Raw genomic sequence first — 55,089 nt, forward strand, 5'->3', positions numbered from 1 at the left:
TGTCAGGCACTGTCTGCCCACGGCCGCATGGGTTGCGCGCGCTGGATACCTGGGTTCTTTCTTAAGAACACTCGCGCTCCACCCATCCTACGGCATTAGCTTGTCCAGGCGCAGGCGGCCGCGCTCGTCGGTGAGGCGGCGCATCGCGCCGTAGGCCGCGCCGATCGCGGCCATGCCGCTGGCGCCGCACAGCAGGAACATCAGCAGGATCTGGTACTTGGCCGCGTCGATCGGGTCCACGCCGGCGATGATCTGGCCCGTCATGATGCCGGGCAAGGTGATGATGCCGGCGGCCGACATCTGGTTGATGCTGGGGACGATGCCGCGCCGCACGGATTCGCGCAGCAGCGACGAGAAGGCCAGGCGCGCGGGCGCGCCCAGCGCCAGCCTGGCCTCGATCGCCAGCTTTTCCCGACGCACGCCCGAGAGCATGCCGTCCAGCGCCAGGCTGGCGGCATTGAGCACGCTGCCCAGCACGATGCCGATCAGGGCGATGGTGTAGCGCGGGTCGTACCAGGGGTCCGGGCGCAGCGCCGTGTTCAGGATGAACAGCACCGTGATGATCGTCGTGGCCGCCACCGCCGTGGCCCCGACCCAGCCGTTGCCGCGGCCGACCAGCCTGGCCTTGGGGCGCGACGCCACTTCGCGCGCCGCCAGCGCCATCATCACCGCGACCACCAGCGCCGTCAGCCAGGGCGCCGCGTGCGCGAACACGATGCGCAGGATATGGCCCACCAGCAGCAGCTGCACCACCGTGCGCGCAGCCGCCCAGAGCACCTGCCGCTGCATGTTCAGGCGCAGCGCGAACGAAATGCCCGCGCTCAGCACCACCAACAGCGACGCGACCACCAGGTCCAGGGCCTGCAGCTTGATCACGTCCATAGCGGCTCCAGCCGGCCCTGCTCCATGCGCCACGCGCGGCGGGCCAGGCGCCGCGCCTGCTCTTCGCTATGGGTGACCATCAGGATCGCCGCGCCGGTATCCAGATAGCGCCGCAATTCCTCCTCGACCCGCCCGGTCGCGGCCTGGTCCAGCGCGGCCGTGGGTTCGTCCAGCAGCAGCACGCGCGGCGCCAGCGCCAGCGCCCGCACCAGCCCGAGGCGCTGGCGCTCGCCGGTGGATAGCTCGTTGACCAGCGCGTCCAGCTTGTCCTCGGCCAGGCCCAGCCTGGCCATCACGGCCGCCGCCTTGGCCCGGTCGGCGAAATGCGACGCCACCCGGTCTTCCCACCAGCCGGCCTCGGCCTGGCAGTACATCACCTGGCGGCGCCACTCGAAACCCTTCATGGCCGAGCGCGCCAGGCCGCTCAATTCGACTTCGCCCGAGCCCGGATCCAGATCGGCCACCTGCCGCAGCAACAGGGACTTGCCGGCGCCCGACGGCCCCATGACGGCCGCGCATTCGCCGGTAGCGAGATCCAGGCTGACCGGAGACAGGCGCGGGCTGTACAGCCCGCGCAGGCGCAGCAGCGGCGGCTGTCCGGACTGGGAGACTGGCATGAGCGCGCCGCTCCGCTCAGAGCATGTGCGCCAGGAATTCGCGCGTGCGCGCCTCGCGCGGCGCGCGGAAGAATTCCTGCGAATCGGCTTCCTCGACGATGCGGCCGTCGTCCATGAAGACCACGCGGTGCGCCACTTCGCGGGCGAAGCCCATTTCGTGCGTCACGACCAGCATGGTCATGTGCTCGTCGGCCAGCTGCTTCATGGTGCGCAGCACCTCGCCGGTCAGTTCCGGATCCAGCGCGGAGGTCGGCTCGTCGAACAGCATGATGTCCGGCTCCATCGCCAGCGCCCGGGCGATGGCCACGCGCTGCTTCTGCCCGCCGGACAGGCGGCCGGGGTAATTGTCGCGCTTGTTCAGCAGCCCGACCTTGCGCAGCAGTTCCTCGGCCTTGGGGACGGCCTCGCCGCGCGGCATGCGCTTGACGGTGAGCGGCGCCTCGATGATGTTCTGCAGCACCGTCATGTGCGGGAACAGGTTGAACGACTGGAACACCATGCCCATCTTGCGGCAGATGCGGCGCACGTCGGCGTCCGGCGCGTACTGGCTGCGGCCGCCGTCGCCGGCGCGGGCCAGGAACTCGCCCTCGACCTCGATGCTGCCCTCGTCGATGGTCTCCAGATGGTTCAGGCAGCGCAGGAAGGTGCTCTTGCCCGAGCCGGACGGCCCGATCACCGCCACCACCTCGCCCTTGGCCAGGGTCAGCGAGACGCCGTCGAGCACGCGGTTGGCGCCGAAGGATTTGACGATGCGCCGGGCCTGGATCATGACCGGACGGCCTTCGGGATTACTGGTCATATTTGGCATAGCGCTTTTCCATGTGCTGGAAGAACCAAGTCAGGACCAGCGTCATGATGAGATAGAAGGCCGCGGCGACCAGGAACGGGGTGGTCGTGAAATCGCGCTGCACGATGCCGCGCGCCGTGCGCAGGATGTCGTTGAGCGCCAGCACGTAGATGAGCGACGTGTCCTTCACCAGGGTGATGGTCTCGTTGCTCATGGGCGGCAGCACGCGCTGCACCATCTGCGGCAGCACGATGCGCCGCAGGGTCTGCAGATAGGTCATGCCCAGGACCTTGCTGCCCTCATACTGGCCGCGGTCCACCGACAGGATGCCGGCGCGGAAGATCTCCGCGAAATAGGCGGCGTAATTCAGCGCGAAGGCCACCACGGCCGCCGGGAAGTCCGGCAGGCGCACCCCCACCACGGGCACGAACGGCAGCGCGAAATAGATGAACAGCATCTGGAGCATCAGCGGCGTGCCGCGCATGAGCCAGATGTAGCCGTTGACCAGGCGGCTCAGCAGCTTCCATTTGGATATCCGCACCAGCGCGAGCACCAGCCCCAGGGGGACCGCCAGCGCCAGCGTGATGAAAAACAGCGTCAAGGTCACTTTCGCGCCTTCCGCCAATGGCCCCAGGAGGGAGAGTACGTAGTCCATGCAGTGGGTTCGCGCCGCCAGGGCAACAGGGAATCATGAGCAAGCCCGCCTGGCGCCCGGTGGCGCCGCGGCGGGCCGCGAAATACAGGGACAGGCGCCCGGGCCGGCCGGCCGCGGGCGTCTCCTGCCGTTTACTTGATGATGTTGGCGCCGAACCACTGGGTGGCGATGCGGGCGGCGGTGCCGTCCTGCTTCATCGAATCCAGCGTCTTGTCCAGCTTGCCCAGCAGTTCGGTGTCGTCCTTGCGCACGCCGACGCCGTAGTCTTCCGTGCCGAAGTTCTCTTCCAGGACGCGGTATTCGCCCGCGCGCTTGCTGATCAGGTAGCGGCCCACCACTTCGTCCACGACGATGGCGTCCAGGCGGCCGGCGGCCAGGTCCATCAGGGCGGTGACGTTATCGCCGAACTTCTTGACTTCCTTGATCTGGGGGGCCACCGGGTCCTTGGCGATCGCGTCCGTGGCGCTGCTGCCGTCCTGGGCGCCGACCACCTTGCCGGCCAGATCGGCCTTGACCTTCACGGGCGAAGCGTTGCCCACGATGATGATCTGGTGGTTGGCCATGTACGGGGCGGTGAAGCTGATGTTCTTCTTGCGCTCTTCCGTGATGGTCAGGCCGTTCCACAGCACGTCGACGCGCTTGCCGTTGAGTTCGGCTTCCTTGGCGCTCCAGTCGATGGGCTTGAACTCGACTTCCAGGCCCAGGCGCTTGCTGGCTTCCTTGGCCATGTCGATGTCGAAACCGACGATCTGGTTGTTCGCGTCGCGGAAACCCATGGGCGGGAAGTTGTCGTCCAGGCCGACGACCACCTTCTTGGCGGCGGCGGGCGCCTCGGCGCCGGCCTTGGGCGCGTTGTCGCCGGGGCCGCAAGCCGTGAGCATCGCGGTTGCGGACACGAGAAGAAGTGCAGTCAATTTTTTCATAGTTATGGGCGCCCAGGGCGCGGGAATGAAGAAAGCCGTAAGGCCGGTAAAAGCCGCGAGCCGGTATTTTAGCCTCCCCGACGACCCCGGGCATGACGCCCCGCCGGATGCCCGCGCTATTGCGGCGGGTGGAAGCGCTCCAGCAGGCGCAGGAACAGTTCCACCGCCCGGGAGGCCGGCCGCGAGACCTCGGTGATGGCGCAGATCGTGTTTTCGTACGCGGGACCGCCGGGCAGGCGCGTCAGGGCGTGCCGCCGCGAGACCGAATCGGCGTAATGCTGGGGCAGCAGGCCAACATAGTGGCCCGTGGACACCAGCATGGCGATGGCTTCCAGCCCCGTGGCTTCCGGGCCCCGGGTGAAGCCGTAGGCGCCCAGCGCGTCGTGCACGAAGGGGTGCGAACGGTATACCAGGGGCAGTTCGCGGGCCCGCGGCAGGCTGCCGCGCGTTACGAAAATGCGGTGCCGCTCGATGAAGAGGCGCTGGTAGTTGAACCCGCTTTCGCGCCGGTACATACCCCGGACGGCGATCTGGACCCGGCGCTCGCGCAGCGCCTGGTCCAGATCGTTGAAGGTCATGACGGTGAGTTCGACCTTGACGTCGGGCGCCGCCTCGCGCAGCGCGGCCAGCGCCACCGGAATGTGGCAGTCGGCGTCGGTGATGACGTGTTCCACCATGCCGATGGACAGCGTGCCCGACAGCACGCCGCGGATGGCATCGATTTCGGGACGGATGCGTTCCAGGGACTTCAGCGCGTCGCGGGCCAGCTCCAGGGCGACCTTGCCCGCCTGGGTCAGTTCGAAGCCCGACGGGCCGCGGTCGCACAGCCGCACCCCCAGCGTTTCCTCGACCTCGCGCACGTGCCGGCTGATGGAGGCCTTGGACATGTGCAGCTGCTTTTCCGCGGCGGCGAAGCCGTTGGCCTGGGCCACGGCGCAGAAGATGCGCAACGAGCGCAGGTCGCGTTCGGTGAACTCGGGACGGGACAAGGTCGTTTCTTCTGGAAAGGTATCGAATTTCGAAACCATACCACTAAAAAAATCATTTTTAACAACCCTTTCCCGGCAGATACAGTTTGCCCAGCACTGGCGCCAAAGGGCAAAGACCCTGGCAAGGACTCCCCGGAGATCCGCCGGCCCAGCGCCGCAACCATGACGACATACAAGGGAAATCATCATGCAGAACCTGTCCAGAAGGCGCTTCGTCGCCACCACGCTCGCCGCCGGCGCCACCCTGGCCCTGCCCTCGCTCTCGTTCGCCGAGGGCGGCTCGCTGGCCGACATCAAGAAGCGCGGCAAGCTGACCGTGGGCACCGAGGCCGCCTACGAACCGTTTGAATTCGTGGAGAACGGCCAGGTCGTCGGCTACGGCCACGACGTCCTCCAGCTGATGGCCGCCAAGCTCGGGGTGCGGCTGGAACAGATGAACCTGCCCTTCCAGGGGCTGCTGCCGGGCCTGATGTCGCGCAAGTTCGACTTCGTCGCCACCAGCGTGGGCATCACCCCCGAACGCGCCCGGCGCTTCGCCTTCACCCAGCCCGTCGGCGTGGTCCGCTCGGTGCTGATGGTGCGGGTGGACGACGCGTCCATCAAGCAGGACACGGACATCGCCGGCAAGATCATCGGCACCCAGATGGGCTCGTCCTCCCAGCCGGTCGCCGAGGAGTTCGAAAAGCGGCTGAAGGAAAAGAACGGCAAGGGCTACGCCGACACCAAGCTGTTCCAGGCCTATCCCGACGTCTCCAACGCGCTGGCCAACAAGACCGTGGACGTGGCGCTGATGCCCTCGAACATCGCCGCCGTCCAGATGCGCAAGCAGCCCGGCGCCTTCCGCATCGCCGGCGAGATCGGCCAGCCCAAGCTGCTGGCCTGGGTGGCCAATCCGAAAGACCTCGAAATCCGCCAGTTCATCAACGACACCTTCGACGAACTGCGCGCCAACAGCCAGCTGCTGGAATTGCAGAAGAAGTGGTTCGGCGCCCCCATGGACACGCCGCGCGCCAACTACCTGCCCGACGGCGCCATCTAGGCGGAACTCCCATGCTGGATTGGTTGAATCAGAACGGCGCGCTGGCGCCGTTCCTGCACGGCGTCGTCTCGGGCACGGCGATCACCCTGGCGGCATCGGTGGCGGCATTCGCCATCGGCATCGGCCTGGGGGTCGCGCTGCTGCTGGCGCGCCTCTCGCCCTACGGGCCGCTGCGAGGGCTGGTCATGCTGTGGGTCAGCGCCATACGCGGCACGCCCGCCCTCATCCACATGCTGATCGCCTACTACGTGGTGCCGCCTTTGCTGGGCATCTCGGTGTCGCCGCTGGCCGCGGGGATCGGCGCGCTCGCCTGTAATACCAGCGCCTACATCGTGGAGATCCTGCGCGGGGCGCTGGGCACGCTGTCGCCCGGCCAGGTGGCCGCGGCGCGGGCGCTGGGCATGCGCAGCCGGCAGATCTGGCGCCACGTGCTGCTGCCGCAGGTGTTCTACCGCGCGATCCCGCCCCTGACCAGCGAGCTCACCATCCTGCTCAAGGCGTCCTCGCTCATGTCCATCATCGCGGTGCCGGAACTGGCCACCGTGGCCCGCAACGCCACGCTGCAAAGCGACCTGCCGCTGCAGGTGTTCACCGTCACCGCCGCCGTCTACTTCATCATTCTTTTCTGCCTGTCGGCCGCCTCGCGCCTGTGCGAACGCCGCGTGTCCAGGATGCTGCCCAATGCCCATTGATTTCTCTATCGTCGGGGAATCCGTTCCCGTCCTGCTCAAGGGCTTGCGGATCACGGCCCTGGTCAGCCTCATCGGCATCCCGCTGGGCATCCTGATCGGCACGGCCGCGGCCTATGCCGCGCAATCCCGCACGCTGCTGCGCCCCCTGGCGCTGGCCTACGTGGAACTGGTGCGCAACATCCCGTACCTGATCCTCGTGTACCTGTCGTTCTTCGGGCTGCCCAAGCTGGGCGTGCCGGCCTCGGCCATGTCGGTCGCCATCGGCTGCACCGCCTTCTACACCGGCGGGTACTTCTGCGAGGTCCTGCGCGCCGCGCTCAAGAGCGTGCCGCGCGGCCAGAGCAGCGCCGCCCTGTCGCTGGGCATGACCTACTGGCAAACGCAGCGCCACATCGTCGTGCCCCAGCTGTTCGGCTTCCTCATCCCGCCCACCACCAGCCTGGTCATCATGATGTTCAAGGACTCGGCGATTTTCTCGGTGATGAGCCTGCCGGAAATGACCTACCAGAGCAACCTGCTCACGGCCAACACCTTCGCCTACCTGGAAGTGCTGGGCACCACCGCCCTCATCTACTGGCTGTGCAGCGTGCTGATGGCCGGCGCGGGCCGCCGCCTGGAGACCCTGGCGCGCCGCGGCGCGCGCCAGGCCTGACCCCGCAACCAAAGGAAACCCAACCATGACCACCTATACGGTCCCTCCCCGCACCGGCCACCCGACCCTGCTGTACTCGACGCTGGCGCTGGACCTGGACAATCTGCAGGCCGACATCGCCGTGCTGGGCATGCCCTATGGCGCGCCCTACTCGGCCGCGGACTTCAGCAACGACCAGACCAACGCGCCCACGGCCATCCGCCAGGCCACCGACCGCGTCGCGCGCCGCCCGGGCCACTATGACTTCGACATCGACGGCCCGCTGCTGCAAGGCCGCGACGACATCCGCTTCGTGGACTGCGGCGACATCATCCCCGACCTCTCCAAGCCCCGCGGCGAACACTACGAGCGGGCCGAGGCGGCGGTGCGCCGGATCGCGGCCGCCGGCGCCGTGCCCATCGTGCTGGGCGGCGACCACGGCATCACCACGCCCATCCTGCGCGGCCTGGACCAGATAGGCCCGATCACGCTGGTCCACATCGACGCCCACCTGGACTGGCGCGACCACGTCAACGGCGTGCGCGACGGCCTGTCGAGCCCGATCCGCCGCGCCTCCGAAATGGCGCACGTGGACCGCATCATCCAGATCGGCCTGCGCGCCCAGGGCAGCGGCCGCCCCGAGGAAATGGAGGCCGCGCGCGCCTACGGCGCCGAGCTGGTCACGGCTTACGAACTGCACGACATCGGCATGGACGCCGTGCTGGACCGGATTCCCGACGGCGGCAACTATTACCTGACGATCGACGCCGACGGCATGGACCCGTCCGTCATGCCGGCCGTGGCCGGCCCCGCGCCCGGCGGCGTCACCTTCCTCCAGGCGCGCAAGCTGATCCACGGCCTGGTGCGCAAGGGCCGCGTGGTGGGCATGGACATCGTCGAGATCCAGCCCGAGAAGGACCTGAACCAGATCACCTGCATCACGGCGGGCCGCCTGATCCTGAACCTGATCGGCGCCTCCATCCGCGCGGGGCACTACGACAAATGAACGCGCCCGCACCCATCATCGACATCCGCGGGGTGGACAAATACTACGGCAGCCACCACGTGCTCAAGCAATGCTCCACCCGCGTGGACAAGGGCGAGATCGTGGTGGTCTGCGGGCCGTCGGGATCCGGCAAGTCCACGCTCATCAAGACCGTCAACGCCTTGGAGCCCATCCAGGGCGGCGACATCCTGATCGACGGCGCCTCCGTGACGGGGGCCGCCGACCTGCCCAAGCTGCGCACCAAGGTGGGCATGGTGTTCCAGCATTTCGAGCTGTTCCCCCACCTGGACATCATGCGCAACCTGACGCTGGCGCAGCAGATCGTGCTGGGGCGGGACCTCGCCACCGCCCGCGGCAAGGCCGGCGCGCTGCTGGAGCGCGTGGGGCTGTCGGCGCACGCCGGCAAGCACCCCGGGCAGTTGTCCGGCGGCCAGCAGCAGCGCGTGGCCATCGCCCGCGCGCTGTCGATGGACCCCATGGCCATGCTGTTCGACGAGCCCACGTCCGCGCTGGACCCCGAGATGGTCAACGAAGTGCTGGACGTCATGGTGGAACTGGCCGAGGAAGGCATGACCATGATGGTCGTCACGCACGAGATGGGCTTCGCGCGCCGCGTCGCCAATCGCGTGGTCTTCATGGAAGACGGCGCCATCATCGAGGACAGCCCCACCGACCGGTTCTTCCGCGACGCCGCCAGCCCGCAGGCGCGCCGCTTCCTTTCCAAGATCCTTCCCCACTGACGTTTTCGCGGGCCGACGCCCGCTCGCCACCACCAGGACCCCGCCATGGCACACACCCGCATCCGCAAATTCAACACGCGCGAAACCTATCCCGAACAACAGCTGGACAACGATCTCTGCCAGGCCGTGGTGGCCGGCAATACCGTGTTCCTGCGCGGCCAGATCGGCCAGGACCTCGACACCCGGGAATCGGTGGGAGTGGGCGACGTGGCCGCCCAGGCCGAGAAGGCCATGGCCAACGTCGCCATGCTGCTGGAGGAATGCGGCAGCGAGCTCTCCCACATCTGCAAGCTCACCGTCTATCTCGTCGACGTCCGCTACCGCGAAGCGGTCTACAACGTCGTGGGCCGCTGGCTCAAGGGAGTGTTCCCCGTATCGACCGGCATCGTCGTGTCGGCCCTGGCCCGGCCGGAATGGCTGGTCGAGATCGACGTCACCGCCGTCATTCCCGACTGAGGAACGCGCGCCATGCCGACCCCTTCCGAGGCGCTGCTGGCGCGGCTGGTCGCCTTCGACACGGTGACCCTGCAGCCCAACCTGGCCTTGATCGAGGCCGTGCGCGAGCTGCTGGCCGCCCACGGCATCGCCTCGACGCTGGTGCGCAGCGAAGACGGAACCCGCGCCAACCTGCATGCCTCGGTCGGCCCGGCCGACGTGCCCGGCGTGCTGCTGTCCGGGCATACCGACGTGGTGCCGGCGGCCGGCCAGGCGTGGACCGTGCCGCCCTTCGCCCTGACGGAGCGCGACGGCCTGCTGTACGGCCGAGGCACGGCCGACATGAAGGGCTTCGTGGCCTGCGCCGTCAACGCCATGCTGCGGGCCAGCGGGCGGCCCCTGCGCCGGCCGCTGCAGCTGGCGCTGTCCTACGACGAGGAAATCGGCTGCGTCGGCGTGCGCAGGTTGCTGGAAGTGATGGAAACGGCGCCCGTGCGCCCCGCGCTGTGCATCGTGGGCGAACCCACCTCCATGCAGATCGCCACCGGCCACAAAGGGAAAATGGCGTTGCGCGCCGTCTGCCAGGGGCTGGAAGGCCATTCCGCGCTGGCGCCCCGCGCGCTGAACGCCATCCATCTGGCCTGCGACCTCGTGGGCGCCATGCGCGCCCTGCAGGACGCGTTGCGGGCCCGCGGCGCGCGCGACCCCGCCTACGACGTGCCCTACGCCACGGTGCACGCGGGCTGCATCCACGGCGGCCGCGCCCTGAACATCGTGCCCAACGAATGCACGGTGGATTTCGAGATCCGCCATCTCGCGCAGGACGACCCGGACGCCCTGCTGGCGCCGCTGCGCCAGGCCGCCGACGGCATCCGCGAGCAGGCCCGCCGCCAGGCGCCCGCGGCCGACATCCGGATAGAGACCGTCAACGCCTATCCGGGCCTGGACACCCATCCCGCCAGCGAGGCGGTGCGCTTCGTCGAATCCCTGCTGCCCGCCGGCACGGGCCGGACCAAGGTGGCCTTCGGCACCGAGGGCGGGCTGTTCACCCGCCACCTGGACGTGCCCGTGGTCGTGTGCGGGCCGGGGTCCATCGTCCAGGCCCACAAGCCGGACGAATACGTCTCGCGCGCCCAGCTGGCCGAGTGCGATGCCTTCATGGAGCGGCTGGTGGCAGCCCTGTAGCGACGCCGTGCTAGCCTAGCCGGCCGATACACGACATCAACGGCGGCAATGAATATCGACCACCTCCACGCGGGCGCAGGCCCGGGCCGGACCGGCGCGCGACACGGGGCTGCGGCATGAGCCCGGCGATCCGTCTGGGCCCTTTGGTCTTTCCCACCGAATTGGCCGTGCTGGCCGCGGCCGTCCTGGCCGGGCTGCTCGCGGCGCGCCTGTCCGGGCGCGCGCGCTCGGCCGAGCTCGGCACGGTCCTGTGGCGGGCCCTGTTCATCGGCCTGGCCGTGGCGCGGCTGGTTTTCGTCTGGCAGTACCGCGAGCACTACCTGCCCGAACCGCTGCGCATGCTGGACCTGCGCGACGGCGGCTGGAACGGCATGGCCGGCCTCGCCGCGGCCTGGCTCTACGCGCTCGGCGCGGCGCTGCGGCGCCAGGCGGCGCGGGTCGCGCTGCTCGGCGCGCTGGCGCTGGCCAGCGCCGTCTGGATCGGCGGCGGCCGCTGGCTGGCGCCGGCGCCCGAAACCCGGCCCGAACTGGCCGCCCTGGCCCTGCGCCAGCTGGACGGCCAGCCCGCCACGCTGGCGGCGTTCCAGGGCAAGCCCACGGTAATCAATCTGTGGGCGAGCTGGTGCCCGCCCTGCCGGCGCGAGATGCCGGCGTTCGCCGCGGCGCAAGCCGCCAATCCGGACGTGAACTTCGTTTTCCTGAACCAGGCCGAAACGCCGGACGACGTTGCCGGCTTCCTGCGCCAGCACGCGCCGGCGCTGCGCAACGTGCTGATCGATCCGGCCGGCGAGGCCTCGCGCGCGATGAGCAATCGCGGCCTGCCCGCCACGCTGTTCCTGGACGCGCAGGGGCGGCTGACGGACCTGCGCGTCGGCGAGCTGTCGACGGCCTCGCTGGCCCAGCGCCTGGACGCGATCAAGGCGCCGGCCGCTAGCCGGCCCGGCGCCCGCCCGCGCTAGCGCATGGCGGCGAGCATGAGGTCCAGGTTCTGCACCGCCGCGCCGGACGCGCCCTTGCCCAGGTTGTCGAACACGGCCGCCAGCAGCACCTGCCCGTGCCGGGCATTGCCGTAGACCGACAGGCTCAGGTCGTTGGTGCCGTTCAGGGCTTGCGGATCCAGGTGCGTATGCTGCGCGGCCGCTTCGGGCGCCGTCACCCGCACGTGCGCCGCGCCGGCATAGTGCCGGTTCAGGCAGTCGTGCAGGCGCGCGGCGTCCACGCCCGACGGGAGCAGGCGCAGCTGCAACGGCACGGTCAGCACGATGCCCTGGCGGAACGCGCCGTAGGCCGGCACGAAGACGGGCCGCTGCGTCAGGCCCGCGTGCCGTTCGATTTCCGGCGTGTGCTTGTGCGCCAGGCCCAGCCCGTAGACCTGGAACGCCGGCCCGCGCGGCCCCTCGGGCGCTTCGTAGGCCTCCACGCTGGCGCGCCCGCCGCCCGAGTAGCCCGACACCGCGTGCACGGTCACCGGATAGTCGGCCGGCACCAGGCCCGCCCGGACCAGCGGGCCCAGCAGCGCGATGGCGCCGGTGGGATAGCAGCCGGGATTGCTCACGCGCTTGGCCTGGGCGATCAGCCGGCCCTGCTCCGCGTTCATTTCCGGAAACCCGTAGACCCAGCCGGCATCCGTGCGATGGGCCGAGCTCGCGTCGATCACCCGCACCGCCGGATTGACGATGGACGCCGCCGCCTGGCGCGCGGGCTCGTCGGGCAGGCAGAGAATGGCCACGTCGCAGGCGTTGATCGCCTCGGCCCGGCGTTGCGGATCCTTGCGGTCCGCCGCCGGCAGGGTCAACAGCCGCAGGTCGGCGCGGCCTTGCAGGCGTTCATGGATTTGCAGGCCGGTGGTGCCTTGGTCGCCGTCGATGAAAACAAGAGGTTGGGTCATGGCGCGATCTTCCTGGATCGGAAAGGGGTGAGGGAAAGCAGCCCCTATCATCGGCCCGCGCGCTACATAACAAAAGTCGAATATCATGATCGTTCAATTCAGCTTTCCTGAACGACCCAGGAGTATCCATGCGTGAAATCAGCCTGGACCGGCTCCGCACCCTGGTCGCCATCGCCGACCTGGGGTCTTTCGCCGAGGCCGCCCGCGCCCTGCACCTGGCGCCCCCCACCGTCAGCCTGCACGTGTCCGACCTGGAAACGCGCATCGGCGCGCCGCTGCTCTCGCGCAGGCGCGGCCAGGTCCGGCCCACGGCCATCGGCGAGACGCTGCTGGAACGCGCGCGCCGTCTGCTGGCCGAAGCCGACCAGGCCCTGGAGGACGTGCAGCGGCAAGTGCAGGGCCTGGCCGGCCGGGTGCGGCTGGGCGCCTCCACCGGCGCCATCGCCCATCTGCTCCCGCAGGCCCTGGAAACGCTGGGGCGCAACCATCCCGGCATCGACGTGCAGGTGGCCGTGCTGACCTCGCAGGAAACCCTGCTGCGCCTGGCCGACGGCTCCCTGGACGTGGGGCTGGTGGCCCTACCGCAGCCGCCGCTGGACGGCCTGGTGCTGCGGCCGTGGCGGCGCGACCCGGTCATGGCGTTCCTGCCGGCGTCCTGGCGCGCCCCCGCGCGCATCGCGCCGGCCTGGATGGCCGAGCGGCCGCTGATCCTGAACGACGCCAGCACGCGCCTGTCGCGCCTGACCGCCGAATGGTTCGCCGCCGCCGGCCTGAACCCGCGCCCGCGCATCCAGCTGAACTACAACGACGCGATCAAAAGCCTGGTGGCCGCCGGCTACGGCGCCACCCTGCTGCCGCACGAAGCCACCGCGCCCCAGCCCGATCCGCGGATCATCATGCGCCCGCTGCGGCCGGCCTTGTGGCGCCCGCTGGGCATCGCCCATCGCGCGGGCGAAGTGGAGCGCGCCACCCGCCACGTGCTGGACGTGCTGTGGGAATTGCGCGCGGCCAGCCCGCGCGAATCAGACGCCGGCCGCTAGGGCCTCAACCCCGCGAGGACGGCGCCCGGCGGAAGTAGGCGGTGCGCCGGCTTTCCTCGCGCAGCCGCAGGGCGCGCGAGCGGAACAGGTCCTTGCGCCCCACGATGCCCACCAGGCGGCCGCTCTCCCGGTCCAGGATGGGCACCCGGCCCACCCCCGACAGCGCCATGCGGTCCGCGATCTGGCTGGCCAGTTCCTCGGGGTGGCCATAGACCAGCTCCCGTCCCCGCAAGGCCGCGGCCAGGGTCTGGCCGTGCCGGTTTTCGTCCAGCGCCCAGGCCAGGGTATCGGCGCGGGTGACTTCACCCACCACGACGCCCTCGCCGTCCAGCACCGGATAGCTGGTATGGACGGGTTGCGCGGCGCTGAAGTGCTCGATGGCCTGCGCCACCGTCCAGTCCTGCGGCAACGTCTGCACGGGCGCGGTCATCAGGTCGCGCACCCGCAGCAGGTCGAAGGGATCCACCCGGTACTCGCGGCTGATGTGATGGCCGCGCCGGGCGATCTTCTCGGTCAGGATGGAACGCTTGAGCAGCAGGACCGTCGCGCCGTAGGCGAACACGCAGGCCGCCAGCACCGGCACCAGCGCGCCGACGTCGCCCGTCAGCTCCACCGCGAACAGCGTGGCGGTGAGCGGCGCCCGCATGGTGCCGCCCATCATCGCGGCCATGCCCAGCAGCGCCCAGAAGCCCGCGTCTGCCGAGGGCAGCAGCGGCGTGGCGAGCGCGCCCAGCGCGCCGCCGAATATGAGCAGCGGCGCCAGCACCCCGCCCGAGGTGCCCGACCCCAGCGCGATCGACCAGATCAGCACCTTGACGACCAGCAGCAGCAACACGGCCTGCAACGCCAGGTCGCCCGCCAGCAGGTGGCGGATATTGTCGTAGCCGACCCCCAGCGCCGCCGGATCGATCAGGCCGCCGATGCCGATCGCCAGGCCGCCGAAGGCCGGCCACCACATCCAGTGCAGGGGCAGCTTCTCGAACAGGTCCTCCGCCGCATAGACCATGGCGGTCAGCACGCCCGAGCCCAGCCCCGCCATCACGCCGACCGCGGCGCAGGCCAGCAGGTGGCCCGGCGTGAACGGCAGCGAGCCCGCGTACGCGAAGATCGGGCCGGCATCCAGCGCATAGGCGCGCCCGGCCGCCGCCACCAGCGCGGCCATCGCCACCGGCAGGAAGCTGCGCGGCTTCCATTCGAACAGCAGCAGTTCCACCGCCAGCAGCACCGCCGCCAGCGGCGTGGAGAAGATCGCCGTCATGCCCGCGGCGGCGCCCGCCACCAGCAGCGTCTTGCGTTCGCCGTCATCGAGGTGGATGGTCTGGGCCAGCAGCGAGCCGATGGCCCCGCCCGTCATGATGATGGGGCCTTCGGCGCCGAAGGGGCCGCCCGTGCCGATGGACACGGCCGAGGAAACCGGCTTCAGGACCGCCACCTTGGGCTGGATGCGGCTCTTGCCGATCAGGATGGCTTCCATGGCCTCGGGTATGCCGTGGCCGCGGATCTTCTCGGATCCGTAGCGGGCCATCAGGCCGATGATGAGGCAGCCGACGACGGGAATGGCGACGGACGCGGGCCCGAGCGGGCCGGTCGCGATGGGCTGGTCGGCGAAGGAGAACTGGCCGTGGTACGCCAGGTTGGTGCACAGCGCGATCAAGCGCAGCAGCGTCCAGGCGGCCGCCACGCTGGCCAGGCCGACCGGTATAGCCAGGCCCATGAGCAGGACGACGCGCTTGTCGGTGGTGAAATCGCCCAGGCGCAGCGCGGCCCGGGCGGAAGAGGAAGTGGGAGGCATGTTCGGGAAACGGGAGGGAAGGAATCCGCGAGAGGATTGCGGAAGGTCAATATATCGTATCACGACATATATTAGAATCGAGCGCGTGAAACAGCCCCCATCCCCTGCCCGCCTCTCCGCCGCGGATTACGAACTGCTGGCCGATTTCCGTTTTGCGCTGCGCCGCTTCGCGGCCTTCAGCGAAGGCGCCGCCGCCAGCCTCGATCTGATGCCGCAGCAGCACCAGGCCCTGCTGGCCATCAAGGGTTCGCGCCCGTCCGCGCCGGGCCGCCGCGGCCTGTACGTGGGCGAAATCGCCGAGCGCCTGCTGATCCGCCCGCACACCGCGGCCGAGCTGGTCGGCCGCCTGGCGCGCCTGGACCTGGTCAGCCGCGAACCCGACCCCGAAGACGGGCGGCGCGTCGAGGTGGTGCTCACGCCCAAGGCCGAGCGCATGCTGGAAGACCTTTCCGCCTCGCATTTGGAAGAGTTGCGCGCCATGCGGCCGCTGCTGACCCGGCTGCTGGGACGGATCGGCGAGGAACCGGGCGGCCCCTGACCCTGAGTCGCGGCATAAGCTTATGCTGCGCCGCAAGGACGCCCGTGATAAATTATCGCCCCGCGACATATTTATCGGTCGCGAGGAGATCGTTTTGGGTGTTGCAATCAAGCGCTGGCTGGTCTCTTTCGCGCCGGCGCCGGTGGGCGTCAACGGACGCGAGAAGCTGTACGGCGCGCTGGGCGCGCTGCTCGGCCTGTTCTGCACGGAATGGGTGGGCCGGCACGCGCTGGGCGTGGCGAATCCCTGGTTCATCGCGCCCATGGGCGCTTCGGCCGTGCTGCTGTTCGCCGCCCCCGCCAGCCCGCTGGCCCAGCCCTGGTCGCTGGTGGCGGGCAACCTGGTCTCCGCCCTCATCGGCGTCTTCTGCGCCCAGTTCATACCCCTGCCCGGCGTGGCCGCCGCGGCCGCCGTGGCCCTGGCCATCGGCGCCATGTTCTCCCTGCGCTGCCTGCATCCGCCCAGCGGCGCGGTGGCGCTGACCGCCGTGCTGGGCGGGCCGCCCGTCGCCAGCCTGGGCTACGGCTTCGCCTTGTGGCCAGTGGCGCTGAATTCGCTCATCCTGCTGTGCATCGCGGTGGTCTTCAACGGCGCGCTCAAGCGCAACTATCCGCGCCGCCATGCCGACGCCGCCGGCCACAACACCCGCGACCTGGCTCCCAGCGCCCGGCTGGGCTTCAGCCTCGCCGACCTGGACGAAGCGCTGAACCAGCGCGGCGAACTGCTCGACATCAGCAAGGAAGACCTGGAAGAGATCGTGCTGGCGGCCGAACTGCGCGCCAGCGTGCGGCGCTTCGGCGACGTGCGCTGCGCCGACATCATGTCGCGCGACGTGGTCTCCGTGCGCGCCTCGGATCCGCTGGACTACGCGGTCAGGCTGTTCGACAGGCACCGCCTGCAGGCCTTGCCGGTGATGGACGCCGAGGGGCGCTACGCGGGCATGATCGCCCAGGGCGACGTGCTGGCGCGTCGCGCCCGCCTGGCCGCCGTGGCCACCGACGCGACCGGCGCGCCGGACCTGCTGGTGGCCGATTGCGTGCGCAGCGAAGGCCCTTTCGCCACGCCCGGCCTGCCGGTGGTGGAGCTGGCGCGCCCCATGTCCGACAGCCTGCATTGCGTGCCGGTGCTGGACGAATCGCGCGGCTTGGTGGGATTGGTGACGCAGTCGGACCTAGTGGCCGCGCTGTACCAGATCGCCATGTCGGCCAGTTCCCCGGTCGACACCCCGGATTCGCGCAAGCTGGCGGCCTAGGGCCCGTCCCCCCTGAAAGGCGCCTCGTCCCGGCCCTGAGCCCCCCCTCCGTAGCCTTACGGATTCCTGCCGGCGGGGGCCGCGAGGCATAATTCCAGGCGTGAATCCCCTGTCGCGCTCTGGCGCCCTTCTCTGCTGGCTGGTCTTGTTCTGTCTCGGCGCCGTCTGGATCGGCCGGCAGGAATACGTGGACCAGCACGAACGCTTCTTCCAGAGCACCAGCGTGGCGCAGCGCATGCTGAGCCAGAAGACGGTGCAGCACGAAGCCGTGCTGGCCACGCTGGCCGCCTTGTCCCATCCCCCTTCGCCCGAACGCCTGTATCCCAGCCTGCGGCCCGCCATGCCGCAGCTGCTGGGCCTGGGCCATCTGCCGGACGGCGCCTGGAGCGGCAGCGTGGCGGAGCCGCCCGGCCTGCCGGACGCCGTCAAACGCGCCCGCCAGCTCGGGCGCCCGGTGACGCTGCCCGTGGACGACGCGCGCTACTGGCTGGTGGCGCCCTCGGGCTGGAGCCTGCTCCTGGATGCGCGCCAGCTGGTGCCGCCCGCCGATTTCCCGCCCGGGCTCGCCAACCTGACGCTGTCCGTGGGCGCCACCCCGCTGCGCCTGCTGGACAAGCAGCCCGGCGATGCCCCGGCAGGCTGGAGCCTGGCGCTGCAGAAGCCGCTGGGCGCGGCCAGCCAGCCCTTCCAGATGCGCAGCGAGCGCCGCCTGACGCCCGCCACCTGGCCGTGGGCGGCCTGGCTGGCCTGGGCGCTGGCCAGCGCCTTGCTGGTGGCCGGCGCCGCGGCCTGGCAGCGCTCGCGCGCCCAGGCCCGCCGCCAGCAGGAACAATTGCGGCTGGGCGCCATGGCGCGGCTTGGCGCCCTGGGTGAAATGGCCGCCGGCATCGCCCATGAACTCAACCAGCCCCTGACGGCCATCCTGGCGCAGACCCGCGCCGCCCAGCGCCTGCTGGACGACGAAGACGAACGCCCCGCCGTGCGCCACGCGCTCCTGGCCAGCGCCGAGCAGGCCAAGCGCGCGGCCGACATCATCAGCCGCATGCGCGCGCTGGTGCAGTCCAGCCCGCCCCCGCGGCGCGAAGCCCTGGACCCGGACGCGCTGGTCGCCTCGCTGCGCTTCCTGCGCGAGCCCGACCTGGCCAGGCAAGGCATCCGGCTCGGCTGGCACAACGCCAGCCCCGGCGCCCGGCCGCTGGGCGACCGCGTGGCGCTGGAGCAGATCCTGCACAACCTGGTGCAGAACGCGGCCGACGCGCTGGACGGCGCCGCCGGCCCGCGCCAGATTTCCATCGAGGGCCGCGCCGAGGGCGCGAACTACCTGTTCAGCGTGAGCGACACCGGCCCCGGCATCGCCGCCGACGCGCTGCCGCGCCTGTTCGCCCCGTTCTACACCACGCGGCCCCAGGGCATGGGCCTGGGGCTGGCCTTGTGCGACACGCTGGCCGGCTCCATGGACGGCCGCATGTCGGCGCGCAACCTCAGCCCCGCGGGCGCCTGCTTCACCGTCAGCCTGCCGCTGTCGGGCGGCGCGCCGGCCGCCGCCGGAGTCTCCCATGCTTGAACACTCTCCGCTCGTCTACCTGGTGGACGACGACGACGCCGTGCGCGACGCCCTGGCCCTGCTGCTGCGCAGCGTGGGCCTGCGCAGCGCGGGCTTTGCCGACCCCCAGGCCTTCCTCGCGCAGCTGACGCCGCAGGCCATCGGCTGCGTGGTGCTGGACATCCGCATGCCCGGCATCAGCGGCCTGGACGTGCTGAGCCGGCTGGCCGAAGCGTCCGACCTGCCGGTGGTGATGCTGACCGGCCACGCCAACGTGGACCTGTGCCGCCGCGCCTTCAAGGGCGGCGCCATGGAATTCCTGCAAAAGCCCGTGGACGACGACGTGTTCCTCGATGCCGTGCAGGCCGCCGTGCGCACCCATATCGCCAGCCGCGAAAAGCTCGCCGTCACGCAGGCGGCTTCGGCGCGGCTGGACAGGCTCTCCGGGCGCGAACGCGAGGTGCTGGAGCGGATCGTGCAGGGGCTGAGCAACAAGGAGATCGCGCGAGAGTTCGACCTCTCTCCGCGCACGGTCGAGACCTACCGGGCCAACGTTTTCGCCAAGCTGGAGGCGGAAACGCTGGCCGGCCTGATCCGGGAATACGCCGGGCTGCTGGCCTAGGGCCTCAGGACAGCTTCAGCAGGTGCGCGGCCAGGATGTTGCGCTGGATCTCGTTGCTGCCGCCGTAGATGGTCGCGGGCCGGGCATGCAGGAATTGCACCGCCGCATGCACCGACAGCCCCTCGCCCACGGCTTCCTGCGCGTCCAGCGCGCCCTGTTCGCCCGCCGTCTCGCGCAGCGCCTCGACGATGCGCTGCCAGGTTTCGGAACTGCGTATCTTGAGCAGCGACACTTCCGCGCCCAGTTGCCGGCCGTTGCGCAGCGCATCCAGGTAGCGCACGTACAGCGCCTCCAGGTCCGCGACCTCGGCCGCCAGCCCGCGGTACAGATGGCGGAACACCGGCTCCTCGGACAGCCCGCGGTTGGCGCCGATCTGCCGCAGCGCCTGCAGCGCCGACTTGGCGAAGCGCGGATGGCCGATCATGATGCGCTCCGACCCCAGCACCGATTTGGCCATGGTCCAGCCCTGGTTCGGCTCGCCCACCAGGTTCTTCGCGGGCACGCGCACGTTGTCGAAGAACACGCTGCAGAAGTCCTTCGCCCCCGTGAGGTTGACGATGGGATTGACGGTGATGCCGGGCGTCTTCATGTCGACCAGCAGGAAGCTGATGCCTTGCTGCTTCTTCGCCGCCGGATCGGTCCTGGCCAGCAGGAACATCATGTCGGCCTCGTGCGCCAGCGAAGTCCAGATCTTCTGGCCGTTGACCACGAATTCATCGCCCTCCCGCACCGCCGAGGTGCGCAGGGCCGCCAGGTCGGAACCGGCCTCCGGCTCCGAGTATCCCTGGCACCAGTAGGTCTCGCCAGAGAGTATGCGCGGCAGGTATTCCTGCTGCTGCGCCGGCGTGCCGTAGCGTTGCAGCAGCGGCCCCAGCATGGTCAGCCCCATGTTCTGGAAGGTGTTGAGGCCGAAGGTTTCGTACACCTCGTGCAGCTGCAGCTCCTCGTACGGCGTGAGGCCCATGCCGCCGAATTCTCGCGGCCACGCCGGCGCCACCCAGCCCCGTTCATGCAGTTTGCGGTGCCAGCCGTGGGCTTCGCGCCAGGACATGCGCCTGGCCGGGTAACGGTAGGCCGGCGGCAGGTTGTCTTCCACCCAGGCGCGGATCTCTTCCAGCCAGGCGGGCAGCTCGGCCCGCGCGCCGTCGTCGCCGCCGCGCTCCGCCAGTTCGGCGGCGCGGTCGCGGTTGGCGCGCGCGTCGCCGAACCAGGCGGCCAGCGCCATGGCGCGCTTCAGGTACACGCCGATATCGCATTCTTCGGTATAGGCGATGCCGCCGTGCAACTGCACGCAGGCATTGATCACTTCGATCGCGCCGGCCGACGCGCGCGCCTTGGCCCGGCTGGCCGCGATGCGCCGGCGGATGGGGTCGGCCGTCTGGTCGAACACGCGGGCCGACGCCTGCACCACCGACCGCGTGGTCTCCACCTGCCCCGCCAGGTCCGCCGCCCGGTGCTGCAAGGCCTGGAAGCCGGAAAGCGCGCGCCCGAACTGCTTGCGCGTGCGCAGGTATTCCAGCGTGATGTCCAGCACTTCGGCCATGGCGCCCAGCAGTTCCGCGCTCAGCGCGAGCCGCCCTTCGTCCAGCACGGCTTCCAGCGCCGCCTCGCCCTGCCCGGGCGGGATCACCGTGTCGGCATCCGCGACGCGCACGCCGTCCAGCGCCAACTGCGCGCACACCACGCCGTCGATCCGTTCCACCGTGGCGACGGCCAGGCCCGGCGCATCGCGCCGGACCCGATAGATGCCCAAGCCCTCTTCGCACCGGGCGCAGACGAGAAAGTACTCGGCATCCGCCAGCGGGATGTAGCCCAGCGCGCCGTCCAGCGCCATGGCATCGCCCTGCCGCCGCGCCCGGGCCCCGCGCGGCCCGGGGGCCGCGCCGCGCGCCGCCGGCTGCCAGGCCAGCGCATAAGCGGTTTCGCCGCGCGCCAGCCGGCCCAGCGCCTCCACCGCATAGGCCGGACTGGGGCTGCGCCCGAGCACGCCCGCGGCCAGCACGGCCGTCTGCAGCAAGGGTTCCGGCGCCGCCGCGGCGCCCAGTTCCTCGTGCAGCAAGAGGCCGGCCTCGAAACTCAGGGCGCTGCCCTGCGCGGCGGCGTCGGCGCGCCATCCGGCCCAGCCCATTTCCACCATCTGCCGCCAGACGGGCGGGCGATAGGACGGGATCCGGCCCAGGCGTTCGCGGATGCTCTTGATGTCGGACGAGGCGAAGAACGCGCGCGCGCTCTCGCCCACCAGCACGGCTTCTTCGCCGAAAGCGTCGATGTGGGGAGTCAGGTGATTCATGGAACGGCTATGCCAATTGGTTGAGCTTCACGATGCCCTCGCCGAACGGCGCGTCGCGCTTGGCCAGCGCCGTCTTCAGCCCGGATTCGGCGATGTCCGCCATGAACGCGAGCTGCCTGGGGCCATGCGAGGAATGGGCGCGGGAATCGATCTCGGCCGCCAGCCGCGACAGGGTTCCCGCGCCGGCCAGCTCCAGCGCCAGGTTGACGCCGCGCTTGACCGCCGCCAGCACGCCCAGGTCGTTCAGGCTGATGCGGCGCGCCAGTTCCGCCACTTGCGCGTCGAGTTCGTCCGCCGGATATGCGTCCAGCACCAGCCCCACCTTGGCCGCGTCCGCGCCGGTGATGCAGTCGCCCGTGAACAGCAGGCGCTTGGCCCATTGCGGGCCGGCCAGGTACGGCCACATCATGTTGGGCGGCGTGCCCAGGGAACGGATCGCGGGAAAGCCGATGCGGGCGTCTTCCGCCGCCAGCACGATGTCGCAGTACAGGGCCAGATCGGATCCGCCCGCCAGGCAATTGCCGTGGACCTTGGCGATGACGGGCTTGTGGACGTCCACGAGCGTGCGCAGCAGTTCCTGGCCGCGTTCCAGCCGCCAGGCGTCGCTGTCGATGTCGCCGCGCAGGCCGTCGCGATAGATGGACCGCCCGTCGGCCGCCGTCTTGGCGGTATTGGCGTAGGTGGTCGCGACGTCGTAGCCGCTGCAGAAATCCTTGCCGGCGCCTTGGACGACGATGACGGACACGTCGCCGCGGTCGTCGGACTCCAGCAGGGCCTGGCGCAGCTCGATCAGCAGCTCCTTGGACAAGGCGTTGCGCTTCTCCGGCCGATTCAGGGTGATGGTCGCGACCCGGTCGGCGATCCGGTATTCCAGGAAGCGGGTGGTTTCAATCCAGCGGTACATGGCGGCTCCAGTTCAGGCTAGCGCTTAAAGTTTGATGTCCTGCTCGCGGATGATCTTCTCGAATCCCTCGCGGTCTTCCGCGATGAACCGGTCGATCTCCGCCTGCGTCTTGTTCTTGAAGACGACGAGGCCCTGTTCGGTCAGCGTCTTGTTCAGGTCGGGGTCCAGCGCCGCCTTGTCGATGGCGGCCTTCAGCGCCTCCTGGATGTCCGGCGGCGTGCCCGCCCTCACGGCGAAGCCGTACCAGACCGAGCCCTTGAACCCCGGCGAGGTCTCCGCGGCGGTGGGAATGTCCGGCATGACTTCCAGCCGCTGCTCGGACGTAACGGCCAGCGCGCGGACCTTGCCCGCCCGGATGGACGGCAGCGAACCGCTGAAGGCGTCGATGCCCACCTGGACCTCGCCGCCCATCACCGCCATCAACGCCGGCGCGCCGCCCGAATAGGCAATGGGCTCCATGCCGAAGTCCAGCGCCTTCTTCAGCTTCTCCACCGTCAGCGACAGCGGCCCGGTCGCGCTGGCCGAGGAATAGTTCAGCTTGCCGGGATGCTGCTGGCCGTAGCGCTGCAATTCACTCAGCGTCTTGAACGGCATATTGTTGTTGGCCAGCACCACCAGCGGCGCCTCGACGTTGATGCTGATGGTCTTCAGGTCCTTATCGGCGTCGTAGGGCAGCTTCTGGTAGATCAAGGGGTTGAGCACCACGTTGGTGTTGGTCACCATCAGCAGCTTGTAGCCGTCGGGCTTGTCCTTGACCACCAGGTCGGTGCCGATGACGGTGTTGCCGCCCGGCTTGTTCACCACCACCACGGGCGTGCTCAGCGTCTCCGAGATGGACTTGGCGAAGCGGCGCGCCATCTGGTCGGCGGCGCCGCCGCCGGCGTACGGCACGATCAGCTGGATGGGCTGCTCCGGATAGGCGGCGTTCGCGGCGGCGCCCAGCGTTCCCAGCGACAGCAAGGCCGCCAGGGCGAGTTTGAGGGTTGTCATGCGCTTGTCTCCTTCGGGGTATCGCGGGTCGCTCCCGCGTCTTGTTTTTTGATGATCAGCGCGTCGACGGCCACGACGCGCCCGGCCCCGCAGATCACGGGGTTGATGTCCAGCTCCGACAGGTCGGCCTGGTGGTCGGCGATGAACCGCGAAATGCGGCTGATCAGTCCGGCCAGGGCGTCCAGGTCGACGGCCTCGGCGCCCCGGTAGCCGTCGAACAGCGCGGCGCCCTTGAGCGATCCGAGCATGTCGCGCGCCTGCGCCGGCGAGACCGGCGCCGGCGCGATCGCCGGATCCTTGATGATTTCCACCAGCACGCCGCCGTGGCCGACGACGATGAAGGGGCCGAACTCCGGGTCCATCCTCGCGCCGACGATCAGCTCCACGCCGGCGCCGACCATCTCCTGCACCAGCAGGCCATGGATGCGCGGCGGCGGCGAGATCATCGCGGCATTGGCCATGATCTCGTCGTAGGCCTGCCGCAGGCCGGCCTCGTCCTGGATGTCCAGGCGCACGACGCCGGCCTCGGTCTTGTGCAGCACGTCCGGCGACTCCAGCTTGAGCGCCAGCGGAAAGCCGATCGCGCGCGCGCTCTCCAGCGCGGCGGGCCAGCCGTCCACCCGCGCCTCCCGGTTGACGGCCACGCCGTATTGCGCGAGGAGCGCCTTGGATTCCCTCTCGGTCAGCACCGGCGGCCCGTCGACGTCCCGCAGCGCCAGGCCGACCCGCGCTCGCGCGGCCGGATCGGCGGCGGCCGCCACGGTTTCGGGCGCGTGGCGCAGGCGCGCGCGCCGCTGCCATTGCGCCAGCGCGTAGAAGCAGGTGTCCATCGAATGGAACACGGCCACGCGCGGGTCGCGCTCGAACTCGCGCGAACCGGGGCCGTTCTGCCAGGCGCTCAGCCAGACCGCGCACACGGGCTTGCCGTGGCCGGCCTGGATGTCGCTGTAGAGCTTGAGCCGCGGCGTGAACGCGTCGCCCGCGACCGTCTGCGCCACCACCAGCGCGCCGTAGGCCGGATCCCGCGCCATGGCCTGCAGGCAGGCTTGCAGGGAATCCGGATTGTTCACCACCTCCGCGGTCACGTCGCAGGGATTGCTGGCCGAGCCGAAATCCGGGATGTTCGCCTTCAGCACCGCGCGCGTCCCGGGCGCGGGCGGCGGCAGCGGCACGCCATGGCATTCCGCCTTGTCGACCGCCATGATGCCGGCGCCGCCCGAGGCCGCCACGATGGCGGCCCCCGGCGCCAGCGGCTCGGGCGCCTTGGCGAAGAATGCCGCCACTTCCAGCAGCGATTCGAAGCGGTCCACGAACACGACGCCGTGGCGGGCCAGCGCCGCGCGATACAGTTCTTCCGCTCCCGCCAGCGCGCCGGTATGCGATAGCGCGGCGCGCGCGCCCTGCTCCCCGGTGGCCAGCTTGCACAGGATCAGCGGCTTGTTGCGCCGGAAAGCCAGTTCGGCCGCCTTCACCAGCCGCCCCGGGCGGGCCATGCCTTCGAACACGCAGGCGATCGCCCGGCATTCCTCGACGCCGGACAGATACTCGATCATGTCCGCCGCGTCGACGTCGACGCCGTTGCCGAAGGTCAGGATGTGGCTGAACGAGACGCCGCGCTCCACCGCCTGCGACAGCGACAGCGCCAGCGCGCCCGACTGGCTGATCAGCCCGATGGCGGGGGTGCCGGGCTCGCAGGCGGGCGGAAACTGCTGGAACGACTGCACCGCGCCGCAGCCGTAGTTCACCAGCCCCATGCAGTTGGGGCCCAGGATCCGCAGGCCGGAGGCGCGCGCCAGCGACGCGAGCCGCGCCTGGGCGTCGATGTCGGCCTGCCGGCCGGTCTCGGCATAGCCGGACGCATAGATCACCACGCCGCCCACGCCCAGCGCCGCGCACTCCGCCACGGCGGCCTCGACCAGAGGATTCGGCCAGGCGACGATCACGGCATCGGGCACCGCGGGCAGCGCCGACAGCGAGGCATGGCAAGGCCGGCCGCCGATCTCGGCGTACTTGGCGTTGACCAGATAGAGCTCGCCCCGGTAGCCCTGGAGATTGGCGAGGGTCCGGGCGGCGAACGAACCGGCGCGCGGCGTGGCGCCGAGCAGCGCGATGCGCTTGGGGTTGAACACGCGGCCGAGGTTGTCGGCCTTGATCTGATCGGGTTGGGGCTGATTCATTGCCAGGCACTGTGCGCTACACGGAAGAGCCCAGATTCTAGGAAGCGCACCTAAATATTTCTAATATAAAATTTATCTTCATTTATTTATGAAATAAATCGTGGACATCCGACACCTGCGCCACTTCCTCGCCCTGGCCGAGACCCTGCACTTCGGCCGGGCGGCGGAACTGCTGCACATCACGCAGCCGCCGCTGTCCATCTCCATCCGCAACCTGGAAGACGAACTGGGCGCGCCGCTGTTCGCGCGCCATACCCGCAAGATCGAGCTGACCGAGCTGGGCAAGGCACTGCTGGGCCCGGCCCGGCGCGCCGTCCAGGCGCTGGAGGAAGTCGCCCACGTATCCCAGGCGGTCGCCATGGGCGAAACCGGCACGCTGACGCTGAGCTTCCCCAACGGCGCCGCCCACCGCCTGCTGCCTCGCGTGCTGCCGCGCTTCTGCGACCGCTACCCGCGCGTCGAGGTCCGGCTGCAAGAGGCCACGTCGGCCGAATCCATCAGCCTGCTGGACAGCCGCGCCGTGGATATCGGCATCGTCTACCATCCGCTGTCCAGCGTCCGCCCCTATGTCCGCATCCCGTCCGAAGACGACGAGCTGGTCGCCGTGCTGCCGCCGGGCCACGTCCTGACCAGGAAACGGACGCTGAAGCTGGAAGACCTGAAGGACCACGCCTTCATCGCCTTCACGCAGACCCGCACCCCCACCTTGCAGGCCGTCGTCGCCCTGGCCTGCCAGCGCGCCGGATTCTCGCCCCGCGTCATGCACCACGCGCAACGCGTCGAAACCATCATCAGCCTGGTGCGCAGCGGCGTCGGCGTCTCGCTGGTGCCGCGCGTCTGCGCCGCCACCTACGCCCACGTGATCGCCCTGCGGCCGATCTCGAACCACCAGGAAAACCTGAAGATCGGGCTGGCCGTCATGGTGCAGCCGGACGCCGCCAACAGCATCGTGTCGAACTTCCTGCACCTGCTGGACCTGGAAACGCCGGCCTGAGCGCCCCCGCCTCCGTAGCCCTACGGAGCCCACAGCGTAGCCGACCGAATACCGCCGATCGGCCCCGGTCCTTAATCTGTCTGCTCCTGTTATCGATCCCTGAAAGGACCCAGACATGTCGCCCAAACTCCTCGCCTCCGCCGTCCTCTTCGCCTGCGCCGGCGCCGCCAACGCCGCCGTGCTGACCGAAAGCAATCTGTCCATGGCCGATGCGCAGAAGCTGGCCGCGGCCACCGTCGCCGCCTGCCAGGCCAAGGGCTACAACGTCAGCGCCTCGGTCGTGGACCGCGCCGGCCTGCTCAAGGCCTTCGCCCGCGCCGACAACGCCGGCCCCCACACCATCGAGGCCAGCCGCGCCAAGGCGTTCACCGCCGTCTCGGCCAAGACCCCCACGCTGACCATGATGGAAAACGCCCAGAAGAACCCCGGCGCGGCCAACCTGACCGATATCCCCGGCTTCCTGCTGCTGGGCGGCGGCGTGCCGATCAAGGCCGGTTCCAACGTGATCGGCGCCATCGGCGTGGCCGGCGCGCCGGGCGGCAACCTGGACGCGCAATGCGCCGACGCCGTGCTGGAAGAGAACGCCGCGCTGTTCAAGTAAGCCGCGGCCGGGGCGGCGGGCCGGCGCCGTTGCGGCGCCGCGCACAACGCGGTAGGCTTGGGCCGCCATGCCCCTGCCGCCGCCCCATCCCCTGCTGGACGCCACGCTGCGCGCCGTCGCCCGCCGCTATCGCGTGCCGGCCCTTTCCGAATTCCCCAGCGACGACGCGATGCCCGCGACGGCGCTTGCGGTTCGCATCGAACAGGCCCGCGCCAGCCTGGCCGCCGGCACCGCGCCCGCGCCCTCGGTCAGGGTTGCCTTTCTTGGGGCGCTGGCTCGGCTGATCCGCGATGCCATGCGCCCCGACGAAGGCGATCCCGTGTTCCAGGCCATGTCGATGCGCCACCGCAATGCCCGGGTGCGCGAATACGCCTCGCTGTCGGCCGGCGCCGCCCAGGACCGCCGCGAAGTCCTGGCCGCCGCCAACACCATCGCGCATCCGGCCAAGGTGGAGCGCATGGCCCCCGGGCCTGCGCGGGACGCCCTGACCGCCCTGCGCGCGGCAGCGGTGGAGGCGCGCTGGGCGGCGCTGGCCGAGGCCGCCAACGCGCTGCGAGAGTCGGCCGCCTTGCGGGAAGACGCCGCGGCGGCCGCGCTGGAACGCCTGCTCGCCAGCCCGGCGCTCGCGCGACTGCATCGCCTGGCCTCGCTGGAGCGCGACGAAGACGCCCGCCGGTATCGGACATTGTGGGAACAACAGGGCCCGCGCCCCGGCAGCGCCACGGCCGCCACGCAGGGCAACGCCTCGCGGGCGCGCGGCGACGCCGTCGAAGCGCTGGCCTTGCAGGCGCTGGAAGCTTTGGCCCGCGGGCTCAATGCCGCGGAAACCGGCGCGGCCTATCGCGCCGTCTCTTCGATGCGCGTGCCCGCCGCCTTTCCCGCCAGCGCCGCGCGCGCCAAGAGCGAATGGGACGCCGCCTTGCTGCGGCGTTCCGCGAACGACGGCGCGGCGCCGGCCTGGGATCTCTGCCTGTTGCTGGAAGCCAAGGCCTCGGCGGACGCCGCGGCCACGGATTTCCCCCGCCTCCTGCGCGGGCTCCGCCTGCTGGCCGAGGCCGACGCCCAGGCCGACTACGTCTTCAGTACCCGGCAGGGAGCCTTCCCCTTGCGCGGCGCCTCGCTGCGCGCCCTGCCCACCGAAGGCCCCGCGCTGGAGCGGGCGGTGCTGTATTTCTGCGACGGCCCCGCCGACGCGATGCCGCGCCTGCTCAGCGCCGCCAGCCGCATGCAGCTGCTGTCCGCCCCGGCCAGCCTGGAATACGCCAGCCGGCTGGCACAGGGCCAGGATCCGGCGCCCGACGCGCTGGAGCCGGTCTGGCGCCAGCTGCTGGAATCGCCGCAATGGACGGGCGTGCTGCGGCAGTACCCCATGCTGTGCGAAGCGCGCGCGCTGATGGTACATGCCGATGACCTGATGGCCGCCATCGCGGACGCGGCCCCCGCCGGCGCCGGCCGCGCAGGGCGCTAAGCCTGGGCGATGAGGCGGATGTCCTCGCTGCCCTCGCGCTCCAGCTGCGCGACCAGCCCCAGCTCCCAGTCCAGATACTCGCGGAAGCCCTGGTCGCGGGCGGCGAGATCCTCGAACAGGTAGGGGCTGATGCTCTGGTCGTCGTCCCCGGTCAGCACGCCTTGCGCGCCGGTCGCCAGCGGCAATCCCTGCGCCGCCCAGGCCCGCGTGCCGCCCAGCAGGTAGCGCACCGGCCGCCCGGTCCGCCAGGCCAGTTCCGCGGCCACCGCGCCCGCCAGCACGCCGTCCGACGAGGTCAGCACGATGACGCGCGCCGTGTCGGCGGGCAGGAATTCGGCCAGGCGGTCCGGCGCCGCGAAACGCGCGCCGGGCACGTGGCCGCGCTCGTAGGCGCCGCGCGATTCCACGTCGAACACATCGGCCGCCTGCGCGTCCAGCGCGATCCGCAACGCCTCGGCGCGCAATGCGCCGGCCTCGGGGCGGTGCCGGAGCACGCGGCGCGGCTCGGGCCCGGTCTGGCGCGGCGCCAGCGCCGGCGGCTGGTACAGATAGACTTCGACCGCGCCCAGCTGCGCCAGCCAGGCGCCGGTGGTCAAGGCGCGCACGCCGTCCCAGTCCGCCAGCACCACGCGGGCCCGGCGCGTCGCCAGGTATTCGTCCGTGGCCTGCACCAGCTGTCCGCCGGGGGCCCAGCGCCAGCCTTCCAGATGGCCGGCTTCGTATTCCTCGCGGGTGCGCACGTCGAACCGGTAGAGCGTGCGGGCATCCTGTTCGGCCTCGAACGCCCGCAGCGTGGCGGCGTCGATGTAGCCGATGCCCGCGCGCTCGGCCACGTTGCGGGCCTGCGCGCGCGCGGCTTCCAGGGATTGCGCGTCCGGTTCCGGCAAGGCCGCCTGCCGGCCATAGGCCAGCTCGCGGCCGGACAGCAGCCATTCCATGGTGCCGTTGCGCAGCGAGGCCACGCGGTTGGGGATGCCGGCGTCGATCAGGGTCTGCGCGCCGACGATGCTGCGCGTGCGGCCGGCGCAATTCACCACCACGAAGGTGTCGGGATCGGGCGCCAGCTCGCGGATGCGGTAGACCAGCTCCGCGCCCGGCAGGCTGTGCGAGAACGGCAGCGTGAAGTTGTGGAATTCCTCGGGCGTGCGGCTGTCGACCACCACGATGTCGTCGCCGCGCGCGACGCGCTCATGCAGCTCGTCCACGTCGATCCAGGGCGTGTGCTTCTCGTGCTCGATCACTTCGCCGAAGGCCTTGCTGGGCACGTTGGTGCCGGAGAACAGTTCGCGGCCTTCGCGCTCCCAGCCATCGGTGCCGCCCGCGAGCACGGCGATATCGGTCCATCCCAGGCGCGCCAGCTTGGCCGCGGCCTGGTGGGCCAGCGTCTCGTCGTCGTCCACCAGCACGATGCGGGTGCCGCGGCGCGGCACCAGGCGGTCGGCCAGCAGCTCCAGGCGCCACAGCGGCGCGGGCGCGGCATGCAGCAGATGGCGGCGCGCATAGCGGCCGGCCTCGCGCACGTCCAGCACGGCGATCTCGGCCTCGCCGCGCAATTCGTCCTGCAGGGCCTGCGGCGAAACGCGGGCGTGGAAGATCGCCGCGGGCGGCGAGAAAGTGCGGTACGAGCCGCCCTGGGCGCTTTCGAATACGACGCGCCCCGGCAGGCGGTCCAGCGCCAGGCCGTAGAAATGCAGGTGCGCGCCCGGCTCGTCGCCCACCAGTTCGATGGTGTGGACGTCGTCCGGCCCCAGGACGATCGATTGGCCCGGGCCCACGTCCACGCGGCGCGCGTGCGCCAGGGTGTCGCGGGCGGGATCGGCGCTCTTGCGGCGCGCATAGACCTCGTTGCGCTCCACGCCGGCCACGCCGGCGATGATGGCCCAGGTCGTGTGGTCGTGCGGCGGCTGGGCCTTGCCCGGTTCGCCCAGCGACAGGTAGAGCGCATAGCCCCCGTCCGCGTCCTCCGCCAGCCGGTAGATGGACGCCGGGCGGCCCGGCACCACGCTGAAGGCCTCCGGCGGGAACAGGTCGCGGCGGCGGCCCAGCGCCTCCAGGCGCTCGGCCACCTGCCGCAGCTGGTCCGGCGTCGCGCGGGCGCTGTCCGGCGCCAGCCGCTTCGCCTCGGCGATGAAGGCGAGCACGGCCTGGGCGCGCTCGGTATGCTTGCTTGCGGCCGGGGCGGCCGCCGGGGAGTGTGTGCTCATGGGATGACCCGTCATTCCTTGGATGAAGAACGGGTCAGACTACGTCCCGCCGGCCCCGCCGGACAACGTAGAAATGCGTCTAAGGATATGCGCTGGGCGCCGCGCTCAGGCCGCGCCCTTCAACTCGCGCTCGACGACGTCGCGCGTCAAGGTGGGGACGAACAGCTCGATGAAGTGATAGGCATAGCCGCGCAACCAGGCGCCGCGCCGGATCGCCAGCCGCGTCAGGTTGATCTCGAACAGATGGCGGGCGTCGATGGCGCGCAGGCGCGTGTCGCGCTCGGGATCCCAGGCCACGGCGGCCACGATGCCCACGCCCAGTTCCAGCTCCACGTAGGTCTTGATCACATCCGCGTCCATCGCGGTCATGACGATGTCGGGCGTGATGCCCGCGCGCGCGAAAGCTTCGTCGATATGCGCCCGCCCGGTGTAGCCCCGCCCGTAGGTGATGATGGGATGGCGCGACAGTTGCGAGAGCGTGACGGCGTCCTGGCGCTCCAGCGGATGACCTTGCGGCACGATGATGCTGTGGCTCCAGCGGTAGCACGGCAGGTTGACTAGCCCCGGATAGTCGGCCACGGCCTCGGTGGCCACGCCGATGTCGGCCTCGCCCTCCAGCAGCATTTCCGACACCTGCTTGGGCGAGCCCTGGTGCAGGTGCAGCACCACGTCGGGATAGCGCTGGCGGAACTCCTTGATGACCGGCGGCAAGGCATAGCGCGCCTGCGAGTGCGTGGCGGCGATCGACAGCACGCCGGTCCGGCTGTCCGCGTACTCCGCGCCCGCGTGGCGGATGTTGTCGGCGCACTGCAGGATCTGCTCGACCAGCGGCAGGATCAGTTCGCCGGGCGGGGTCAGGCCGATGAGCCGCTTGCCCGAACGCACGAAGATGTCCACGCCCACCTCCTCCTCCAGCTCCCGGATCTGGCGGCTGACGCCGGGCTGCGAGGTATGCAGGCTTTCGGACACGTCGGTGAGGTTGAAGTCCTGGCGCACGGCTTCGCGCACGGAGCGCAATTGCTGGAAGTTCATCGCGCGCCTCAGCCCATGAAGGCCAGCTGGTTGCCGGACGGGTCTTTCACGTACATGACGCGGGGCAAGGCCTGGGGCGGCGAACAGACGGGATGATGGCCCGCCCGCGTCAACCGCGCGAGGATATCGTCGTAGGCGCGGGTCCGGATCGCGAGGTAGTCGGGCCTGACGGCCCGGCTGAGCTCGTCCACGGGCGACAGCGACAAGGTCGCTTCGCCCAGCGCGAAGCGCAGCCGCTGGCCGTCCGCGCACGCAACCTCGTCCAGCCCGACGATGAGGTGATAGAACTCGCGCATGGCGTCCAGCCGACGCGCGAGGAATGGAAGCTGCACCGAATCGATCGAAAGAGAAGACATGCCCTGCCGCCTACATGGAACAGGGCTGATTCTAGTGCCGTCGGGCATGCCGGGACAAAGAGGATGAAGTTGCTTCTACATAGCCGGAAACCCTAAAGAAAAACGCTCATTTGCATATGCCTCAGGCGCTGCGGCGCAAGGCGTCGCGGGTCGCGCCGAAAGCGCGTTCGAGGTCCTCGATCAGATCGAGCGGGCTCTCCAGGCCGATATGCAGGCGCACCACCGATTGCCGCGCATGGCCGCCCTCTCGCCAGGCGCCATGCTCGGCCAGCCGCTCGGGCGCCGCTTCCAGCGCCAGGCTTTCATAGCCGCCCCAGGACGCGCCGATCGAGAAGTAGCGCAGCGCGTCGATGAAATGAGAGGCCGCGGCCGGCTCCGGATGGCGGAAGGCGAACGACACCAACCCGCTCGCGCCGCTGTAGTCGCGCCGCCACAGTTCATGGCCGGGGTCTTGCGCGAGCGCCGGGTAATACACGCTCGCCACGTCCGGCTGGCCGGCGAGGTATTCGGCCACCCCCAGCGCATTCTCGTGATGGCGCGCCAGCCGCACGTCCAGCGTGCGCAGGCCGCGCAAGGTCAGGTAGGCGTCGTCGGCCCCGACCGCCAGCCCCAGGGCATCCGCGGTGGCGCCGAGCTGCCGGGCCAGATCCGGCCCGTCCACCGTCACCACGCCCATCATCACGTCCGAATGCCCGGCCAGGTACTTGGTCGCCGCCTGGAGCGAAATATGCGCGCCCAGCGCCAGCGGCTGGTAGTAGAGGCCCCCGCTCCAGGTGTTGTCGGCCGCCACCAGCACGCCGTGGCGACGGGCCACGGCCGCCAGCGCCGGCAGGTCCAGCACCTCGTACAGCAGCGAACTGGGCGATTCCAGGTACAGCAGCCGCGTGTTCGGCCGGATCAGCGGCTCCAGCGCGTCGCGCGCGGCGGAGAAGTACTCCACCTCGATGCCGTAGCGCTGCAGGAGCGCGCGGTCGACCTTGCGCACCGGCGAATACACGCCGTCGGAGACCAGGGCGTGGTCGCCCGGCGCCAACGTGGCCAGCAGCACCAGCACGATGGCCGACAGCCCCGAAGGGGCCAGCAGGCTGCGGTAGCCCCCTTCCAGCGACGCCACCGCCTCCTCCAGCGCCTGGTGCGTGTCCAACCCGTGCCGGCCATAGGTGGCCACGCGCTCGCCGGCGGCGCGTTGCCCCGCCAGGGCCGCCTGCGTGGCGGTGTCGGCGAAGCGCACGGTGCTGGTGCGCACCACCGGCACGTTCACCGGCCCGGCGCCCTGCGTCAGCTCGGGCGAGCCGGCGTGCACCAGCCGGGTCTGGATGCGGGCCTGGGCGGCGGTCATGCTCGCACCTCCTGGCCCGGCTTCATCTGCGTGGCGTTGTAGTTCACGATCTCGCCCGTGGCGAGGTCGATGCCGATCCGGCCCGACAGCGTTTCCAGCGGCTGCCCATAGAGGTGGAAGTGCAACGTGGGCGCGGCGCCCGTGACGTGGATGCTGTGGATGTCGTCCGGCAGGAACGAGACCGACTGGCCCGGCCGCACCACCACTTCGCGCACCTGCTCCAGCGTCGCCCGGCCGGCCCGCGGACCGTCGTCGCTGCGGCGGTACACGCGGTTCAGTTCCTCGCCCGACAGCGCCACGATGCATGCCCAGGTCGTGTGGTCGTGCGGCAAGGTGGTCTTGCCCGGGTTGATGGAGTTCAGGTAGAGCGCCGGCGCGTCCGGCGCGTCGTCCGGGTTCAGCCGGTAGCGCGTGGACGCGCCCACGCCCTGCCCCGCGGCCGGCGGCGGGAAGTCCGCTACCGGGAAGAGCTCGCGCCGCTGCGCCAGCTGTTCGAGCCGGGCCGTGATCGCGGCCAGCTGCTCGCGCGTCACCGCGCCCGCGGGCGGCAGCAGGGATTCGATATCGGACAGGGCCGCCTGCACCTGCTGGCGGCGTTCGGCGGCAATCGCGGATTCTTGGGTCATGGAGGGCTCCTTGGGATTCACACTGCGAGGCGCAGCGGGTCGATGCGCAAATAGTTCTGGATGGGATCGGACGCGGCCTTGCGCGCGGCGGGCGCGCCGGACGAGCGTTGCAGGAAGGCGCGCGTGCGCCCGCTGGCCGGCGCGCCGAACAGCCGCGACGGCGGGCCGGATTCGACGATGCGCCCGGCTTCGGTGAAGTACACCGTGTCGCTCACCTCTTCGGCGAAGCGCATCTCGTGCGTGACCAGCATGCAGGTCAGGCCGTCCTGCACCAGGTCGCGGATCACGGTCAGCACTTCGCCGACCATCTCCGGATCCAGCGCCGAAGTCACTTCGTCGAACAGGATCAGTTCGGGCTGCAACGCCAGCGCGCGCGCGATCGCGACGCGCTGCTGCTGCCCGCCCGAGAGTTCGCCGGGATAGGCGTTCTCCTTGTGCTCCATGCGCACCTTGGCCAGCAGCTCGCGGGCCCGCGCCTGCGCCTGCGCCCTCGGCTCGCCGCCGACCTTGACCGGCGAGATCACCAGGTTCTGCAGCACGCTCAGGTGCGGGAACAGGTTGTATTGCTGGAACACGAAACCCACCCGCCGGCGCAATCGGATCAGTTCGGCTTCCGTCCGCAGTTCGTCCACCCGCAGGCCGTCGACCTCGATCTCTCCGCGCTGCGGACGCAGCAGGCCGGTAACGCAGCGCAGGATGGTGGACTTGCCCGAGCCCGACGGCCCGATGATGGACACGGCCTGGCCGCGCCGGACTTCGACGTCGATGCCCTTGAGCACCTCGGTGTGGCCGAAGGCCAGGTGCACGTCGCGCAGGCTGACCAGGGGCGCGGGTTGCGGCGCGGAGGCCGCCGGCGAGGCGGCGCGCGCCTCGAAATCAATGATGCTCATGGCGTCGTTCCAGATACCGCGTCCAGCGCGCGATGGGATAGCAATAGGCGAAGAAAAGCGCCAACAGGGTGAAATACACGAGGATGGTGAAGTCGCTGCGGGCCACGGTGTTGCTTGCCACGGTGGCCGTGTCGACCAGGTCGTGCACGCCCACCAGCGAGGCCAGCGAAGTGCTCATGGTGATGCTGGCGTACAGGTTCATCCACGAGGGCAGCATCCGACGCACGCATTGCGGCAGCACGATCATGCGGAAGATCTGCGCGCGCCGGAACGCCAGCGACTGGGCGGCCTCCCATTGCGCGCTCGGGATGGACTGGATCGCCCCGCGGAAGATCTCGGCCACGTTGGCGCTGGCCGGCAGGCCCAGGCCGATCACGACCTTGATCCAGTCCGGAAACGGCACGCTCCACCCCCCTACGCTCAGCTCGAACGGGAATACGTAGGTCGTGAAGTACACCAGCACCAGGATGGGCGCGTTGCGAAACAGCAGCACGTAGGCCCGCGTCAGCCGCCGCAGCAGCGCGGACGGCGACAGCGACAAGGCGCCGACCGCCAGGCCCACGACCGTGCCCAGCGCCATGGCCAGCACGCTGATCTGGATATTGACCCCCAGCCCGCGCAGCAGCGCGGGCGACCAGTGCCACAGCGCCCGCACGGCCGCCGGCGTGGTGTCGGTGGCGGCCCAGGCCAGGGCCAGCGCGGCAAGCGCCAGCAGCAGGACGAACCAAGGGTCGCGCAGCAGCGCCGACGGCCCGCCTCGGGCGGCTTGGCCGCGCGCCGCGTTCAATGCAAGATCATTGGCCATAGCCGGGCATCCTCAAGCGTTCTTCCAGCCAGCGCCCGCCCACGCTGACCAGCCAGGTCAGCAGGCCGAAATACAGCAGGATCAGGAGCAGCAGTTCCAGCACATTGTCCCGGTGCGACCAGATCATGATGGACTCGTAGGTCACGTCGCCCACGGCGATGGCCGAGGCGATGGCCGTCATCTTCACCAGGTCCACCAGGTTGTTGACCAGGGCCGGCAGCGCGAAGCGCAGCGCCAGCGGCAACTGCACCTGGACCAGGATCTGGCCGCGCGAAAACGCCAGCGACCGCGCCGCTTCCAGCGTCACCGCCGGCACCGCCTGGATGCCGGCGCGCAGGGCCTCGGCATGGAACACGCCCTTGTGCAGCGCCACCACGATCACCACCCAGGCGAACGGCGTGATCGGATTGCCGCCGCCCAGCTTCTGCGTGATCAGCATGTTCAACACCAGGAAGGCGCAATACAGCTGCACCAGCGTGGGCGTGTTGCGCGTGACTTCCACGAAGGCCTGCAGCGGCCCGGCCAGCCAGGCGCGGCCGCTGGTGAGGCCGGCGGCGATCAGCACGCCGAACAGCAGGCTGACGGGAATGGTCCAGGCGCAAAGCTGCAAGGTCACCAGCAGCCCGTGGCCGAAGGCGGCCAGTTCGCCCGCATCCAGCACGAAGCCGTAGTTCAGGCCCAGCGGCTTGAAGAATGCCACCCAGGCGCGCAATGCCGGCTCGATCATGCGGCCTCCTCCCGCCGCCGGGCGTCGGACCCGGCCGGCGCCAGCGCCGCGACCGCGCGCCCGATGCGCGCAATGGCGGCCTCGATGTCGGCGTCCGATGCCGCGAACGACAGCCGCAGGTAGGGCGACAGGCCGTAGGCCGCGCCCCGCACCACGGCCACGCCCTCGGCCTCCAGCAGCCAGTCGGCCAGGTCGCCATCGTCCGCGATCCGCCGTCCGTCGGGACGCGCGGCGCCGATCAGGTCCTCTACGCCGATCCAGGCGAAGAACGCGCCTTGCGGCGCATGCACCCTCAGGCCCGCAATCGCGCCCAGCCCTTCGACCACCCGCTGCGCCCGCCGCGCATACGCCAGGCGGGCGGTCTCGACAAAGCCGTCCGCCGCGCCCTCCAGCGCCGCGAGCGCCGCTGCCTGGCCCACCGAACTGGGGCCCGAGGACACTTGCGACTGCACCGCTTCCAGCGCGTGGACGAGCGGCTTCGGCCCGACGCCCCAGCCGATCCGCCAGCCGGTCATGGCATAGGCCTTGGACACGCCATTGACCGCCAGCACGCGGTGGGCCAGGTCCGGCGCCGCGCGCAACAGGTGCGCCGGCGACTGCTCGAACCAGATTTCCTCGTACATCTCGTCCCACAGCACCAGCACCCGCGGCGCCTCGCGCAGCACCGCGGCCAGCGCCGCCAGCTCATCGGCGCCGTAGACCGCGCCCGAGGGATTGGCGGGCGAATTCAGGATCAGCCATTTCGTGCGCGGCGTGATCGCCTCGCGCAGCGCGCGCGGCGTCAGCTTGAACCCTTCCCCCGCCCGCGTCTCTACGATGACCGGGGTTCCGCCATTGATCCGGACCGCGTCGGGAAAGGTCGGCCAGTACGGCGCCGGCACGATCACTTCGTCGCCCTCGTCCAGCGTGGCATTGAGCGCCAGGTAGATCACCTGCTTGCCGCCGTTGGACACGATGACGTTGGACGCATCCGCGTCCAGGCCATGGCGCCGGCCATAGCCTTGCGCCACGGCGCGGCGCAGCGCCGCCGTGCCCGCGGTGGGCGTGTACTTGGTCTGGCCCCGTTCCAGCGCCGCGCCCGCGGCGTCCTTGATGGGCGACGGGGTATCGAAATCGGGTTCGCCCGAAGTCAGCGTCACGATGGAGCGGCCTTCGGCCGCCAGCCGCGCCGCGCGCGCGCCGGCGGCGGCGATGGGCGACAGTTCGGCGCCGCGGGCCCGGCGCGATAGGACGCCGGGAAACAGGGATGCAGTCATGGTGAGCCTTGCGGATTCGTCGGTTGCGGGCACGTCGGGCCGGGTGGCGCCGCCGTCGGTCATGGGCGGGCGGCGGCCTCGGGCGGCGCGCTTTCGTAGCGGCCTTCCCGCGCGGCCGCGCTCGCTTCTTTCAGGTAATCGGCCGGCACGCCGAAGCGTTCCGCTTCCCGCAGCAGCAGCCCGGTCTTGAGCCAGTCGCGGATCGCGCCGTCCACGAAGGCGCGCGTCTCGGCTTCCCCGCGCCGCGTCCAGATGACGGTGGGCGACGGGATCAGCTGGTCGGCCGTGGCCAGCTCGAAGCCGCTCCACTGCCCGCCGTTGGGTCCGTGCAGCGTTTCGTACAACGCCGGCTGGATATGCACCGACGCGTCGCAGCTGCCTCCTTTCAGCGCCAGCAGCGACTCGGGGATGTTGCGCAGGCCCTTGACCACCGCGCCGTAGGTCTCCTGCAGCGGCTTGGCGAAGTTGCTGCCCTGGGACACGCAGGCCACCTTGCCCTTCAGGTCCTCCCAGCGCTTGATGCCGCTCTGTTTGGACACCATGGCCGCGCCGCCGACCAGGTTGTAGGGCGTGGGCGCGTAGCTGAGGATCTCGCTGCGTTCCTGCGTCCATTGGATGTTCGCGATCAGCAGGTCGACCTTGCCCGCCTGCAGGAACTGCACGCGCGTCGCGGCGGTGACCGGCACGGTCTCCAGCGACACGCCCAATCGCCGGGCGAGGTCCGCGCCCAGTTCGGTCTGGAAGCCGCCCACCTTGCCGGTGGCCGGATCCAGCAGCCCGAAAGGCGGGCTCGCGCCATCGATCCCGATGGCGATCCGGCCGCGCTGCTTGATCCGGTCCAGCGTGGCGTCCGCGTGCGCGGCGCCAGCCGCCAGGGCCGTCGCCGCGGCCAGCGCCAGCGCGAGGGCCGGCTTGATGCGTGATTGCTTCATCTGCGTTCTTCCGTCGGGGTCCCGGGCGCGCTCAGCTGCCCTGCTTGTACTTGGCGTGCAACGCTTCGAGCAGCGGCTGCGGCGGCTCGATGCCCAGGCGCTTTTCGGTGGCGATCAGCCAGCCGCTGCGGTGCCAGTCCTGCACCACCTTGTCCACGGCCGCGATGGTGTCGGCCTCGCCCTTGCGGGTCCAGACGACGGAATTGGCCGGCAGCACTTCGGTGGCGATGGGCGCGTGGTAATCCGCCCATTCCGGGTTGTTGCGCAGCAAGGGATGGATCAGCGTGGAGTCGTGCACGGCCGCCACGCACTGGCCGCCGCGCAGGGCCAGCAGCGAGTCCGACGAACTCTTGTAGCCCTTGACCTGCGCGCCGTAGTCGGCCGACAAGGGGCGCGCGAAACTACTGCCCTGCGAGACGCACACCGGCTTGCCGCGCAGGTCCTCCCACTTGGCGATGCCGCTGTTCTTCAGCGTGGCCGCGGCGCCGCCGACGCGGAAGAACGGCGTGGGCGCGTAGCCCAGGATCTCGGCGCGTTCCGGGTTCAGTTCCATGGACGCGATCAGCAGGTCCACCTTGCCCGAAATGAGGAACTGCGTGCGCGTGGCGGTCTGGACCTGCACCAGTTCCGCCTTCACCCCCAGGCCCTTGGCCAGTTCGCGCGCCAGCTCGGGGTTCCAGCCCACCAGCTGCTGCGTGGCCGGATCCAGCGAACCGAATACGCCGCCGTTGGCCAGCACGCCGATGGTGATCGTGCCGCGTTCCTTGACCTTGTCCAGGGTCGCGTCGGCGTGGGCCGCGCCGGCCGCGGCGGCCAGCGCCAGGGAGATTGCGATCCGGGCCGCGCCCGGTGACTTGCGGATAGCCATGAGATTGTGTCGTGTGCAATGAACGGACCTCCATGCTGCTTGCCGCAAGACCGCAAGGCAAAGAAGCGTTTCAGATATCAATATGAGGCTGCCGCCGCCACGTCTTCCCTAGCCGCGAACGACGAAGGGCGCGGCAAGCGCCGCGCCCTTCGATGCCGCCCTCGCCCCGCGGCTATTTCAGTTTCACGTCCGCCGACACGATCACGCGGCGATACGCCGCGATGTCGTCGCGCACCGTCTGGTCCACCGCCTCCGGCGAACTGGCGGCGATGGTGAAGCCCAGGTTCTCCAGTAGCGCGGACGTCTCAGGTTCGCGCAGCACGGCCACCACGTCGCGGTGGATGCGGTCCACCACCGCGCGCGGCGTGGAGGCCGGCACGGAGAATCCCTGCCAGCTTTCCACCGAGTAGTCCGCCAATCCCGACTCCTGGATCGTGGGCACGTCCGGCAGCGCCTTGGAGCGGTATGGCGTGGTGACGGCAAGCGCCACCAGCTTGCCGCTGCGCACGTTCTCCGTGGCCGCGGCCAGCGTGATGAGCATGGCGTCCACGTGGCCGCCCAGCACGTCCAGCGTGGCCGGCCCGCCGCCGGGGTATGGGATCTGGTTGGTCTTGGCGCCGATGCGTTCGTTCAGCAGCTCCACCGCCAGATGCTGCAGGCTGCCCGTGCCGCCCGGCAAGGCCATCGAGATCTCGCCCGGCCGGCGCCGCACCAGTTCCACGAACTCCTGGAAGGTCCGCACGCCCAGGCCCGGGCGCACCACCAGCAACTGCGGATTGACGACCGCCTTGGTCACGCCGCGCAGATCGCGCAGGGGATCGTAGGACAGCTTGCCCGGCTGCAAGGCATTGAGCGACAGCGCGTCGCCGCCCAGCAGCAAGGTATAGCCGTCGCCGCGCGCATGGGCCACCGCGGCGTTGCCGATGGCGCTGCTGGCGCCGGGCTGGTTCTCGACCACCACGCTCTGGTTCCACTTCTCGCCCAGCTTCTGCGCCACGGTGCGCGCCAGCTTGTCGGCGCTGCCGCCGGCCGATACCGGCACCACGATCTTGACCGGCCGGTTCGGATAGCGGTTGGCGTCCTCGCCGGGCACCGGCGCCGACCCCGCGAAATTGCTCAGCAGCCCCGCGCCCAGGATCACGCCGGCCACGAGCCCCAGGCCCCCGCGGACCACGGATTTGCGCTTGAGGTTCATGCCGCGGCTCCCGTATCCACGCCGAAGGCGCTGAACGGCTTGCCCAGCACCGCATTGGACCGCCGCCCGTCCACGCCCTCCGGCACCTCGCCTTCCAGCGTGATGCGGTACAGCACCCGCTCGACGTCCAGGTAGGCGAAGTCGCCCGGCCCCTGGTGCGCCGTGGCGCGGTTGTCCCAGAACGCGATGCTGCCCGGTTGCCAGCGAAAGCGCGCCGTGTACTCGGGACGCGTGATCTCCTCGAAGAACAGGTTCAGCAGGTGGCGGCTTTCCTCCTCGCTCACGTCCTTGATCCTGCGCGTGAAGCCGGGGTTCACGAACAGCACGCGCTCGCCCGTCTCCGGCAGCACCCGCACCACCGGATGCTCGGACACCAGCGGGCTGGCCTGCACCCGCTGCGCGTACAGCGTCTGGTTGTCCAGGTCGCCGTTGTAGCCGCCGAACTGGTGCCGCGCCCACAGTCCGTCGGCCAGCGCCTTCACCGCGGGCGACAGGTTCTGGTAGGCCGCCGCGAGGTTGGTGAACACGGTGTCGCCGCCATACTCGGGCACCTGCGCGCCGGCGCGCAGGATCGAGCCCGCCGGCGGATTGACCACGCCGGTGACGTCGGTGTGCCAGCGCTCGCCGCGCCGGCCGACGGTGGACTTCGAGGAGATCGTGCGGATCTGCGGATAGCCCTCGGGCGGATTGGCGTCATATGGATGGGCCGAAGTCGGTCGCCCGAAATGCCGCGCGAACGCCAGGTGCTGCGCATGGTCGATGTGCTGGTCGCGGAAGAACACCACCTTCCAGCGTTGCAGCGCCTCCTTGATCTGCTCCACCTCGTGCTGCGCCAGCGGCTGCCGCAGATCCACGCCGTGGATCTCCGCGCCGGTGAAGACCGAAAGCGGCCGGACTTCCAGCCGCGTGCTTTCCAGTGTCGTCATTTGCTGCCCCTATCGATGTCGGTGAAAACAGGATAGGGGCGCGCAACAGGCCCAACAAATACCGATACGCAATGTGAAAATGCCCGGCGATGCGCGCGATCGGGCCACAAACCGGGCGTGAAGGAAGAACCTCGGTATAATTGAGAACCATTGTCAATCGTATTTGGTACACCCTCACCCCGGGCCAGCCCCGCCGCGTCTTTCATGAATGTGCCTGCCGGCGATATCGCCACCCTCTACCAAGCCGAAGTCAGGCGCCTGCGCGCGTTCGTGCGCCGCATCGTCGGCAATCACGGCGCGGCCGAGGACGTGGTGCAACAGGCCTTCGTGAACCTGTTGCGCAGGGGAGGCGACGGCGCCCAGGTGAACGCGGGCTACGTCAAGCAGGCCGCGCACAACCTGGCGCTGAACCATCTGCGCGACGCGCAGCGCCGCGCGGACGTCGAACTGGCGGGGCTGGAGGTCGAACAGATCGCCGACTCCCGGCCCACGCCCGAGACGATCGTGATGTACCGGCGCGAACTGCAGCGTCTGCTCGAAGCGATCGCGGCCCTGCCCGAACGCCGCCGGCAGGCCTTCGTGCTCAAGCGCATCGAAGGCTTGTCCTATGACGAAATCGCCGAGCGCATGGGCACCAGCCGCAACACCGTGATCTCGCAAGTCGTGGCCGCCATGGCGCAGTTGGACGCCTTGCTGGATTCCCCACCCGCCGCCTGAGCCCATGTCCCATCCCGCCCAAGACCCGGTCTATCTCGCCGCGCTGGAATGGCTGGCGCGTCTGAACGACGAGGATGCCGCCGAGCAGGACCGCCGCGCGTTCGCGCGCTGGCTGGACGAAGATCCGGCCCATCCCGCCGCCTATGCGCGCGCACAGGCGCTGTGGAACCGTTTCGAATTGGTGCGTCCCGCCGCCCAACGCATGCAGCGCCGTCGCGCGGTGCTGGGCGCGCTGGCCGCAGTGGCGGCCGTGCCCGCGCTCTACGTCCTGTCGCGCCAGCACTTCCTGGCGGACTATCGCAGCGGCGTGGGCGAACGCCGCCGCGTCGTGCTTGCCGACGGCAGCGCCGTCGAGCTGGGCAGCGACTCGGCGCTGTCGGTCAGTTTCGACGCCGGACGCCGCCACGTGACCCTGCATCGCGGCCAGGCCTATTTCCAGGTGGCGGCCGACGCCGCCCGCCGGTTTTCCGTGCAGGCGGGCGACGGCGTCACCACGGCGCTGGGCACCCAGTTCGACGTCAAGCTGCTGGACGGCATCGTCACCGTCTCCGTGACCGAACATGCAGTGGCCGTGCGGCCGCGCCCCGGCGCCGCGGCCGTCACCGTTGCCGCCGGCTGGCAGATGCAATACGGCGAATCGGGCGGCGCGGCGCCCGTCCGGTTCGACCAGGCCGCCGCGCTGGCCTGGCGGCAGGACCGGCTGGTGTTCAACGACGTTCCGTTGGCCGCCGTCCTGTCCGAACTGCAACGCTATCAGCGCGGCCCGATCTTCCTGATGGATGCCGGCGTGGGCGCCCTGCCCGTCACGGCGGCGTTCCATGTCTCGGATCCGCAGGAAGCCTTGCGCGGCCTGGCGGAGACCTTCCCCATCCGCCTGCGCGTCGTGGCCGGATACGCCACGCTGGTCTACGCCCGTTAGCTACGCCCGCCAGTCGACAAGTTACCTTTAGTTACCATCTTTCCGCCGCGTTCGATCATTGGTTCCGCGCCGCCGGGTGTTTGACAAAGAGAGGACGCGCCAGGCGCCCTCGCGACACCGAACCACGAACAAGGGCAACCGCACATGCCGGCCGCACACCAACCCTATCCTCTTCGCCATTCCGGCGCGCGCACGCGCTTCGGCCGCCATCGCCCCAGCCTGCTGGCCGCGGCGCTCCTCGCCGTGACCGCCTGGGGCGGCGCCCCGTCCGCCGCGCACGCCCAGGCAGCCGCCGCCAGCGCGGCCGCGGCGCGGCAGAGTTTCGATATTCCGAGCCAGCCGCTGGCCAGCGCCCTGCTTTCGTACACCGAGGCGACCGGCGTGCAACTGGTGATGAGCGGCGACATTGCGCGCGGCAAGACCGCGCCGGCCCTGCGCGGCAGCTACACGCGCGACGAAGCCGTGGCGCGCCTGCTGGCGGGTTCCGGACTGGGCTACCGCCGCAGCGGCAATACGCTGATCGTGTCGCCGCTGCCCGCGGAGGCCTCCGGGGCCGCCACGCTGGACCCCATCAAGGTCCAGGGCGCGTTCGAAACCGCCGGCTACGTGGCCGACACGTCCGCCGCCGGTACCAAGACCGACGCCCTGCTGCTGGAAACGCCGCAATCCATTTCGGTGGTCACGCGCCGGCAGATGGACGACCAGGCCGCGCAGAACGTGCGGCAGGCCTTGCGCTATACCCCCGGGCTCACGGCGGAGTATCGCGGCGCGGGCGGTTCGCGCTACGACACCGTGATCTATCGTGGCTTCGGCGGCGGCATCAATTACGACTATTCATACCAGGACGGCATGCGCCTGCTGGGCGCCAACTACGCCATCCCGCAGATCGACACCTACAACCTGGAACGCATCGAAGTGCTGCGCGGCCCCTCTTCGGTGCTGTACGGCCAGGGCACGCCCGGCGGCCTGGTCAACCTGGTCAGCAAGAAGCCAACGGCGACGCCCCTGCACGAGATCGAGCTGCAGGCGGGCAGCCACAGCTTCGGCCAGGTCGGCTTCGACTTCGGCGGCCCCGTGGACGAGGCCGGCAAGGTGCTCTACCGCCTGACCGGCGTGGCCCACACGGGCAAGACGCAGATCGACTACCAGAAGGACGAGCGCGTAGCGATCGCGCCCGCCGTCACCTTCCGGCCCAATGCCGACACCTCGCTGACGATACTGGCGCAGTACCAGCACGATCCCTATGGCGGCTACTACGGCTTCCTGCCCGCCGTCGGCACGGTCGAGGACTTGCCCGGCGGCGGCCGCATCGGCCGCAGTTTCTTCGACGGCTCGCCCCGCTTCGACGAATTCAAGCGCACCCAGACCGCCGTCGGCTACCTGCTGGACCATCGGATCGACGACGTCTGGTCGGTGCAGTCCAACTTCCGCTACATGCAGACGGACGTGGACTACAAAAGCGTCTATACCACCGGCCTGAACGCGGCCAACCCGGCCAATCCGCTGCTGATGCGCCGCGCCATCGTCAACTACGCGAACATGGACGCCATTACGGCGGATAACCATGCGCAGGCCAAGTTCAACACGGGCGCGGTCGCGCACACGGCGCTCTTCGGCATCGACTACCAGCGCCTGAGCTACCGCGAAGAACAGGGCATGGGCGCCGCGCCGTCGCTGTCGATCAACCAGCCCGACTACTCCGCGCCGATCGACACGCCCGCCATCACGTCGCGCAGCAAGCAGACCCTGGACCAGATCGGCCTGTATGCGCAGGACCAGTTGAAGATCGGCCAATGGACGGTGCTGGGCGGCATCCGCCAGGACTGGGCCGGCAACGACCGCCGCGAACGCATCGGCGGCACCTCCACCGACCAGTCCGACCGCGCCTTCACGTGGCGCCTGGGCACGGTCTATGAATTCGAGAACGGCGTGGCGCCCTACCTGAGCTATTCGCGCTCGTTCCAGCCGGTCGCCGACGCCGACGCCGACGGCAATCCGTTCAAGCCGACCAAAGGCGAGCAGTACGAAGCCGGCGTGAAATACCAGCCCCCCGGCCAGGACGCGTTCATCACGGCGGCGGTCTACCAGTTGACGCAGACCAACGTGCTGACCACGGATCCGGCCAACACCAACTACAGCATCCAGACGGGCGAAGTTCGTTCGCGAGGCCTGGAGCTCGAAGGCAAGGCCGCGCTCACGCGCAACCTCGACCTGCTGGCGTCCTATACCTACATGGACAACGTCAACACCCGCAGCACCACCGCGCAGGACAAACATCCGACGTACGTGCCGCGCCACACCGCCAACGCCTGGGCCAACTACACGTTCCGCGCCGGCGCGCTGGCCGGGCTCAGCCTGGGCGGCGGCGTGCGCTACGTGGGCGGCAGCTACGCCAACGCGGACAACACGATGAAGGTGTCCTCGTTCACCGTGGTCGACGCCGCGCTGCGCTATGACCTGGGCCAGAGCATCCCGTCGCTCAAGGGGCTGACCGCCGCCATCAACGCCAGCAACCTGTTCGACCGGGAGTACGTGTCCGCCTGCGCCACGGCGACCAAGTGCTTCTACGGCGCGGGCCGCACCGTGATCGGCACCCTGACCTACCGCTGGTAGCGCAACCCGTCCACCGTCCCCGCATGAACGACGATTCCACCGCGCGACTGCGCGCCTGGCGATGGATCCACACCTGGTCCAGCCTGGCGTGCACCCTCTTCCTGTTGATGCTGTGCATCACGGGGCTGCCGCTGATCTTCCACGACGAGATCGACGCCTGGCTCGATGCGCCCGCCGGCGCGGCGGTTTCCCGCCAGGACGCCCCCGCGCAGGACGTGGACGCCATGGCCGAACTCGTGCGCGGCCGGTATCCCGGGCGCGCGGTCCGCTTCATCGTCTGGCTGGACGAGCCCGACCAGTACCGCTTCGGCCTTTCGCCCGGCGCGCCCGGGCAGAAGCCGTTCGCGCTGGTGGACGCGCGCGGTCCCGAGATCACCGGCGAAGCCTGGAGCGAAAAGGACTGGCGCCACGGCGGGCCCATGGCCGTTCTGCTGCGCCTGCACACGGACATGCTGATGGGGTTGCCCGGCAGCCTGATCCTCGCCGGCATGGGCGCGCTCTTCCTGGCATCGCTCGTGTCCGGCGTGGCGCTATACGGCCGCTACATGCGCAAGATTCCCTTCGGCACCGTGCGCAAGCAACGTTCGCGCACGCTGCGCATGCTGGACCTGCACAATCTGGCGGGCATCGTGCTGCTGGCCTGGGCCGCCGTGGTCGGCCTGACCGGCGCGATCAACACGCTGGATTCCTTTGTCTTCGCCGCCTGGCGCGAACACGCGGCCGCCCGGCAATCGGCCGCGCCGCCCCTGGGCCCGCCTGCCGCGCGGCCGCTGCAGGCCGCGGTCGATCTGGCGCGGCGCACGCTGCCCGAGCACGACGTCAGCTTTCTTGCGATGCCCGGCTCGCTGTTCTCGTCCGAGGGCGCCTACACCGTGTTCATGCAGGGCCGCACGGCGCTGACCCGGCATCTGCTGCATCCGGTCGTCGTTCGCATCCATGACGGCCCCCTCATCAGCGCCGCCCCTCCGCCCTGGTACATGTGGGCGCTGGAGGGCTCCCGGCCCCTGCATTTCGGCGACTATGCCGGACTGCCGCTGAAGGTGATCTGGGCCTTGCTCGACCTGGCAATGATCGCCGTGCTGGTCACCGGACTGTACCTGTATCTGCCGAAGCGGCGGGGCCGGCCAGATCCGGCGGGCAGCCCACGCCCGGCGCCTTGAGGCCTGGGCCGTTCAGCCCCCTCGCGCGGCCGATTGGTGCCGCGCGGGCAACATGGTGGTCCCCTCGCCGCGTCTACCGCCGGCATTCCCCGACGCCTACGATTTGTCCGTTGCCTGAACCCCCCGCAACGCACTGTCCGGCCCGCGCCGCGGGCGGCGCCAACCTATCGAGGGAATCACCATGAGCCAACGCGTCAACGCCTACGCCCAATCGCCTGACCTGTTCAAGAAGTACGTCGAATTCGGCATGCAGCTGCAGTCCGGCGCCATCGAGTCGCCCATCCTGCATCTCGTCGAGATCCGCGCCTCCCAGATGAACGGCTGCGGCTTCTGCCTGGACATGCACGTCAAGCAGGCCAAGATCCACGGCGAGCGCGAGCTGCGCCTGCACCACATCGCCATCTGGCGCGAATCCACGCTGTTCTCGCCGCGCGAGCGCGCCGCGCTGGCGTGGACGGAGGTGCTGACCCATCTCCCGGCCCACGGCGTGTCCGACGAGATCTACGAGCGCGTGCGCTCGGAATTCTCGGAGAAGGAGATGTCGGACCTGAGCTTCGCCATCATGGCCATCAACGGCTGGAACCGTCTCAACGTGGGCTTTCGCACGGTGCCCGGTTCGGCGGACAAGGCCTACGGCCTGGACAAAGCGAAACTGGACTAAGGAGAGCGCCATGAAAATCCTCGTCATCGGCGGAACCGGCCTGATCGGTTCCAAACTCGTCAAGATCCTGGCGCAGCGCGGCCATGAGGCGATCGCCGCCTCGCCGGCCACGGGCGTGGACACCGTCACCGGCGCCGGCCTGGTCGACGCGCTGGCTGGGGTCGAGGTCGTGGTGGACGTCGCGAACTCGCCTTCCTTCGAGGACCGCGCCGTGCTCGAATTCTTCGAGACCTCCGGGCGCAACCTGCTGGCGGCCGAGGCGGCGGCCGGCGTGCGCCATCACGTGGCGCTGTCGGTGGTGGGCACCCATCGCCTGGCCGAAAGCGGCTATTTCCGCGGCAAGATCGCGCAGGAGAAGCTGATCGAGGCGGCCGGCATCCCCTACACCATCGTCCACAGCACGCAGTTCTTCGAGTTCCTGGGCGGCATCGTCCAGTCCGGCGCGGTGGGCGACGAGGTGCGCCTGTCGCCCGCCTACGTGCAACCCATCGCCTCGGACGACGTGGCCCTGGCCGTGGCCGACGCCGCGCTGGCCGCGCCGGTCAACGGCACCGTCGAGATCGCCGGTCCGGAGCGCGTGCGGCTGGCGGCGCTGGTGCAACGTTATCTGCTGAAGACCGGCGACGCGCGCAAGGTCGTGGCGGACGGACAGGCGCGCTATTTCGGCGCCCTCCTGGAGGACGACACCCTGGTGCCCGGCCCCGGTCCGCGCCTGGGCGAGATCGACTTCGAGACCTGGTTCGGCCGCTCGAATCCGGGAAAGTGACGGCGGCCGGGAGCGCGCGGCGGCCTCGGCCGCCGTTCCTCCCCTCCGATTGCGAGCCCGACGGGACGCTCATGAGCAAACCGCAAGCCCCTCCCCTGACCCTGCTGGAGAAGTACCGCGGGGACGAATTCCAGCCTCTCTATACCGCCAGCGTGACCGTGCGGGGCGGCGAGGCCGCCCACGGTCGCGCTTCCGGCATCGCGCGCTCGGACGACGGCGCGCTGCAAGTGGATCTGCGGCTTCCGGCCGAGCTGGGCGGGCCCGGCGGCGGCAGCAACCCCGAGCAGTTGTTCGCGGCCGGCTATGCCGCCTGTTTCCACGGCGCGCTCAGCCTGCTCGCCGCCCGCGCCGGCCTGGCGATACCCGAGGCCGCGGTCCAGGCGGCCGTGACCTTCGGCCGCGATCCCGTGGACGGGCTGTACGCCCTGGCCGCGCGCATCACGATCCGCCTGCCCGGCCTGGAGCGGGCCGTGGCCGAGGAACTGGTGCGCAATACCGAGAGGCTGTGCCCCTACTCCAAGATGGCGCGGCAGGGCATACACAGCGTGGTCGTGCTCCCCGAATAAAAGCGCGCCCCGCGCTCATGGCGCCGGGCGGTTCTTCAGCAGCTGGCTCTCCAGGCTTTGCAGGTCCAGCGCGCGGATGCGCGCCGTCATGTAGTCAATGAAGACCCGGATGCGGCCCGGCAGATGCTCGCGGCTGAGATAGCACAGGTAATGGCCTCGGTCATCGGGCGAATACTGCGGCAGGCAGGCCAGCAGCGTGCCCGCCCGCAGGTGGTCGCTGATCTGGTACCCGGCCATCTGCGCGATGCCCTCGCCGTCCAGCACGGCTTGCAACACCAGGTCGGCATCGTTGAAGGCCAGCATGGCCGGCGGCGCGAACTTGCGCATCCGGCCTTCCACCTTGAACTCCCATTCGTAGACGCGCCCCGACGCCAGCCGGAAATTCACGCAGCGATGCCCGGCCAGATCGTCGATCCCGCGCGGCAGCGGATGGGCCGCCGCATAGGCGGGCGAGGCGCACAGCAGCATCTGCATGGGGATCAGCTGCTTGGCGATCACCTGGCTGTCTTCCATCCGGCCATTGCGGAACGACACGTCGATGCGGTCCTTGGTGAAGTCGGTGGGCGCGTCGTCCAGCACGAGGTCCACCGAGATGCCGGGATAGGCGTCCCGGAACCCCTTGAGCAGGGGCGCGACGATCTTGCGCCCGAAGCCCACCGTCGAGCACACCCGCAGTTGGCCGGAAGGCGGCCCCTGGCGCAGCTCGCGCATGTCGTCCAGCGCCTGCACGATGCGCTCCACGCCCGGGAAGCAGTTCTCGTAGAACCGTTCGCCTTCGCGGGTCAGCGAGGTGCTGCGCGTCGTGCGCACGAAGAGCCGGACACCCAGTTGGTCTTCGAGTTTCTGCACGCTGCGGCTGACGGCCGAGCGGCCGATGCCCAGGCGGTCGCCCGCCTTGGCGAAATTGCCCTCCGCCGCGACGGCGATGAAGGCCACGACGCCGGCATAGCTGGTGGCGAAGCTGTCCGCCAGCGAATCGGCGCCCGTGCCGGGCGGGCCGGCCGGGGCGAAATGGGGATCGAAGGCGGGCGCGGTGGAGCCGGAAGCGGCGTTTTGGGTGTCCATGCTCCTAAGACGCGCCAGCCATCCGTTTTGTGACGCCGGCCCGGTTTTTTTTGGAGTGTCAGCGCTGCGTGACACCCGTCAGGGCTTTCTGAACGTCCCCGCTTCATTCCGCCGGCAGCACCGCGGGAGCGCCCCGCTTCTTGATCAGCAGCACCAGGAAGCGGGCGGGTTCGGTCTGGCTGGCGTTGCGCCCCACGGTATGGACGTCGTCCGGCCCCTCGTAGAACGTCTGCCCGGGGTGCAGCGTCACTTCCTTGCCGCCCTTCAGCTGCATGACGATGCTGCCCTGCAGGACGTAGATGAAGCTGTCGGCGTCGTGCCGGTGCACCGGATCGGCCGCGCCCGGCGGATAGTCCACCGTAATCATCAGCACGTCCTTGCCCGGCGCGTCGGCCAGGTCGCGGGTCATCAATTCGGTAACGATGGGATCGGCGGCCTTGCCGGCGTGGGCCGCGGGATGCGGCGGCGCGGCAAAGGCGAACGGGGCGGCCAGCAAGCCGGCGGCAACGCGGGGCAATCCGCGGGCGAAGATCTTCAACATGGCCTTTTCCTCGATAGGGAGTGGAAACAGGCCCATGGTAGAAAGCCGGGCCGCGCCCCGGTAGATCCTCGGGCGGGACCATCATGTTGCCCGCGCGGCACCAATGCGCGCGAGGGCGCGGCTCAGCGCCGCGCGGCGGCCGCGGCGATCCGGGCCAGCTTGTCGGGGTTGCGCTGCACCAGCACGCGCACGATGCGCTCGCCGTCGGTCTCGTACGATTGCACCGATTCCAGCTCGCCGCCGATATAGCGCAGCAGCGTCCATTGCCCGTTCACCTGCGCCAGTTCCACCCGCAGCGCGTCGCCGTAGCGCCGCTTGCCCGCGTAGAACAGCTGCGCCAGCCGCTTGCCGCCCACCAGGCTGGAGAAGCTGGGCACCTTGCCGCCGCCGTCGCCGATCAGTTCGGCCGCGTCGTCGAGCAAGGCGTGCAAGCCGTGGAAGTCGCCGCGCCGCATCGCGTCGGCGAAGCCTTCCATGAGGCGCTGATGCGTTTCGGGCGGCACGGCCTGGCGCGGCGCCTCTTGCTGCAACTGCTGCTTGGCGCGCCGCACCAGCTGGCGGCAGGCCGCCTCGGTCTTTCCGAGTATGCGCGCCACGTCCTCGTAGTCCTCGTCGAAGACTTCGCGCATCAGGAACGCCGCCCGCGCGTCGGGCGTCAGCCGTTCCAGCATGAAGAGGAAGGCCACCGACACGTCGTCGGCGAATTCATGGATTTCCTCCGGCGTGGCCGGACCGGGCATCAGCACCGGCTCGGGCAGCCAGATGCCCACGTAGCGCTCGCGCTGCGCCTTGGCCGCGCGCAGGCGGTCGATGGACAGGCGCGTGGCGACGGTCACCAGCCAGGCTTCGGGGTTGTCCAGCCGCGACGGGTCGGCGTCGTGCCAGCGCAGCCAGGTGTCCTGCACCACGTCCTCGGCATCCGCGACCGCGCCCAGCATGCGGTAGGCGATCGCGTGCAGGCGAGCGCGATGGCGGTTGAACAGACAGGTGGAGTCGGTCATGGGAGGGTCCGCGCCCTGGCGCGAGAGGGGCCGGGAACGCGCGTTATTGTGCGGCGTCTCATGCGGAACGGCAAGCGCGCGGGCCGCGCGCCCGGGGCCGTCAGCCGGCCAGTTCGGCGGCCAGCGACAGCGCCCGCTGCAGGAACGGGGACGCGTCGTCCTTGCGGTAGCTGACGATCACCGGCGACACGAAAGTGTCGGCGTCGATGGGCACGTGCGCCACGTCCTGGCGCTGCAGCCGCTGCACCGAGGCCGGCACCACGCTCACGCCCAGGCCGGCGGCCACCAGCCCGATGGCGGTCTGCAACTCGTTGGCCTCCTGCACCACCTGCAAGGCATGGCCCGCCGCGCGGAACAGCCCAAGGACGTGGTCCGCGAAGTTCGGGCGCGGCCGCGCCGGATACAGCACGAAGGGCTCCTGCGCCAGGCGCTCGACCGATACCCGCGGCAGGCCGGCGAGCGGATGGCGCAGGGGCACCGCCGCCATCAGGGGCTCCGTCATCAGCACTCGCCGCTCGATGGCCGGATCGTCCAGCAGGATGCGGCCGATGCCGAGGTCGATGCGGCCCGCCTTCAGGGCTTCGAGCTGCGGCAAGGTGGTCATTTCCGCCAGGCCCACTTCGACCCGCGGATCCGCCCCGCGCAATTGGCGGATCAGTTCGGGCACGAAACCGTATAGCGTGGAAGGCACGAAGCCGATGCCGAACCAGCGCCGCTGCGTCTGCCCCAGCCTGCGCGTGCCCTCCACCACTTCCTCCAGGCGCGCCGTGAGCAGGCGCGACTGCTCCAGCAGGAAGCGCCCGGCGTCCGTCAGGCGCAGGGCCCGGGTGGTGCGCTCGAACAACTGCACGCCCAGTTCTTCCTCGAACTGGCGGATCTGGCGGCTGAGCGGCGGCTGGGCCATGTGCAGCCGGGCGGCCGCGCGCGTGAAGCTGCCCTCCTCGGCCACGGCCTGGAAATAGCGCAGATGCCTGAGATGCATGGCTTATTCGGACCCAAAAGGTATCAATTGGAACCCATATAGTCTTGGACTTAGGATGAAAATGCAAGCCATACTGCGGGCATTCCTAGATCCCTAGCTATAAAAGTATGAATCAGGCAAGCATTCTCTCGGTCGAAGCCATCCTGGTCGACCTGCCGACGATCCGCGCCCACCAGCTCGCCATGGCGGTCATGCAGCGCCAGACGCTGGTGATCGTGCGCCTGCGCTGCAGCGACGGCATCGAAGGCATCGGCGAGGCCACCACCATCGGCGGCCTGGCCTATGGCGAGGAAAGCCCGGAAGGCATCAAGCTGGCCATCGATACCTACCTGGCGCCGGCCCTGGCCGGCCTGGACGCGACCAACCTGCACGCGGCCATGCGCCGGCTGGAATCCGTGGCCCGTGGCAACCGCTACGCGAAGTCGGCGCTGGAGAGCGCGCTGCTGGACGCCCAGGGCAAGCGCCTGGGCGTGTCCGTGTCGACCCTGCTGGGCGGCGCGGTGCGCACGCGCCTGCCGGTGCTGTGGACGCTGGCCAGCGGCGACACCGCCCGCGACATCGAGGAAGCCGAATCGCTGCTGCAAAGCCGCCGCCACAACACGTTCAAGCTGAAGGTGGGCCGCCGCCCGGTGTCGGAGGACGTGGCCCACGTCTCGCGCATCAAGCAGGCGCTGGGCGACCGCGCCCGCGTCACCGTGGACGTGAACCAGGCCTGGAACGAAGCCGACGCCGCGGGCGCCATCGCCCGGCTGGAAGCGGCCGGCGTGGACCTGATCGAACAACCCATCCCCCGCGCCAACCTGGCCGGCATGGCGCGCCTGGCCGCCCGTTTCGTGGTGCCCATCATGGCCGACGAAGCCCTGAACGGCCCCGAGGACGCGCTCGACATCGCGCGCCAGGGCGCGGCCGACGTGCTGGCGCTGAAAATTTCCAAGTCGGGCGGCATCCACGAAATGCTGCGCACCGCCGCCGTGGGCGACGCGGCCGGCCTCTCGCTCTATGGCGGCACCATGTTGGAAGGCTCGGTGGGCTCCATCGCGTCGGCTCACGGCTTCGCCTGCCTGCCCCGCCTGTCCTGGGGCACCGAACTGTTCGGCCCGCTGCTGCTGAAGGACGACATCGTCGCCAACCCGCCGCGCTATTCGGATTTCGAAATGGAACTGCCCGACGGCCCCGGCCTGGGACTCGCGCTGGACGAGGACAAACTGTCCTTCTACCGCCGGGACCGCTGAGCCTAGGCAGCAACGCGAGCGCCCGCGGGCGCCGCGCCACAATAATTCAAGCACTACGGAGACAATCATGCGCTTGCGTCACGCACTCAATACCCTCGTCCTGGCCTGCGCCGGCCTGGCCATGCTGGCCGGCGCCACCGCCGCCCGCGCCGACGGCTATCCCGAACGGCCGGTCAAGTGGATCGTGCCCTTCCCGCCCGGCGGCGCCATGGACAGCATCGCCCGGACCCTGGGCGAATCGATGGGCAAACAGCTCAACACGTCCTTCATCGTCGAGAACCGCGCGGGCGCGGGCGGCAACATCGGCGCGGCCAGCGTGGCGCGCGCCAAGCCCGACGGCTACACCATCCTGATCGTCGCCAACGGCATGGCGGTCAATCCCGCGCTGTACGCGGACCTGAACTACGATCCGATCAAGGACTTCGCGCCCATCTCGCTGCTGGCGGTCGTGCCCAACGTGCTGGTCACCAATCCCGCCCGCACCGGCGCCAATAGCGTGCAGGACGTGATCGCCAAGGCCAAGGCGCAGCCCAACCACTACACCTATGCCTCGGCGGGCGTGGGCACCTCGATCCACCTCGCGGGCGAACTGTTCCTCTCCATGGCCAACGTGGAAATGCTGCACGTGCCCTACAAGGGCAGCGGCCCGGCCATCGCCGACCTGCTCGGCGGACAGGTGGACTATATGTTCGACAGCATCACCTCGGCCAAGCCGCACATCGAGGCCGGCAAGCTGCGCGCGCTGGGCGTCACCACCCGCAAGCGTTCCGCCGCGCTGCCCGACGTGCCCACCATCGCCGAAAGCGGCCTGCCCGGCTACGAGCTGATGCCCTGGTTCGCCGCCTTCGCGCCGGCCGGCACGCCGCCGGAAGTCGTGACGAAGCTGAACGCCGCCATGCGCCAGGCCCTGGCCGACCCGAAGGTGCGCGCCACGCTGGACTCGATCGGCGCCGAATCCATCGGCGGCTCGCCCGAGGAACTGCGCGACCACCTGGGCCGCGAAACCGCGCAATGGAAGACGCTGGTGAAA

At 70.0% G+C, this 55,089-nt stretch carries 54 protein-coding genes (1 of these 54 only partly in view); 25 read left to right on the forward strand and 29 right to left on the reverse strand.

Translation table 11 applies throughout. The annotated features are described in order from the left end of the window. Nucleotides 1-87: 87 nt before the first annotated feature. The 6 genes from ADE01S_RS14080 to ADE01S_RS14105 all read right to left on the reverse strand — a co-directional run bounded on the left by ADE01S_RS14080 (nt 88) and on the right by ADE01S_RS14105 (nt 4,892). A complete protein-coding gene (locus ADE01S_RS14080) occupies nt 88-882 on the reverse strand; it encodes an ABC transporter permease (protein WP_062682326.1) in 795 nt (264 codons plus the stop codon). Continuing rightward, on the reverse strand, nt 873-1,499 hold the full coding sequence (locus tag ADE01S_RS14085; RefSeq protein WP_082775798.1) for an ABC transporter ATP-binding protein: 627 nt from the start codon (nt 1,497-1,499) through the stop codon (nt 873-875). The genes ADE01S_RS14080 and ADE01S_RS14085 overlap by 10 nt, the downstream gene beginning before the upstream one ends. A 16-nt stretch (nt 1,500-1,515) precedes the next feature. Then, complete coding sequence (locus ADE01S_RS14090) at nt 1,516-2,268, reverse strand: amino acid ABC transporter ATP-binding protein (RefSeq protein WP_062682446.1); 753 nt, start codon at nt 2,266-2,268, stop codon at nt 1,516-1,518. A gap of 19 nt (nt 2,269-2,287) precedes the next feature. Beyond that, on the reverse strand, nt 2,288-2,941 hold the full coding sequence (locus ADE01S_RS14095) for an amino acid ABC transporter permease (protein ID WP_062682327.1): 654 nt from the start codon (nt 2,939-2,941) through the stop codon (nt 2,288-2,290). Nucleotides 2,942-3,072: 131 nt separating this feature from the next. Next, nucleotides 3,073-3,864, reverse strand: coding sequence for an amino acid ABC transporter substrate-binding protein (locus ADE01S_RS14100; RefSeq protein WP_062682328.1), 792 nt, complete (start codon nt 3,862-3,864; stop codon nt 3,073-3,075). A 116-nt stretch (nt 3,865-3,980) separates the two neighbouring features. After that, nucleotides 3,981-4,892 (reverse strand): LysR family transcriptional regulator, encoded by a 912-nt coding sequence (locus ADE01S_RS14105; RefSeq protein ID WP_062682329.1) that lies wholly within the window; start codon nt 4,890-4,892, stop codon nt 3,981-3,983. A 148-nt stretch (nt 4,893-5,040) separates the two neighbouring features. Here ADE01S_RS14105 and ADE01S_RS14110 point away from each other — a divergent pair, with 148 nt between their 5' ends. The 8 genes from ADE01S_RS14110 to ADE01S_RS14145 all read left to right on the forward strand — a co-directional run bounded on the left by ADE01S_RS14110 (nt 5,041) and on the right by ADE01S_RS14145 (nt 11,540). After that, nucleotides 5,041-5,892, forward strand: coding sequence for a transporter substrate-binding domain-containing protein (locus tag ADE01S_RS14110; RefSeq protein WP_062682330.1), 852 nt, complete (start codon nt 5,041-5,043; stop codon nt 5,890-5,892). 11 nt (nt 5,893-5,903) lie between these two features. Next, nucleotides 5,904-6,584, forward strand: a complete 681-nt coding sequence (locus tag ADE01S_RS14115; RefSeq protein WP_062682331.1) for an amino acid ABC transporter permease — start codon at nt 5,904-5,906, stop codon at nt 6,582-6,584. After that, a complete protein-coding gene (locus tag ADE01S_RS14120; protein WP_062682332.1) occupies nt 6,574-7,236 on the forward strand; it encodes an amino acid ABC transporter permease in 663 nt (220 codons plus the stop codon). The genes ADE01S_RS14115 and ADE01S_RS14120 overlap by 11 nt, the downstream gene beginning before the upstream one ends. A 25-nt stretch (nt 7,237-7,261) precedes the next feature. After that, nucleotides 7,262-8,221 carry an agmatinase gene (locus tag ADE01S_RS14125; protein WP_062682333.1) on the forward strand — a complete coding sequence of 320 codons (960 nt, stop codon included), beginning with the start codon at nt 7,262-7,264 and terminating at the stop codon, nt 8,219-8,221. Beyond that, nucleotides 8,218-8,961 (forward strand): amino acid ABC transporter ATP-binding protein, encoded by a 744-nt coding sequence (locus ADE01S_RS14130; RefSeq protein ID WP_087881506.1) that lies wholly within the window; start codon nt 8,218-8,220, stop codon nt 8,959-8,961. Before ADE01S_RS14125 ends, ADE01S_RS14130 begins: the two co-directional genes overlap by 4 nt. Before the next feature lie 45 nt (nt 8,962-9,006). Next, nucleotides 9,007-9,417 (forward strand): RidA family protein, encoded by a 411-nt coding sequence (locus ADE01S_RS14135; protein ID WP_062682334.1) that lies wholly within the window; start codon nt 9,007-9,009, stop codon nt 9,415-9,417. A 12-nt stretch (nt 9,418-9,429) separates the two neighbouring features. Next, entirely contained in the window at nt 9,430-10,581 is a 1,152-nt protein-coding gene (argE, locus tag ADE01S_RS14140) for an acetylornithine deacetylase (protein ID WP_062682335.1), read from the forward strand. A 116-nt stretch (nt 10,582-10,697) separates the two neighbouring features. Beyond that, the gene (locus ADE01S_RS14145) at nt 10,698-11,540 is read left to right on the forward strand and encodes a TlpA family protein disulfide reductase (protein ID WP_062682336.1); all 843 of its coding nucleotides are present in this window, start codon (nt 10,698-10,700) and stop codon (nt 11,538-11,540) included. Here ADE01S_RS14145 and argC read toward each other — a convergent pair. After that, nucleotides 11,537-12,469 (reverse strand): N-acetyl-gamma-glutamyl-phosphate reductase, encoded by a 933-nt coding sequence (gene argC / locus ADE01S_RS14150; RefSeq protein ID WP_062682337.1) that lies wholly within the window; start codon nt 12,467-12,469, stop codon nt 11,537-11,539. The two genes, ADE01S_RS14145 and argC, sit on opposite strands and share 4 nt — an antisense overlap. 128 nt (nt 12,470-12,597) lie before the next feature. Between argC and ADE01S_RS14155 the strand changes: the two genes are divergently transcribed. Further along, a complete protein-coding gene (locus ADE01S_RS14155) occupies nt 12,598-13,509 on the forward strand; it encodes a LysR family transcriptional regulator (RefSeq protein ID WP_062682338.1) in 912 nt (303 codons plus the stop codon). A gap of 4 nt (nt 13,510-13,513) precedes the next feature. Here ADE01S_RS14155 and ADE01S_RS14160 read toward each other — a convergent pair whose 3' ends face one another. Beyond that, complete coding sequence (locus tag ADE01S_RS14160) at nt 13,514-15,301, reverse strand: chloride channel protein (RefSeq protein WP_062682339.1); 1,788 nt, start codon at nt 15,299-15,301, stop codon at nt 13,514-13,516. 85 nt (nt 15,302-15,386) lie between these two features. Between ADE01S_RS14160 and ADE01S_RS14165 the strand changes: the two genes are divergently transcribed. From ADE01S_RS14165 to ADE01S_RS14180, 4 genes are all read left to right on the forward strand, one after another. Further along, on the forward strand, nt 15,387-15,839 hold the full coding sequence (locus tag ADE01S_RS14165; RefSeq protein WP_062682340.1) for a MarR family winged helix-turn-helix transcriptional regulator: 453 nt from the start codon (nt 15,387-15,389) through the stop codon (nt 15,837-15,839). Between the two features lie 94 nt (nt 15,840-15,933). After that, complete coding sequence (locus tag ADE01S_RS14170) at nt 15,934-17,091, forward strand: HPP family protein (RefSeq protein WP_062682341.1); 1,158 nt, start codon at nt 15,934-15,936, stop codon at nt 17,089-17,091. Between the two features lie 100 nt (nt 17,092-17,191). Then, nucleotides 17,192-18,655, forward strand: coding sequence for a sensor histidine kinase (locus tag ADE01S_RS14175; RefSeq protein ID WP_062682342.1), 1,464 nt, complete (start codon nt 17,192-17,194; stop codon nt 18,653-18,655). Next, on the forward strand, nt 18,648-19,256 hold the full coding sequence (locus ADE01S_RS14180) for a response regulator transcription factor (protein ID WP_062682343.1): 609 nt from the start codon (nt 18,648-18,650) through the stop codon (nt 19,254-19,256). The genes ADE01S_RS14175 and ADE01S_RS14180 overlap by 8 nt, the downstream gene beginning before the upstream one ends. Before the next feature lie 4 nt (nt 19,257-19,260). On the opposite strand, the gene ADE01S_RS14185 is transcribed toward ADE01S_RS14180, so the two are convergent. From ADE01S_RS14185 to ADE01S_RS14200, 4 genes are read right to left on the reverse strand one after another with little or no spacing between them, the layout of a single operon-like run. Further along, a complete protein-coding gene (locus tag ADE01S_RS14185; RefSeq protein WP_062682344.1) occupies nt 19,261-21,546 on the reverse strand; it encodes an acyl-CoA dehydrogenase family protein in 2,286 nt (761 codons plus the stop codon). 7 nt (nt 21,547-21,553) lie between these two features. After that, entirely contained in the window at nt 21,554-22,450 is an 897-nt protein-coding gene (locus ADE01S_RS14190) for a crotonase/enoyl-CoA hydratase family protein (RefSeq protein WP_062682345.1), read from the reverse strand. A gap of 24 nt (nt 22,451-22,474) precedes the next feature. Next, nucleotides 22,475-23,440, reverse strand: coding sequence for a Bug family tripartite tricarboxylate transporter substrate binding protein (locus tag ADE01S_RS14195; RefSeq protein WP_062682346.1), 966 nt, complete (start codon nt 23,438-23,440; stop codon nt 22,475-22,477). Beyond that, a complete protein-coding gene (locus ADE01S_RS14200; protein ID WP_062682347.1) occupies nt 23,437-25,617 on the reverse strand; it encodes an acetate--CoA ligase family protein in 2,181 nt (726 codons plus the stop codon). Before ADE01S_RS14200 ends, ADE01S_RS14195 begins: the two co-directional genes overlap by 4 nt. A 100-nt stretch (nt 25,618-25,717) precedes the next feature. Here ADE01S_RS14200 and ADE01S_RS14205 point away from each other — a divergent pair, with 100 nt between their 5' ends. From ADE01S_RS14205 to ADE01S_RS14215, 3 genes are all read left to right on the forward strand, one after another. After that, on the forward strand, nt 25,718-26,611 hold the full coding sequence (locus ADE01S_RS14205) for a LysR family transcriptional regulator (RefSeq protein WP_062682348.1): 894 nt from the start codon (nt 25,718-25,720) through the stop codon (nt 26,609-26,611). Nucleotides 26,612-26,726: 115 nt separating this feature from the next. Continuing rightward, nucleotides 26,727-27,212, forward strand: a complete 486-nt coding sequence (locus tag ADE01S_RS14210) for a GlcG/HbpS family heme-binding protein (RefSeq protein ID WP_062682349.1) — start codon at nt 26,727-26,729, stop codon at nt 27,210-27,212. A 67-nt stretch (nt 27,213-27,279) separates the two neighbouring features. Then, nucleotides 27,280-28,680 (forward strand): hypothetical protein, encoded by a 1,401-nt coding sequence (locus ADE01S_RS14215; RefSeq protein WP_062682350.1) that lies wholly within the window; start codon nt 27,280-27,282, stop codon nt 28,678-28,680. Here ADE01S_RS14215 and ADE01S_RS14220 read toward each other — a convergent pair. The 13 genes from ADE01S_RS14220 to ADE01S_RS14280 all read right to left on the reverse strand — a co-directional run bounded on the left by ADE01S_RS14220 (nt 28,677) and on the right by ADE01S_RS14280 (nt 41,836). Beyond that, the gene (locus ADE01S_RS14220) at nt 28,677-30,884 is read right to left on the reverse strand and encodes a rhodanese-like domain-containing protein (protein WP_062682351.1); all 2,208 of its coding nucleotides are present in this window, start codon (nt 30,882-30,884) and stop codon (nt 28,677-28,679) included. The genes ADE01S_RS14215 and ADE01S_RS14220 overlap by 4 nt on opposite strands. Before the next feature lie 105 nt (nt 30,885-30,989). Then, nucleotides 30,990-31,916: a CysB family HTH-type transcriptional regulator gene (locus ADE01S_RS14225; RefSeq protein ID WP_062682352.1), complete on the reverse strand. Its 927-nt coding sequence runs from the start codon at nt 31,914-31,916 to the stop codon at nt 30,990-30,992. Between the two features lie 8 nt (nt 31,917-31,924). Continuing rightward, nucleotides 31,925-32,272, reverse strand: coding sequence for a VOC family protein (locus ADE01S_RS14230; protein WP_062682353.1), 348 nt, complete (start codon nt 32,270-32,272; stop codon nt 31,925-31,927). Nucleotides 32,273-32,393: 121 nt separating this feature from the next. Beyond that, the gene (gene metC / locus ADE01S_RS14235) at nt 32,394-33,611 is read right to left on the reverse strand and encodes a cystathionine beta-lyase (RefSeq protein WP_062682354.1); all 1,218 of its coding nucleotides are present in this window, start codon (nt 33,609-33,611) and stop codon (nt 32,394-32,396) included. After that, nucleotides 33,608-34,237: a cysteine dioxygenase family protein gene (locus ADE01S_RS14240; RefSeq protein WP_062682355.1), complete on the reverse strand. Its 630-nt coding sequence runs from the start codon at nt 34,235-34,237 to the stop codon at nt 33,608-33,610. Before ADE01S_RS14240 ends, metC begins: the two co-directional genes overlap by 4 nt. A 17-nt stretch (nt 34,238-34,254) precedes the next feature. Next, on the reverse strand, nt 34,255-35,127 hold the full coding sequence (locus ADE01S_RS14245; protein ID WP_062682356.1) for an amino acid ABC transporter ATP-binding protein: 873 nt from the start codon (nt 35,125-35,127) through the stop codon (nt 34,255-34,257). Beyond that, the gene (locus ADE01S_RS14250; RefSeq protein WP_062682357.1) at nt 35,114-35,932 is read right to left on the reverse strand and encodes an amino acid ABC transporter permease; all 819 of its coding nucleotides are present in this window, start codon (nt 35,930-35,932) and stop codon (nt 35,114-35,116) included. The genes ADE01S_RS14245 and ADE01S_RS14250 overlap by 14 nt, the downstream gene beginning before the upstream one ends. Then, complete coding sequence (locus ADE01S_RS14255; RefSeq protein WP_062682358.1) at nt 35,922-36,659, reverse strand: amino acid ABC transporter permease; 738 nt, start codon at nt 36,657-36,659, stop codon at nt 35,922-35,924. Before ADE01S_RS14255 ends, ADE01S_RS14250 begins: the two co-directional genes overlap by 11 nt. After that, complete coding sequence (locus ADE01S_RS14260; protein ID WP_062682448.1) at nt 36,656-37,915, reverse strand: pyridoxal phosphate-dependent aminotransferase; 1,260 nt, start codon at nt 37,913-37,915, stop codon at nt 36,656-36,658. Before ADE01S_RS14260 ends, ADE01S_RS14255 begins: the two co-directional genes overlap by 4 nt. Before the next feature lie 59 nt (nt 37,916-37,974). Next, entirely contained in the window at nt 37,975-38,847 is an 873-nt protein-coding gene (locus ADE01S_RS14265; protein ID WP_062682359.1) for a transporter substrate-binding domain-containing protein, read from the reverse strand. A 31-nt stretch (nt 38,848-38,878) separates the two neighbouring features. Beyond that, entirely contained in the window at nt 38,879-39,715 is an 837-nt protein-coding gene (locus ADE01S_RS14270) for a transporter substrate-binding domain-containing protein (protein WP_062682360.1), read from the reverse strand. Between the two features lie 172 nt (nt 39,716-39,887). Continuing rightward, nucleotides 39,888-40,910 (reverse strand): Bug family tripartite tricarboxylate transporter substrate binding protein, encoded by a 1,023-nt coding sequence (locus tag ADE01S_RS14275; RefSeq protein WP_062682361.1) that lies wholly within the window; start codon nt 40,908-40,910, stop codon nt 39,888-39,890. Further along, nucleotides 40,907-41,836, reverse strand: coding sequence for a TauD/TfdA dioxygenase family protein (locus ADE01S_RS14280; protein WP_062682362.1), 930 nt, complete (start codon nt 41,834-41,836; stop codon nt 40,907-40,909). The genes ADE01S_RS14275 and ADE01S_RS14280 overlap by 4 nt, the downstream gene beginning before the upstream one ends. A gap of 204 nt (nt 41,837-42,040) precedes the next feature. Between ADE01S_RS14280 and ADE01S_RS14285 the strand changes: the two genes are divergently transcribed. From ADE01S_RS14285 to ADE01S_RS14315, 7 genes are all read left to right on the forward strand, one after another. Beyond that, nucleotides 42,041-42,553 carry an RNA polymerase sigma factor gene (locus ADE01S_RS14285; RefSeq protein ID WP_062682363.1) on the forward strand — a complete coding sequence of 171 codons (513 nt, stop codon included), beginning with the start codon at nt 42,041-42,043 and terminating at the stop codon, nt 42,551-42,553. A 4-nt stretch (nt 42,554-42,557) separates the two neighbouring features. Further along, the gene (locus ADE01S_RS14290) at nt 42,558-43,472 is read left to right on the forward strand and encodes a FecR family protein (RefSeq protein ID WP_062682364.1); all 915 of its coding nucleotides are present in this window, start codon (nt 42,558-42,560) and stop codon (nt 43,470-43,472) included. A 144-nt stretch (nt 43,473-43,616) separates the two neighbouring features. Further along, entirely contained in the window at nt 43,617-46,085 is a 2,469-nt protein-coding gene (locus ADE01S_RS14295; RefSeq protein ID WP_062682365.1) for a TonB-dependent siderophore receptor, read from the forward strand. A 23-nt stretch (nt 46,086-46,108) separates the two neighbouring features. Then, complete coding sequence (locus tag ADE01S_RS14300) at nt 46,109-47,245, forward strand: PepSY-associated TM helix domain-containing protein (RefSeq protein ID WP_062682366.1); 1,137 nt, start codon at nt 46,109-46,111, stop codon at nt 47,243-47,245. Nucleotides 47,246-47,426: 181 nt separating this feature from the next. After that, a complete protein-coding gene (locus tag ADE01S_RS14305; protein WP_062682367.1) occupies nt 47,427-47,906 on the forward strand; it encodes a carboxymuconolactone decarboxylase family protein in 480 nt (159 codons plus the stop codon). 10 nt (nt 47,907-47,916) lie between these two features. Further along, entirely contained in the window at nt 47,917-48,672 is a 756-nt protein-coding gene (locus ADE01S_RS14310) for an SDR family oxidoreductase (protein ID WP_062682368.1), read from the forward strand. Nucleotides 48,673-48,743: 71 nt separating this feature from the next. Then, a complete protein-coding gene (locus ADE01S_RS14315) occupies nt 48,744-49,238 on the forward strand; it encodes an Ohr family peroxiredoxin (RefSeq protein WP_062682369.1) in 495 nt (164 codons plus the stop codon). Between the two features lie 15 nt (nt 49,239-49,253). Here ADE01S_RS14315 and ADE01S_RS14320 read toward each other — a convergent pair whose 3' ends face one another. From ADE01S_RS14320 to ADE01S_RS14335, 4 genes are all read right to left on the reverse strand, one after another. Continuing rightward, nucleotides 49,254-50,303 (reverse strand): LysR family transcriptional regulator, encoded by a 1,050-nt coding sequence (locus ADE01S_RS14320; protein WP_082775800.1) that lies wholly within the window; start codon nt 50,301-50,303, stop codon nt 49,254-49,256. Between the two features lie 103 nt (nt 50,304-50,406). After that, the gene (locus ADE01S_RS14325) at nt 50,407-50,844 is read right to left on the reverse strand and encodes a cupin domain-containing protein (protein WP_082775801.1); all 438 of its coding nucleotides are present in this window, start codon (nt 50,842-50,844) and stop codon (nt 50,407-50,409) included. A gap of 122 nt (nt 50,845-50,966) precedes the next feature. After that, nucleotides 50,967-51,845 (reverse strand): RNA polymerase sigma-70 factor, encoded by an 879-nt coding sequence (locus ADE01S_RS14330; protein WP_062682370.1) that lies wholly within the window; start codon nt 51,843-51,845, stop codon nt 50,967-50,969. Nucleotides 51,846-51,945: 100 nt separating this feature from the next. Further along, nucleotides 51,946-52,827: a LysR family transcriptional regulator gene (locus ADE01S_RS14335; protein ID WP_062682371.1), complete on the reverse strand. Its 882-nt coding sequence runs from the start codon at nt 52,825-52,827 to the stop codon at nt 51,946-51,948. Between the two features lie 107 nt (nt 52,828-52,934). On the opposite strand from ADE01S_RS14335, the gene ADE01S_RS14340 reads away from it, so the two are divergent. Next, entirely contained in the window at nt 52,935-54,059 is a 1,125-nt protein-coding gene (locus ADE01S_RS14340) for a muconate/chloromuconate family cycloisomerase (RefSeq protein WP_062682372.1), read from the forward strand. 67 nt (nt 54,060-54,126) lie between these two features. Beyond that, nucleotides 54,127-55,089, forward strand: partial view of a Bug family tripartite tricarboxylate transporter substrate binding protein gene (locus tag ADE01S_RS14345; protein WP_062682373.1) — the 5' portion only. Its footprint extends 24 nt past the window's final position; the window shows 963 of its 987 coding nt (coding positions 1-963); the start codon lies at nt 54,127-54,129; its stop codon lies beyond the right edge, outside the window.

Origin of the sequence: Achromobacter denitrificans NBRC 15125, assembly GCF_001571365.1 — a bacterium.
GTDB classification, from domain to species: Bacteria; Pseudomonadota; Gammaproteobacteria; order Burkholderiales; family Burkholderiaceae_B; genus Achromobacter; species Achromobacter denitrificans.

Excerpts from the sequence above, each read along its gene's own strand:
- ADE01S_RS14080 (WP_062682326.1), bottom strand. The coding sequence starts at position 882 with ATGGACGTGATCAAGCTGCAGGCCCTGGACCTGGTGGTCGCGTCGCTG.
- ADE01S_RS14085 (WP_082775798.1), bottom strand. The coding sequence starts at position 1,499 with ATGCCAGTCTCCCAGTCCGGACAGCCGCCGCTGCTGCGCCTGCGCGGG.
- ADE01S_RS14090 (WP_062682446.1), bottom strand. The coding sequence starts at position 2,268 with ATGATCCAGGCCCGGCGCATCGTCAAATCCTTCGGCGCCAACCGCGTG.
- ADE01S_RS14095 (WP_062682327.1), bottom strand. The coding sequence starts at position 2,941 with ATGGACTACGTACTCTCCCTCCTGGGGCCATTGGCGGAAGGCGCGAAA.
- ADE01S_RS14100 (WP_062682328.1), bottom strand. The coding sequence starts at position 3,864 with ATGAAAAAATTGACTGCACTTCTTCTCGTGTCCGCAACCGCGATGCTC.
- ADE01S_RS14105 (WP_062682329.1), bottom strand. The coding sequence starts at position 4,892 with ATGGTTTCGAAATTCGATACCTTTCCAGAAGAAACGACCTTGTCCCGT.
- ADE01S_RS14110 (WP_062682330.1), top strand. The coding sequence starts at position 5,041 with ATGCAGAACCTGTCCAGAAGGCGCTTCGTCGCCACCACGCTCGCCGCC.
- ADE01S_RS14115 (WP_062682331.1), top strand. The coding sequence starts at position 5,904 with ATGCTGGATTGGTTGAATCAGAACGGCGCGCTGGCGCCGTTCCTGCAC.
- ADE01S_RS14120 (WP_062682332.1), top strand. The coding sequence starts at position 6,574 with ATGCCCATTGATTTCTCTATCGTCGGGGAATCCGTTCCCGTCCTGCTC.
- ADE01S_RS14125 (WP_062682333.1), top strand. The coding sequence starts at position 7,262 with ATGACCACCTATACGGTCCCTCCCCGCACCGGCCACCCGACCCTGCTG.
- ADE01S_RS14130 (WP_087881506.1), top strand. The coding sequence starts at position 8,218 with ATGAACGCGCCCGCACCCATCATCGACATCCGCGGGGTGGACAAATAC.
- ADE01S_RS14135 (WP_062682334.1), top strand. The coding sequence starts at position 9,007 with ATGGCACACACCCGCATCCGCAAATTCAACACGCGCGAAACCTATCCC.
- argE (WP_062682335.1), top strand. The coding sequence starts at position 9,430 with ATGCCGACCCCTTCCGAGGCGCTGCTGGCGCGGCTGGTCGCCTTCGAC.
- ADE01S_RS14145 (WP_062682336.1), top strand. The coding sequence starts at position 10,698 with ATGAGCCCGGCGATCCGTCTGGGCCCTTTGGTCTTTCCCACCGAATTG.
- argC (WP_062682337.1), bottom strand. The coding sequence starts at position 12,469 with ATGACCCAACCTCTTGTTTTCATCGACGGCGACCAAGGCACCACCGGC.
- ADE01S_RS14155 (WP_062682338.1), top strand. The coding sequence starts at position 12,598 with ATGCGTGAAATCAGCCTGGACCGGCTCCGCACCCTGGTCGCCATCGCC.
- ADE01S_RS14160 (WP_062682339.1), bottom strand. The coding sequence starts at position 15,301 with ATGCCTCCCACTTCCTCTTCCGCCCGGGCCGCGCTGCGCCTGGGCGAT.
- ADE01S_RS14180 (WP_062682343.1), top strand. The coding sequence starts at position 18,648 with ATGCTTGAACACTCTCCGCTCGTCTACCTGGTGGACGACGACGACGCC.
- ADE01S_RS14185 (WP_062682344.1), bottom strand. The coding sequence starts at position 21,546 with ATGAATCACCTGACTCCCCACATCGACGCTTTCGGCGAAGAAGCCGTG.
- ADE01S_RS14190 (WP_062682345.1), bottom strand. The coding sequence starts at position 22,450 with ATGTACCGCTGGATTGAAACCACCCGCTTCCTGGAATACCGGATCGCC.
- ADE01S_RS14195 (WP_062682346.1), bottom strand. The coding sequence starts at position 23,440 with ATGACAACCCTCAAACTCGCCCTGGCGGCCTTGCTGTCGCTGGGAACG.
- ADE01S_RS14200 (WP_062682347.1), bottom strand. The coding sequence starts at position 25,617 with ATGAATCAGCCCCAACCCGATCAGATCAAGGCCGACAACCTCGGCCGC.
- ADE01S_RS14210 (WP_062682349.1), top strand. The coding sequence starts at position 26,727 with ATGTCGCCCAAACTCCTCGCCTCCGCCGTCCTCTTCGCCTGCGCCGGC.
- ADE01S_RS14215 (WP_062682350.1), top strand. The coding sequence starts at position 27,280 with ATGCCCCTGCCGCCGCCCCATCCCCTGCTGGACGCCACGCTGCGCGCC.
- ADE01S_RS14220 (WP_062682351.1), bottom strand. The coding sequence starts at position 30,884 with ATGAGCACACACTCCCCGGCGGCCGCCCCGGCCGCAAGCAAGCATACC.
- ADE01S_RS14225 (WP_062682352.1), bottom strand. The coding sequence starts at position 31,916 with ATGAACTTCCAGCAATTGCGCTCCGTGCGCGAAGCCGTGCGCCAGGAC.
- ADE01S_RS14230 (WP_062682353.1), bottom strand. The coding sequence starts at position 32,272 with ATGTCTTCTCTTTCGATCGATTCGGTGCAGCTTCCATTCCTCGCGCGT.
- metC (WP_062682354.1), bottom strand. The coding sequence starts at position 33,611 with ATGACCGCCGCCCAGGCCCGCATCCAGACCCGGCTGGTGCACGCCGGC.
- ADE01S_RS14240 (WP_062682355.1), bottom strand. The coding sequence starts at position 34,237 with ATGACCCAAGAATCCGCGATTGCCGCCGAACGCCGCCAGCAGGTGCAG.
- ADE01S_RS14245 (WP_062682356.1), bottom strand. The coding sequence starts at position 35,127 with ATGAGCATCATTGATTTCGAGGCGCGCGCCGCCTCGCCGGCGGCCTCC.
- ADE01S_RS14250 (WP_062682357.1), bottom strand. The coding sequence starts at position 35,932 with ATGGCCAATGATCTTGCATTGAACGCGGCGCGCGGCCAAGCCGCCCGA.
- ADE01S_RS14255 (WP_062682358.1), bottom strand. The coding sequence starts at position 36,659 with ATGATCGAGCCGGCATTGCGCGCCTGGGTGGCATTCTTCAAGCCGCTG.
- ADE01S_RS14260 (WP_062682448.1), bottom strand. The coding sequence starts at position 37,915 with ATGACTGCATCCCTGTTTCCCGGCGTCCTATCGCGCCGGGCCCGCGGC.
- ADE01S_RS14265 (WP_062682359.1), bottom strand. The coding sequence starts at position 38,847 with ATGAAGCAATCACGCATCAAGCCGGCCCTCGCGCTGGCGCTGGCCGCG.
- ADE01S_RS14270 (WP_062682360.1), bottom strand. The coding sequence starts at position 39,715 with ATGGCTATCCGCAAGTCACCGGGCGCGGCCCGGATCGCAATCTCCCTG.
- ADE01S_RS14275 (WP_062682361.1), bottom strand. The coding sequence starts at position 40,910 with ATGAACCTCAAGCGCAAATCCGTGGTCCGCGGGGGCCTGGGGCTCGTG.
- ADE01S_RS14280 (WP_062682362.1), bottom strand. The coding sequence starts at position 41,836 with ATGACGACACTGGAAAGCACGCGGCTGGAAGTCCGGCCGCTTTCGGTC.
- ADE01S_RS14285 (WP_062682363.1), top strand. The coding sequence starts at position 42,041 with ATGAATGTGCCTGCCGGCGATATCGCCACCCTCTACCAAGCCGAAGTC.
- ADE01S_RS14290 (WP_062682364.1), top strand. The coding sequence starts at position 42,558 with ATGTCCCATCCCGCCCAAGACCCGGTCTATCTCGCCGCGCTGGAATGG.
- ADE01S_RS14295 (WP_062682365.1), top strand. The coding sequence starts at position 43,617 with ATGCCGGCCGCACACCAACCCTATCCTCTTCGCCATTCCGGCGCGCGC.
- ADE01S_RS14300 (WP_062682366.1), top strand. The coding sequence starts at position 46,109 with ATGAACGACGATTCCACCGCGCGACTGCGCGCCTGGCGATGGATCCAC.
- ADE01S_RS14305 (WP_062682367.1), top strand. The coding sequence starts at position 47,427 with ATGAGCCAACGCGTCAACGCCTACGCCCAATCGCCTGACCTGTTCAAG.
- ADE01S_RS14310 (WP_062682368.1), top strand. The coding sequence starts at position 47,917 with ATGAAAATCCTCGTCATCGGCGGAACCGGCCTGATCGGTTCCAAACTC.
- ADE01S_RS14315 (WP_062682369.1), top strand. The coding sequence starts at position 48,744 with ATGAGCAAACCGCAAGCCCCTCCCCTGACCCTGCTGGAGAAGTACCGC.
- ADE01S_RS14320 (WP_082775800.1), bottom strand. The coding sequence starts at position 50,303 with ATGGACACCCAAAACGCCGCTTCCGGCTCCACCGCGCCCGCCTTCGAT.
- ADE01S_RS14325 (WP_082775801.1), bottom strand. The coding sequence starts at position 50,844 with ATGTTGAAGATCTTCGCCCGCGGATTGCCCCGCGTTGCCGCCGGCTTG.
- ADE01S_RS14330 (WP_062682370.1), bottom strand. The coding sequence starts at position 51,845 with ATGACCGACTCCACCTGTCTGTTCAACCGCCATCGCGCTCGCCTGCAC.
- ADE01S_RS14335 (WP_062682371.1), bottom strand. The coding sequence starts at position 52,827 with ATGCATCTCAGGCATCTGCGCTATTTCCAGGCCGTGGCCGAGGAGGGC.
- ADE01S_RS14340 (WP_062682372.1), top strand. The coding sequence starts at position 52,935 with ATGAATCAGGCAAGCATTCTCTCGGTCGAAGCCATCCTGGTCGACCTG.